Below are 57,671 nucleotides of genomic sequence, written 5' to 3'. Positions count from 1 at the left end.
GTACAAGAGGCGGGCTTTTTTGTGCTGATGCGCGCTGCACTCCTTCTGGATGGACACCTTAAAAATAAATGCATTCAGCCTCAATATGTAGCGCCGCTGAAGGGCCCGGCATGCAACTAAATTGCCTGGTATTCGTTATAACTACAACGATTTTAAACCTTACAGTTATGAAGTTAAAATGCAATATCGCCATGGCAGCCGTATTCGGCTTTTCGTTATTAGCCGATACCTCCTATGCCCAGCAAGCTACACAGCAACCCGTACAAAATGCTTTACCGGTGATAAACGCGCTGCAGCCGGTTACCTACCAGTTCGACGCAAAGAAATACCCTGCGCTTAAACTTACCGCCGGCAGCCAGTATGGCTTTGCGCAAACACCTAACCAGGTACCCGGCCTGCTTACCGAAAAAAACATTTGGCACACCGCAGGCAAAAACCAGCAGGTAGCCACCAGCGTAAGCACTGCCAACTACGAGGTGCTGATACCCTTACTGGTAAGCGCCATACAAGAACAACAGGCCGAGATAAAGCAATTGCGCGAGGAAGTGCGGCGGTTGTCGGCAAAGTAGGCAGGAAACGTATCAACAATGTCCGAACTAGAATTAGTTGAATTGAAAGAATGACCAGAATTCTGCTCTTCTTAAAATTATTTTATTCGGGTTTAGACAACAAAAAAAGCCGGCACTCTTTAAGGTGCCGGCTTTGTATATTAATTAGGTTGAGCCTTTATTACAACTCTCTTACCCAAATGTTGCGGAAGCTAAGCGGTTCGCTTTTGTCGCCGTGTGCCTGTAGCTTTATTGGCGCCGGGCCGTGTGCCTGGCGGTAGCCTGGCGCACCAATGTATTGTGTAGGGCCCAACAGTTCGATGTTGTTCTCAACCAGTACACCGTTAAAGATTACAGTTACGCGTGCAGGTGTGTTAACACTGCCATCTGCTTTAAAGGTTGGCGCGGTCCAGATCACGTCGTAAACGTTCCAGCTGCCCGGAGGACGGGTCGGGTTTGCAAGCGGGATGAACTGTTTGTAAATACTACCAGCCATACCATTTACGTAAGTTTTGTTGTTGTAGGAGTCAAGCACCTGCAGCTCGTAACCTGCATCGCCCTTGCCTATTGAAGCAAGAAAGATACCGCTGTTACCGCGTGCCTGGCCTGTACCGGTGATGTTTGCAGGTACTTTCCACTCGATGTGTAACTGGTAGTTGCCGAATTTCTTTTTAGTTTCGATGTTACCAGTTGACTTGTTAACAGTCAGGATGCCGTCCTTGACATCCCATTTTGCGGGTGAACCGCTTTGTACGTCAACCCACTCGTCCAGGTTCTTACCGTCAAACAGAACAACCGCGTCAGACGGAGCTTCGGAGCCCGTTTTGCCTGCGGTTACCACCTTTGGTACCGGCTCCCATTTCTCTGTGTCTTCAGGTTTTGCGCCTTGCTGTGCATTAGCCATATAAAAGCCTCCTGACAGTAAAGCGGTAAGTATTAATTTGTGTTTCATTTTCACTATAGTTATTGGTAGATAATTAAACTTTCAGCGTGTTTTTGATGTAGCCGCTGCTTTGTGCGATACTCTTGTAAGGATCGATATTGGTATAGTTCTCCTGCTCTACAATGTAGTGCTCAATACCTGCAAGCTTCGCCTGTGCAAATATGCTCTTGAAATCAATGGTACCGGTACCAATCTCTGTATTTAGATTGTTGTTGGTTTTATCCATATCCTTCACGTGAACAAACTTGAAGCGTCCCGGATGTTTTTTGAACAGTTCTATTGGGTCGTGCCCGGCGCGAACTACCCAGTACAGGTCCAGCTCCATGTTAACCAGCTTAGGATCCGTTGCATTCAGGATGGTGTCGTAAAAGGTAGTACCTTCAGTTTCGGTCCACTCAAAATTATGGTTGTGGTAACCTAGCTTCAAGCCGTGTGTTTTTAATACTTCGGCAGCTTTGTTCAGTTTTTCGGCAATGGTCTTAAAATCCGCAGCGGTTTTAATTAAGTTATGGTTTAATGATGGTACAATAACGTAGGTTTGGCCTGTTGCCAAAGCTGCTTCGATGTACGCATCAAACTGTTCCATTTTACCTGTACTAAAAAACTCGTCGAGGCCGTAGTGACCGCTTGGAGTCTTCAGGTTATTTGCTTTAAGCAATTCACTGAATTCCTTGGCGCTAAGGCCCCAAAAACCATTAGTCTTTGAGTAACCAAAAGTTTCTACTTCCTGGTAACCTGCTTTTGCTACTTCGGCAATCACGCCTTTTACGTCTTTCGGTAATTGCTGGCGAAGGCTGTATAATTGCAGGCCAACACCGTTTTTGCTCTTTGCCGACAATAATTGTGGCGCAAGCATAATTCCGGCCGACATTAAGCCAGCCTGGGCTAAAAATTTTCTCCTGGTTGTCATTTATTACTGGTTTATCATCCGACTTGAGACACTGCCAACGTTTAAAGGTTTAAACGTCGCAGATCTGTACTGCCTTGCGTAAGGAAGCTATCTTGTCTTTTTGTTTTGGTATAAATTCCTGTGCTACAAACCCTTTGTGGCCCACTTCAACAATGGCGCGCATAATTGCAGGGTAGTATAGCTCCTGTGTTTCGTCTATTTCGTTACGTCCGGGTACACCGCCTGTATGGTAGTGATTGATGTACTGATGATACTGACGAATGTTACGAATAACGTCGCCCTCATCAATCTGCATGTGATAGATATCGAACAACAGCTTGAAGTTTTCAGATCCTAAGCGTTTGCAAAGTTCTGCACCCCACTCTACCCTGTCCGCCTGGTAGTCTTTATGGTCAATCTTGCTGTTAAGCAATTCCATCACCAATACCACACCATGCTTTTCGGCAAGCGCTACCATGGGCTTAAGGCCTTCCACACAGTTGTTCCAACCGGTTTCGTTGTCCTTACCGCGACGGCTGCCGCTAAAACAGATGAGGTTTTTGTAACCTGCAGCGGCCACTTTAGGAATCATCTCGGTATAGTTCTTATGCAGCTGCGCGTGGAACTCCTTATCACCAAAACCGTCTGTAAGGTTAATTTCCGCGCCATTACACATCGAGGAGTATAAACCGTGCTTCTTCAGCGTTGGCCAGTCAGACGGACCAACCAGGTCTATACCCTTTATACCGATCTCCTTTGCAGCAATGCAAAGGTTCTCTACTGTAATATCGCCATAACACCAGCGGCAAACCGCGTGGTTTATGTTTCCTTTCAGCTTTTCGGCCATAGGTGATTTTGAGTTGTCTGCCGCAAAAGAGGAGATCATGCCTGATGCCCCTATTGCCGCAGTACCTGCAAGCATGCTTTTAATAGCGGTTCGTCTGTTGTGGTTTGATGCCATGGTTTATACTTCTAAACGGCCGTCAGCTGGTTCTTCAATATCAAGGCCCGGCTTGTTTTGTATTTGGTTAGTATCCTTAAAGAAAAAGATGAACACAAGCAATACTACACCGGCAATACCTGCAGGTATTAACCAGATGGTTTGCCAGTTGTGGCCTTCTGCAGTTTTCCAGTGGTCAACTATCGGCCCCGACATGTACGATCCTATAAGCATACCCACACCATAGGTAGCTAGCGTGATAAAGCCCTGCGCAGCGCTTTTAAAACGCTCGCCGGCAAGGTTATCTGTATATATCTGACCGGTAACGAAGAAAAAGTCGTAGCAGATACCATGCAGCACAATGCCCGCAATCAGCATCCAGTAATTAGAACCTATGTCTCCGTAAGCAAAAAACACATAACGCAACACCCAGGCAAGCATACCTACCGCAAGCATCTTTTTAACACCCAGCCTAACAAAGAACAAAGGCATTAATGCCATAAAGGCAAGCTCAGACATTTGCCCGATAGATTGCTTTGCAGCAGCACCTTCCATCTTCAATTCGTTAAGAAAAGGGTTGGTAAAGTTGTAATAAAATGCCAGCGGTATACATATAGCAACAGATGCAATGAAGAAAATTAGATAAGATGTGTTTTTTAACAACCCTATCGAATCCAATCCCATGATGTCGCTCATGGTTGTTTTCTGACCTTTCTTTGCAGGAGGAGTTGACGGCAAAGCGAAGCTAAGCAAGCCTAAGATTAAAGACGCGATAGCCGCCATCTTAAAGGTAAGCACCAGTGAGTTGCTTTGCTCCCATCCTAACCAGCCAATTAGCAGGCCGGCAACTATCCAACCTAACGTACCCAGGATACGTATTGGCGGAAACTCTTTGCTGGGATTGGTCATTTGCTTGAACGATACCGAGTTCACCAGCGCAAGGGTTGGCATATAGGCAATCATATAAGCAAATATCACCGGCAGGAACCCATCAAAATTGGGTATGGTAGTAATGTAATAAAGCAGGGCAGCACCTATCAGGTGTAAAACACCCAATACCTTTTGTGCTGAAAAGAAACGGTCGGCAATTAAGCCGATAATGAAAGGAGCTATAATTGCGCCCCAAGACTGGCTTGAATAAGCTGTGGCATTTTGCGTGCCGCTTGCCGCAAGTGTTTTACCTAAATACGTCCCCATTGTTACAAACCATGATCCCCAGATAAAAAACTGGAGAAACATCATGGTAGACAACTTGACGCGTGTAGTTAAGGTCATAATTTAATTTGGTTATAATTGGTTAGTACGCAGAAGTTCAGAAAGGGCTATTTAACCGACAGTACGTATTTAACCATCTCTTTAGCATCTTCAAGCTTCAGGTCAGGGTGAGCCGTCATTGGTACTGTACCCCAGTTGCCGCTGCCGCCTGCAATAACCTTCTTTGCAAGCATTTCTTCGTCAGCCGACGTATACTTCTTAGCAATGTCTGCAAACGCAGGGCCTATTACTTTCTCATGCTCTTTATGGCAGGTGTTACAATCAAGTGAAGCCATTAACTGCTGGCCTTTATTGTCTGCAGTACCTGCTGCTTTTTCGGTACCGATTTTTGATACGGCAGTGTCTTGTGCGGCATCGCTTTGGTGTGCAACGGCTGATTGCTGCGCAGCATTTGCGCTATCGGCCGTACCTTCTTCAGTTTCGCCCGGTTTCGGGCCTCCACATGCTGCTATCACTAAACTAATACCTAAAACGATGAATACTTTTTTCATGGATTACAATGTTATTATAGAATTATTAAACTCCCGAAAAGTACGATTTTTTACTTTCAGATGAATTATTTATTTAAACTGTTACAACAGGCGCAGGTGCTGTTTTGTTGCGGCTGCGCATATAAATTACCAACCCTGTAAAAGCTACAATAAGTACTAAAGGTATTACCAGTGTTGTTTGCAAAACCTGCTGTCCCGCGTGGCTGCTGTCGCCACCTGCATCGGCCACTATCCTATCATAATACCTGCCCATAAAAACAGTATAGATAGATACCGAGAACATGCCTGCCCCACCCATAAGGTTTAACCCCAATGCGCCGGTTTTTGGCAGATTGGTGTTTACGAAGCCCAGCATCATTGGCCAGAAGAAGCAAACCCCCATACCGAATATCAGCGCTGCAAAAAACACAGCGTTGCCGGTTAACGTACCCAATAAGTACATACCCACAGCCGCTAAAATGGTAGACATCAACAACACCACCTGCGGAGAGAACTGTTTAAGGATGGGTTTGGCAAAAGCCCTGCCTACTACCATTACGCCTGTATCAAGCGTAAGTATCAGGATAGCATTATCGGTAACGTTTTTTAACAGCACATCAATCCACTGGCCCGTAAACAGTTCTGTTATACCGGTGCCAAACATGCAGATAAACATAAATATGAACAGCGGGTTAAGCAATGCTTTATACATACCTGCCGTAGACACGCCAGAGGCTACACGTTCGGTAACAGGGAAGTCAAGTTTGGAGAACAGGTATCCGTAGAGCAGCGTAGGCAGCAACATAAGGCCTACCTGTACCTGCCAGCCAAGGCCTACTTTATTAAGCAATAATACTATTAACGTACCTATTACAATGCCGCCGGGAAACCACAGGTGAAAGTGGCTAAGCTTGGTTGCCTTTTCGTCGGTATACAAACAGGTTACCAGTGGGTTGCAGGCTGCTTCTACCGTACCATTGGCAACGCCGATAAGGAAGGTAGAGAAGAACAGCGTCCAGAAACCGGTAGCAAATACGGTAAGCAGGATGCCTGCCAAATGAAAAAAGAACGCCAGCATCAGCAAGCGTTTCATACCAATCAGGTCAACAATTACTCCACCGATAATTACGGCAAGCGGGAACCCCCAAAATGCGGTAGCTGTAATGGTGGCCAGTTGTGCTTTATCTAACTCGAAATCTGTACCGAGTTTGTTTAAGATACCTGCGCGTATACCGAAAGACAAAGAAGTTACCAGCAGGGCAAGACAGCTCGCCCTAAATAATTGGGTGCGGTTAATAGTACTCATTTTATAATCAGGTTTGTTGGTTTCTACCGCCTAATTACTCAATCCCCATTAATTTACGGTTAAACGCATCATCAGATCCGGATGCCGCAAAATCATCAAACGTACGGTCGGTAACCCTGATGATATGGTCCTTAATAAACTGGGCACCTTCCCTTGCGCCATCTTCCGGGTGCTTTAAAGCACACTCCCACTCCAGCACTGCCCAGCCTTTATAATCGTATTGAGTTAATTTGCTAAAAATCCCCTTAAAGTCAACCTGACCATCCCCTAAAGAGCGGAACCTGCCCGCGCGATTTATCCAATCCTGGTAACCGCCATAAACACCCTGGCGGCCGGTAGGATTAAACTCGGCATCCTTCACATGGAACATTTTTATACGTTCGTGATAGATGTCGATGTACTCCAGGTAGTCAAGCGCCTGTAAAACAAAGTGAGATGGATCGTAAAGTAAACAAGCGCGTTTATGCTGGTTTACCTTGTCAAGAAACATCTCGTAAGTGATACCGTCATGCAGGTCTTCACCCGGGTGTATCTCGTAACACAGGTCTACGCCGTTCTCATCAAACACGTTCAGGATAGGCTCCCAGCGTTTTGCGAGTTCTGTAAAAGCAGCATCAACTAAACCAGCCGGGCGTTGTGGCCATGGATAAACCGTTTGCCAGATAAGGGCGCCACTGAAAGTAACATGCGCGTTGAGCCCTAAATTTTGTGAAGCTTTTGCTGCATACTGCAACTGCTGCACGGCCCATTTTTGGCGCTCCGCAGGGTTGTTCTTGTAAGCGTCGGGTGCAAAAGCATCAAACAACGAATCGTAAGCCGGATTTACCGCTACCAGCTGCCCCTGTAAGTGGGTAGACAGCTCGGTGATCTCCAATCCGGCAGCATTCACAATGCCTTTTATCTCGTCGGCGTAGGTCTTGCTTTCGGCAGCTTTTTGCAGATCAATAAAGCGGGTGTCGTTTGTTGGCAACTGTACACCTTTGTAACCCAAACCTGCCGCCCATTTGCAAATGGATTCCAGGCTGTTAAACGGGGCGTCGTTGCCTATAAACTGTGCTAAAAATATAGCAGGGCCTTTAATAGTGTTCATACGTTAGATAGTGTAGTCGGTCCACTTTTCGTTGCTTTGGTTAGAGGCAACCACATTGTTAATGAATGCCATGCCGCGGATACCATCATCAATACCAGGGAAATCAAGCCATTCCTGTTGTGGTTCTACACCTTCAATCTTAGCGCTTAGCGCCAGTGCAAAGTTGCGGTATAAGTTACCAAATGCCTCCAGGTAGCCCTCAGGGTGGCCTCCCGGTGTACGTGCGTTGTGGGTAGCGTAGGTAGACAGGCGATCAGTATAACCGCTGCCTGCACGTAATACCTGAGCAGGTTTATCCAGCCATTTCAGATTTAATGTATTTGGCTCTTCCTGCCTCCACTCTAAACTGCCGTTTTCGCCGTAAACACGTATTTTAAGCGCATTCTCCTCGCCTGCCGCAACCTGCGAAGCAGTAAGCGTGCCGGTAACGCCATCTTCAAAACGCAGCAGTACCGCGCCATCGTCGTCCAGCATGCGGCCGTCAACAACAATGTTTAATGAAGCGTTAAGCTGCGTTATCTTTTTACCGGAGATATACTCTGCAAGGTGCGCGGCGTGTGTGCCTATATCGCCCATGCAACCGCTCTTGCCCGATTTAGAAGGATCGGTACGCCATGAAGCCTGGGCATTACCCTCGCGTTCTGAAAGGCGGCTCAGCCAGCCTTGTATGTATTCTACGTAGATCTTACGCACTTTGCCAAGCGCGCCACTCTTAACCAGCTGCTTAGCTTCTTTTACCATTGGGTAACCGGCGTAAGTATGGGTTAACAACAGCATAAGCCCGGTTTCTTCAACCTTTGCTTTAAGCTGCTGCGCTTCTTCAAGGGTAAAGGTTACGGGTTTTTCTACAACTACGTTAAAGCCATTCTCCAAAGCCAGCATAGCCGGTGCAAAGTGGGCAAAATTTGGGGTAACAATAGTAACGAAGTCCATGCGTTTATCAGCAGGCAGCTGCGCCTCTGTTTTGATCATGTCCTCATAATTGGTATAAATACGGCTTTCGTCCAGGAACAGCATACGGCCGCTCTCTTCGGCAACTGCCGGGTTAACGCTTAACGCGCCGCAAACCAGCTCTATCTGGCCATCCATATTAGCGGCAATGCGGTGTATAGCGCCAATAAAGGCATCTTTACCACCACCTATCATGCCCATGCGTAATTTTCTTTTACTCATAAAAGCTCCCCCTAAATCTCCTCCGGAGAGGATACTTAGTTAATTGTTGTTTAAAGTTTTAATAAATGTCTAATATACACTATTGAACAGTAATTCGTAAAATTACTGTAATATGCTTATCAACCTTCCGGCTGTGCACAAAACAAAAGCCCTCCCCTTTTACAGGGAGGGTTATAATTGTAGCAATATTGCCGGTTAGGATAAAGCCCAGGCGTGGTCGCCCTTTTTGTAAGGGAAGTCGCCCACGTATTTTCCCGGCACCGGAACATAACGTAATGCTTTGGTAGCGCCAACTTCCGAGGTAAAGTAGCCAAGGATGGTTAACTGCTTCAGCATAGTGAAGTAGTGGTTAGCATCTTCGGGCTTTTTGGTTTTATTATAGTCTTTTGCTTCCTTATCAAGCGCGGTAAGCAATTCGGTGCGCTGTTTTGCATCAGCCTCCATAAACTTCTTGCTGTACTTTTTGCTGCTGGCCTCGTCAAGATCAGATAAACCTTTCTTAAACACTTTTTGGTCATCAGCAGTGTAGCAATCGTTCACCATTGTTGCCATAAACGCACCTATTTTAGCAGCTTTAGCGCCGGGGGTGCCGGTTTCTGGTAAAATAGTTTCGCCTATCTCATCCATATAAGCTATAGTTTCGGGCTTTTTAAGGTCGCTTGTATCAACCGAACTGCCCGATTTACAACCGGAGATGAAGAATTCGGCACCTATTACAGTACCACCCAGGATTAAGCCCACCCGGGTTATTGCGTCTCTTCTATTCATTTTTTTATAGAATTATGAGTTTACTTAAATTGTGCCAAACACTAGGCCTTTAGCTCGAAACCTGCAGGGTACTGGCGTTTAACGTACTGGTTAACATCGTCAAAGTTGGTAACCTTCATAGCGTTATTATCCCACATCAACTTCACGCTGCCACCTTTTAGTTCGTGACCACGCACTGCAAGGTTAGCCATCAGCAATGCTTCTGTAAGCGGACCAGCAATCTCGAACGGAGAGCTTACTTCCTGCTTGCCGTAGCCTGCTATACATGCTTCAACCCACTGCGCGTAGTGGCCGTTTGCACCGCCGGGAACGCGTTTGTATTTCTGCGGAGCGTTGGCGCTTGCTGTACGTTCTTTTGGTAACAGTGTAGCTGCATCTGAATAGGTGCTGGCGTACATTTTACCTTTAGTACCGATGAATAGGGTACCGTTACCTTCTTCACCACCCCATTTTTCGCTTGGGCCAAGCTCAATTGGTCTTTCGGGCTGTATACCGCCGTCCATCCAGTGCAGCGTAACGTCGCCTTTGGTTTTAGCAGTTTTAGGGAAAGTTAAGGTGATGTGGCTTGACGGAGGACAGCTTTCAGGGAAGTGGCCTTGTTTAAATTCATCAACGTAAACGCTGCCTACGCTTGCCTGTACATCTTTAGCATAACGGATACCCAGTACACGGAACGGTGCTTCCACCAGGTGGCAGCCCATGTCGCCTAAGGCGCCGGTACCGTAATCCCACCAGCCGCGCCAGTTAAACGGAACCAGTTTCTCTACGTAATCCTTTTTAGGAGCTGTACCTAACCAAAGATTCCAATCTAATTCTTTCGGAATGTTTTGGCTTGGCTCAGGCCATTTGATGCCCTGAGGCCACACCGGACGGTTAGTCCAGCAGTATACGGTATGTACATCGCCAATCAGGTCGGCATCATACCATTCAGACATCAGGCGGGTACCATCGTTAGATGCACCCTGGTTACCCATTTGTGTAACTACTTTGTATTTCTTAGCCGCATCTGTTAATAAACGCGCCTCCCAAATATCATGAGTGAGTGGTTTTTGCACGTAAACGTGCTTGCCCATTTGCATGGCATGGTATGCTATGATAGCATGGTTATGATCTGGGGTTGATACCGAAACCGCATCAAAATTCTTGTGCTCTTTATCGTACATCTCGCGCCAGTCCTTGTAATACTTGGCTTTTGGGAATGATGCACGTGATTTTGCTGCACGACGGTCGTCTACGTCGCAAAGGAACGCGATGTTAGCTTTTCCACTTTTCGCGAATGCAGCAATGTCGCTTTCGCCTTTACCGCCGGCGCCTACGCCTGCTACGTTCAGCATGTCACTTGGGGCAATAAAACCTTTACCGCCCAGCACAAAACGCGGAACGATCATGAAGCCTGCAGCGGCTAATGAACCAGTTTTGATAAAATCGCGCCTGGATTGATTTTGCTCCTGCACGTTGTCTTTCTTCTCGGTCATGATGTTTTTTTATTCTTAGATGTTAGATGTTTCCTTTTTTCAGCTCTTTAACCGCGAAGTCAGCTGCACGTGCGGTAAGCGCCATGTAAGTTAATGAAGGGTTCTGGCAAGCGGCTGAGGCCATTGCGGCGCCGTCTGTAACAAATACGTTTTTAGCGTCCCAAACCTGGTTCCACTCGTTCAGTACCGACACCTTCGGATCGCGGCCCATGCGAGCTGTACCCATTTCGTGAATACCACGGCCCAATACAGGCTCCATGCTGTAGGTCTGCACGTCTTTAACGCCCGCAGCTTCCAGCATTTCTTTGGCGTCGTTCATCATATCGATGCGCATTTTGCGTTCGTTATCTTTGACTTCCGCATCAACGGCCAGTACCGGTAAGCCCCATTTGTCTTTCTTGTTCTTATCCAGGTAAACGCGGTTTTCGTGATAAGGTAAAGTCTCACCAAAACCACCTATACCCATGCTCCAGTCGCCTGGTTCGCTCAGCGCGTCTTTAAAGGCACCGCCAATATTCATTTCGGCAATGTCACGGCTCCAGCCTCCGCGGCTTGCACCGCCCTGGTAGCCAAATCCGCGAATATAATCGCGTTTTTCACCATTTAAGTTACGGTAACGAGGAATGTAAATACCGTTAGCCCTGCGGCCAAAGAAATACTTATCCTGAAAACCTTCTATACGGCCGCCTGCACCTACGTTAAGGTGGTGGTCCATTACGTTGTGGCCCAACTGACCGCTGCTGCTGCCTAAGCCTTCCGGCCAGATATCAGTAGCAGAGTTCATCAACACCCAAGCGCTGTTTAAAGCAGAAGCATTAACAAACACAATTTTAGCGTAGAACTCGTAAGTTTTGTTGGTTTCAGCATCCAGTACTTCAACGCCTTTAGCTTTCTTGGTATCCTTATCATAAAGGATCTTAGTAACAATTGACCATGGGCGAACGGTAAGATTACCCGTTGCCATTGCTGCCGGTAAAGTGGCAGACTGCGTGCTGAAGTATGCGCCAAACGGACATCCTAACCAGCACTTGTTGCGGTACTGGCAATTTGTACGGTTGTTATGCGGTACAGTAATATTAGCTGTACGGCCAATAATAAAGTGGCGCTGATCTTTATAAAATTCTTTAAAACGTTTTTTTACATCCTTTTCAACCACGTTCATTTCCATAGGTGGCATAAAATCGCCATCCGGAAGAATTGGAACGCCATCCCTGCTGCCAGAAATACCAGCGAAACGCTCGGCATAACCATACCACGACTCCAGATCTTTGTAACGGATAGGCCAATCTGTACCAATCCCGTCTTTTAAGTTAGCTTCAAAGTCGGTATCGTGCCAGCGGTAAGACTGACGGCCCCACATTAATGAACGGCCACCCATGTGGTATCCACGAAACCAGTCGAAACGTTTTATTTCAGTATAAGGACTTTCTTTTTCGTTAACCCAGTAATCAAGGTTAGTTTCGTTAAGTGGGTAATCGCGTTTTAAAACCGGATAGTCCTCTATCATTTGCTGTGTACGGCCACCACGATGCGGGAACTCCCAGGGGGCTTTGTTGGCATTCACATAATCCTTAATGTGCTCTATATTCTTGCCGCGCTCCAACATAATGGTTTTCAAGCCCTTCTCGGTCAGTTCTTTAGCAGCCCAGCCGCCAGATATACCTGAACCAATGACTATAGCGTCATAAGTGTTTGTAGACATAAAAGTATTGAGTTAAAATAAATCTTGTTTAGTATTGGTTACTCCGCCTAATGTATGAACAAAAAATAACCTTACAAATTTTTTTCATTGTGTTTTGCAAACACATTCAGCATAATACAACGCCCAATTATCCTTAAACTAATTAAGGATCGGGCGTTTAGCTGTTCAGCTTCTTTTTCTCTCCTACGTAATGATCTACTGCGCGTGCTGCAAATGCCATATAAGTAAGCGAAGGGTTTTGGTATGATGTTGAGGTCATACTCGCCCCGTCGGTCACGTAAACATTTTGGCAGGCATGCAGGCGGTGCCATTTATCAAGCATTGATGTCTTGGGATCGTTACCCATGCGCACGCCACCCATCTCATGAATATCCAGGCCGGGAGCACGGTGATCGCTCTCACCTTTGATATTTTTAAAACCGGCAGAAGTGAACATTTCTGTCAGCTGCGCCAGGTAATCGGCTTTCATCTTAGCATCGTTATCGTCATAATCCACAGAAATTTTCAGCTGCGGTATACCCCAAGGATCTTTCTTGCTTTTATCAAGCGCTACATAGTTGCTCTCCTTAGGGATGGTTTCGCCCATCATGTGCGATCCTACACGCCAAGGCCCCAGGTCCTTTTTAGCAAGATTTTGTTTCAGTTCGTCGCCAATGCCTTCGCCACTGCTGGTGCGGCCCCGATAAGCGCTTAATCCAGCGCCATAACCACGAAGGAAATTGGTTTCTTGTTTATGTAAGTTGCGGAAACGTGGTATATAACCACCACCCGCGGGGTTACGCCCATCTGTTGCCCATTCTTCAAAACCCTCTACCTCGGCGCTGATGTGTGCCGAATAATTATGAAACGCCACATATTTACCCAGTGTGCCACTATCATTACCTAAACCGTTAGGGAAACGGTTAGAGGTTGAATTAAGGAGCACAAGGTTACTGTTTAAAGCAGCCGCGTTAAGGAATATCACATCGGCATGGTAGTCAATGGCTTCTTTAGTGTTGGTGTCTATAACGCGTACGCCGGTTGCTTTGCCCAATTTCTCATCGTAAATAATAGATTCAACTACCGAGAACGGTCTTAATGTTACGTTGCCGGTTTTTAGTGCCCACGGCATGGTAGACGAGTTGGCACTAAAGTAGCCACCAAACGGACAACCACGCTGGCAAAGGGTACGCTCCTGGCATTGTGCCCTTCCCTGTTGCAGATGGATCGGGTTCGGCTTTGACAAATGCGCGCAACGGGCGCTTATAACATCACGGTTGTATTTAGTTTTTACGTGCTTGCTGAAGTAGCTCTCAACAGCGTTTAACGGGAAAGCCGGTAAAAATTCGCCATCAGGCAGGTGCGGTAAACCATCACGGTTACCGGATATACCTGCAAATTTTTCTACATGGCTGTACCATGGGGCAATGTCTTTATAACGGATGGGCCAGTCTACAGCAAAACCATCGCGTGCGGGGCCTTCAAAATCAAAATCGCTCCAGCGCTGGGTTTGGCGTGCCCACAATAATGATTTACCACCTACCTGGTATCCACGAATCCAATCGAACGGTTTCTCCTGAACATAAGGGTGCTCTGCATCTTTAACAAAAAAATGGGCTGCGTCCTCGCCAAAAGCATAACACCGGTTTACAATAGGATTGGCCTTTTGCACATCCTCGGGGATTACACCGTGATGCGGAAACTCCCAGGGATATAAATTGGTTGTAGGATAATCTTTAATATGTTTAACATCGCGACCGCGCTCTAAAACAAGCGTTTTTAGCCCTTTTTCTCCAAGTTCTTTTGCCGCCCAGCTACCGCTCATACCCGAGCCGATAACTATGGCATCAAACGTGCGTTCTTTTACGCTATCTATATTTAAAAATGCCATCTTATGCTGTTGCCTTCTTTTTAACCGGGAACATTGCGTTGTACCTCCCCGGCACTAATTCATAAACTACCTGTTTGGTCATGAAGTATTGGGATGTAGTGTACCCAAATACTGTATAGCCTTTCACCATACCATAAAACGTATCCAGCTTTGCCGGCTCTTCGGCTTTGTGGTTCTTATCAGCCATAACTGCGGCTTCTTCTTTAGCGCCTCGTTCTTTAGCCTGTTTCTCCAGGTCAACAACAAAGGCGGTACGCTCCTGCTGAGTTAGCTGATTAAAGGGTTTGCCATATTTTTTGTCTGCTGCTTCGTCAAACTCTTTAAGGCCTGCTTTGAAAGCGTCCTGCTGCTCTTTGCCCGTACAATCATCTATCATTTTCAAAATAAACAGATTAATACCGAGCTCTTTAGCACCGGGGGTACTCGTTTTAGGCAAAATGGTTTCTGCAAGATTGGTAACCAGGTTTTCCTGGTCGGCGTCTATCTCCAGGTGTTTAAGTTCTACAATCGGCTTATCTTTTTTATCGTTAAGGCAGGATGGTAGTACCGCGGCACTGCCTAAAATAAGCGCCATATTGCGGATGGCTATTCGCCGGTTCATTTGAAGGTTCAATTTATAGCGATGTTTAGTTTAATGATCGGTTAGGGGAACGCTTGCGCGCTGTCCCGACATACTTAACGCTGAAAAGTACGGTTAAACTACTAATAACCCCACTTTTTCATAGTTTGTAAATCAATTTTTACAGAATCAATCGGGTCCATTCCCTGGTACGACTCCTGCTCAATAATCAAGTAGGTAGTGTTGCCGTCTTTTTTGGCAGCTTTAAGTACATCTTGTACAGGCAATACACCTTTACCCAGCACACAGCTTTCGTATCCGGTGCCTTCATTAGGGTGCTCTGCACTCTTAATTTCATCTTTAACGTGCATTAGCTCAAACCTGCCCGGATACTTTTTGATAAGAGATACTGCTGAATTTTCGCGCCCGTACATGTTGCCCATATCCAGTTGCTGTGCCACCAGGGAAGGATCAGTATGCTGAAGTATATAGTCGAATAGTCTTATATCGCCTACCATTGTGGTGAATTCAAAATCGTGATTGTGATAGCCAAACTTCATCCCGGATTTTTTACAAAGCTCTCCGCTCTTATTAAACTGATCCAGTATTCGGTTAAGTGCATCTTTATCGGTACGCACCCTTTCGTCCATCCACGGGCTTATAACATATTTCTGCTCAAGAACAGCCGCGTCTTCTACTGTATATTTCCAGGCATCGGTAAAATCGTTTTTGGTAGCGTCCCAATGCTGGGCGGTCATAACGGTGTGCCCGCTAGGCATTTTCAATCCCAAATCATCTAATACCTTTTTAAACTCTTTTGCATTCCAGCCATAAAACTTGCGGTCGATATAATTGGCGTGCTCTACGTATACATAACCCATATCTGCAAGCTTTTTCAGCGTTCCGGACGGATCAGTTTTCATATGCTCGCGTACGGAGTACAACTGTAAGCCTACCCGTTGTAGTTTTGGTGCAGCCAATACATTTTTAGGTAAGAAAGCCGCGGCAGTTACCGCCATGGCACCGGTTTTAATAAAGCTTCTGCGAGATGGATTCATATTTTTGAGATTTAGTTTTTTGCTATCGGGAACACAGGAAATAAAAGATCTGAATTACTTACAAAGGCGATGCGCTTGCTATCCGGCGACCAGGATGGTGTATTAATAGTACCCTGCCCACCGTAAAGATAAGCAACTACTTTAGACGGGCCGCCAGTTGCAGGCATCACTCTTATATAAACATGTTTGTAAAAGGGATGATCGCCGGGTGCAACCTCGTTTTTAAGGAATGTGATGTAAACGATCCACTTTCCGTCTGGCGAAACGTGCGGAAACCAGTTGTTATAATCGTCATTAGTGATCTGCACCTGGTTTTTGCCATCTGCATCCATTCGCCACACCTGCATCAGGCCAGACCGCACTGAGTTGAAGTAAATATACTTACCATCAGGCGTATATTCAGGTCCGTCATCAAGCCCCGGCGTTGTGGTAAGGCGCTCTTCGGGACCACCGCCTGAAGGGATGCGGTACACATCGTATTCGCCCTTGCGCTCTCCGCAAAATACCAGGTATTTACCATCAGGAGACCAGCCGTGCATATATGAAGCACCAACGCCTTTGGTGGTTACAGCCTTAGCCTCGCCCCCGTTTACAGGAACCGTGTAGCCTATTGAAGGCCCGCCATCGCCGCTGCTGATGGTAAGCATTTTGCCATCGAAAGATATAACATGATCGTTGTTATTGTTTTTAGCAGGGCTGGTATTTAATGGTACAGGTGTGTTGGTAGCAAGCTTATATTTATATAAGGTACCGTCACTATTGTATATAAGGGATTTGTTGTCCTTTGTCCAGTTTGGTGCCTGTAACGATTTTAGCGACTGGTAGATGATACGGCTGTGTTGAGTTTCCATATCCAGTATCTCTATAGCGCTGCCGAGATATTTTTTATAGGGTACGAGGTCTGCCGGTGCGGGAGACACAATGCGCACATTGCTAAAAATGGCTTTTTCAGTAACTTCAGGGTTGTGTGAGCAAACAAATAAGCCAACGTACACCTCGTCTCCAAGATCAAGGTCGACCTTTTCCTCGGGACCAAATACATCTCCATTTTTTGCTGCGGACATGGTGTAAGTATTTCCCTTGCGCTCCAGTTGTATTACACCTGCAAACGTCACGGTAGATTTCTGTTCTTCAGTTACCGCACCGGCTGTTTTACGGTATTGCAAAGAGGTTAAACCGTCGCCATGTACAACAGCATTAACGTGGGCAGAATTGCCCTCTAATGTTTTACGTACCATAAAGCCCCACTTGCGGTGCAGCTCTACGCCTTTGCCAATGAACTCCGCGTTTGTACGCAGAATAAAGTCGCCTTTTAGTTTTTTCCAAACAAAATGAAACTCATCAGTATTTGCCCAAATATTGGTTCCCGATCCGCTGATGGTATATTGCTGTTTGGCAGCATCGTACTTTACCTCTCCTTTGTGCTTAACAGGGCCTACATCTGTATGGTTATCAAAAATACCAGCGCCGGAATTTGGCGCGTAAGCAGCAACAGTAAATTGCAGGGCAGCAACAACCACTAAAAAGCAAGATAATCTCTTAAGCATAGCAGGAGGATAAATAATTGGTTTACTAAGTTAGCTAATCATTTTAAAAAACATGCTTTTAACCAATCATTTGCAATAAAAAAAGGGATGCTGTCACATCCCTTTTACATTTACCATTTTGAGGCGGTAAAATAATATCATGTTAAGTTAAAACCTACTTAGTTGCAAAAATTTGCTTGCCAGTTTGCGGACAGTAAACAGGTTCGGGCTGTAAGGCCGGCTGTACATATTCTTTAAGGAACTGGGCTTTGCTATCCTTATACTGGCTAACTGCACCAAACGTGTACATCAATTTGATGTAAACCCAGGCCATATCTATCTGATAAGGTTTAAAGCCCGAGCGGGCGCTTTTAGGGAACAGGTGATGGTTGTTGTGCCACTCACCGGCAACAAGGCCAGGCCAAAGCTGATTTACCGACATGTCTTTACGGTTATGATCAATGCCTTCGCGGCGCTTATCTTCACCCTTTCCGTGACCCTCGTAATTAAACGTGCGCACACCTACAGCCCAAAAACCTGCCGCGCCAAATATGGCACAAGCCAGCGCCGGTCCGCCAATTAGATAAAACACCGTGAACCAGAAGGCCCAGTTGGCAATTACCCCTAATATCATATTAAAAGGTTTAGCCAGCGATCCCCATTTTTGGTATTGTGTGTAACTATTGCAGGTAACACCTGTGTGCTTCATTAGGGTAAGGCAACGCTGATAATCCTTCTCGTTCATGTTGCGGTTAATGGGCTGGTGGTTAACGTCTGCCAGGAAGCAGTACAAGAACCCTCCCTGTGCATTGTACGGATCGCCTGGGGTATCCGAAAGCGCGTGGTGCACGTGGTGCGATATAGCGTAAATCTCTTCAGGAATGATTTTCAACGTAAGATTTTGCGTAACAAAGCGCCAGAAATTATTACTGAACTTATAAGCGCCATGGGTACAGTACCTGTGGTACCAGATGGTGCCGTGGGTACCCATTACCACCATGCTGTATACAAAAGCAATAATAAGACCTTGTAAAGAAAAATATTTAAAAACAAACAGCAGCAGGAACACTGCCAGTACAGCTACCATAGCCCAGCTCATAAAAGAAAGCCAGTTCTTTTTACTGCGAAAGATGTTCAGTCGTGAAAAAAATTCTTTAAATATTTGGCCAGGCGAGGGCTTGGCAAGGTTGCCGTTCTCATCCTTCCAGCCATAGGAAGGGCGCTCTAGCACATCATGGATAAATGCCATTAGTATCGGGAGGTTAGTTTAAATTAACGATTTATAATTTAGTTATTAGGGGGCGTTTTAAAGATACTAACTTCATTTTAAAAAACACATACTTATTCTTAAAAATATTAAGATATAATTAAACCACCAGTTAACAAACGTTGCGCTTTGCAACAATAGTATGACATTCAGTAGATTATTAAACTTACCAAGGCAATCATGGTCATGTGATGAGTTAATTGCTTTATCATGATCAAACGTTTAGCCCCATTAATCTTTTTGCTGTTTGTTTGCATAAAAGTGTCAGCCCAGCAGCCAAGATCCGTAAGCGGATCCTTAGTAGATAGCGTAGGTGCTGTGCCGGGGATGACAGTAAAGCTCACATCAGTGAAAGACAGCATGGTGGTGGCGAGTGATACCAAGGGCGCGTTTGTCTTTGGCGCTGTATTTTCTAAAAACTTTAAAATAACGGTAAGCGGACTAGGTTACCAGTCGTTCTCAAGGCGGTACGCTATGGATGATAATACCGGCGCAATACGTTTGGAACCCATAAAGCTGACAGTGGCAACCAACATGCTGAACACGGTAAATGTTACGGCCATAAACCCCATCACCATAAAAGAAGATACTGTTGAATACAAAGCCGCTGCCTACAAAGTGCGGGAAGGCTCGCCGGTTGAGGATCTGTTAAAAAAGCTGCCCGGCGTATCAGTAGACAAGGACGGCAACGTAACTGCACATGGCAAGCAGGTTACCAAGGTGCGGGTAAATGGCAAAAATTACTTTAGCGGGGATGTACAAACCGCTACGCAAAACCTTCCGGCAGATATTGTGGAGAACATACAGGTGATTGATGATTACGGCGACCAGGCTAACCTTACGGGTATTAAAACGGGCGATCCTGAAAAGATCCTAAACATCACCATTCAAAAAGGGAAACGTACGGGCAAGTTTGGCCAGGGAACTGCCGGGCTAGGCAACGACAACCGATATGTTGTGCGTGCATCGGCAAATGCCTTTAAGGAAGATGAGCAATTGTCGCTTATCGGTACTATAAATAATACCAATGCCAACGCTTTTAACCTTGGTTCAGGCGGTGGTGGTGGCGGGCGCGGTGGACGTGGCGGCGGCAACGCCGGCGCTTCCGGCGGGGTAAGTACCGCTAATGGTATCACCACAAACCGCTCGCTGGGATTCAACTACCGCAACGAATGGGGCAAGAAAATAACTGCTTATGGCAGCTACAGCTTTGCCGACCGTGATAAGCTGGCAACTACTACATCGCAGCAACAAAACCTCTTTCAATCGGGTACCATTATCAATAATGATAACAGCGAAAGCAAAACACATAACCTTAACCACCGATTCGACTTCAACATCGAGTACCGTATAGATACACTCAACTACCTGAAGGTAAACCCCAGCTTTTCGTACAATTCATCAAACGATAACACTTCGGATGTCTTTAGCAACACCCGCAACAATTCACTTGTAACCGGCAACGAACTTGCACTTACCAACGCAACATCTCCCAGCGGCGGTGTGAGTGTGCTGTACAATCATAAGTTCCGCAAGAAAGGGCGCAGCTTTAGCATCAATACAAATCTCAACTATTCAAAAAACACACAGGACTTAAACGATCAGTACACCACCCGGCAGGACACCGTTGTAACGCCGCTTTATCAGCAAATAAATACTAACAACAGCTCGTCCCGGGTTGGGGTGTCATTATCCTATACGGAGCCGCTGGGCGCCGGTAATTTTTTGGAAGCGAATTATGCTTATAACCGCAGCAACACTGATAATGAACGTGACAACTTCAACATTGACCCGCTTACCGGCGTGCAAACCTTCACCGATTCATTAAGCACTTTATATAACTATCAGTTCATCACCAACCGTTTTGGATTAAACCTGCGTGGTGTAAAAGCCAAATACAACTACACTCTCGGCCTTGCGGTACAGCCGGCTGAGTTAAACGGACAGTCGAAACATTTCAGCACCAGTACACATACCTTTAACTATATACCTACCGCAAGATTCATCTACAACTTTTCGCGCAATCACTCGCTTGCAGTTAACTACACCGGAAGTAACAACCAGCCAAGCTTTACACAGCTGCAGTTACAACCGGATTTTTCTAACCCGCAAAATCGCGTTTATGGCAACCCGGATCTGAAGCCGGAGTTCAGCAACAATATCAGCCTGCGCTACAACCAGTTTGACATTGCCGGCGGAAACTCCTTGTTCACCAACTTGTCTTTTACTTCTACGCAGGATAAAATAGTGGCCAATACGCGGCCGGTAACGCTCGACAGCAGTGCTATAGGCACCCGCAACAATACAGCACAGGAAACACGCTATTTGAACACCGATGGCTTTTACTCAGCCAACGGGAATTACGCTTTCTCTAAACCGTTTGCTAACCGAAAGTTCACAGTGACACTTAATGGTGGTGCCAGTTTTAGCAACAATGTTTCGTTTATCGAGGACGAGCGTAACGTTGGGAAAAACTGGGTATTTAACCAGGGTGCCCGGCTCCGGATTGATATTGACAGCCTGATGGATACGGAGATAAGCGGTAATTACAGCGTAAACACCACTAAATACAGTTTGCCGTCTTCCATAAACACCAATGCCCGTACCTGGACACTGGGACTGGATGGCCGCAACTACTTCTTTAATGACTGGGTATTGGGCTACAATCTTACCCAAACTATAAACAACGGCTTCAGCAGTACCGTAAAGGCCAACCCTACCCTCCTAAGTACTTATGTAGAGTACCAGTTTTTGAAAAGCCATATAGGTTCCCTGCGTTTCCAGGCGTTTGACTTGTTTAACCAAAACACGGGCGTAAGCCGCAGTGTAGTCGGCAACCAGATTATTGATACACGTACCAACAGGTTGGGCAGGTATTTTATGCTTACGTTTACGTTGAGACTGCAAAAATTTGCCGGCAGCCAGCGTGGGCGTGGTAACGGCGGAGGCGGACGACGAAGCTTTGGCGGCGGCCGGCGCGGTGGCGGCCAGTGATAGCCTGCATTTATTATATTAGCACAATGTTAAACCAGCGCAGGGTATTTCCGTCTAAAAGAGGATTTGTAATTTACATCCCTTTAATAATTATGATTGCTATAGGAGGCATTTACCTGTATAACGGTGAATACATTGCGCTTGCCGTAATGCTGGTAGTCATCGGCGCCGTTTTTCTGCCTGCTTTTTTTGATACATGGTATGCTGTTAGCGATACATCCTTACAGGTTAAGAGCGGGCTGTTTCATAATAAGACCATAGAGATAGCGGCAATCAAAAAAATAGAAGATACCAGGACTATTCTCAGCGCTCCTGCTTTATCACTTGACCGGCTGGAAATATTTTACAACAAATTTGATTCGATAGTTATTTCCCCGGAAAACAAAGGCGAATTTATTCGCTTGTTGAAAGACTATAATCCATCAATAGAATACGTTAATAAACATGCTTAATAAACTATATAAATGTTATTTGCCGCTGATATTGGTTCTGCTGTTAAACGCGGCCAGCGGCCATGCACAGGAGCTTACTCAACGTAAAAACCGCCTTACTGATTCGGTTACAGAAGTGTACCAAACCTATAAAGACAATAAGAACATGCTGCATGGTTTATACCAGGCGCTGTACAAAAAGAGTACACCTGTAGCTTCGGGCATGTATAACAAAAATGTGCGGGTGGGTATCTGGCGTTTTTTTGACAGCAAAGGCCGGCTTATAGAAACTTATGATTACGACAACAAGGAATTAAAATTTGAGGGAAGGGAGGATATCACCTCCGCGCTAAGGTATTTTGTAGACCATGACCTTGACTCAACTGCTAAGGTGACCAAACCAATAAAGATAGGCGGCAGGTATTATGGATACATACCCTATTTAAGACTATTTACCCTACCGAGAGACTTGAGTGACATCAACAAAAACATCTTCTCGGCGGTCGTCGAGTTGTTAGTAAGCCCTTACGGGCGACTGGCAGACTACAAGGTACACCTTGTGGCGCCAAACTTTGAACGCGTGATAAACATGAATACGCATCTGCCCGACCCTGCTGATATGGTATTTACGCCCGCCACTTTGAACGGGGAAGGCATATCCTGTCGCATCATGATCAAGGCGTACATTACCGACGACGGTCACCTGGATTTCGATAATGAGTAGAATAAGAAAGGCCCGCTATACAGCGGGCCTTTATCGTTTTTGTTAGTGGCTGTGGTGACCATCCGGGCCATGTGCATGGCCGTGAGATAGCTCTTCCGGTGTTGCCGGGCGAACGTTAATGATCTCGCCTTTAAAATGCAGGTCCTGTCCTGCCATTGGGTGGTTCAGGTCTACAATTACCGAATCTTCGGTTACAGATACTACCTGGCCCTGGAAACGGTTGCCATTGTTATCCTGTAACGGCAGCACCTCGCCTATCTGGGGCAGGTCACTACCGTTAAACATTTCTTTTGGAAGGTTAGCTACGGCTTCTTCGTCAAATTCGCCGTATGCTTCTGCTGCCTGTATATGAAAATCGTAGCTATCGCCTGTAGACAGGCTACTCAAATTTTCTTCAAACTTTGGTATCATTTGGCCTGCGCCGAATAAAAAGGTAAGCGGCTGCTCCTGGGTTGCGCTTTCTACAAGGCCTTCGCTGCCGTCCTCTTGTTTGGTGTAAAGATCGTAGGTTAATGATACTACGTGCTGTGGTTCTATTTTCATGAGAATTTATTTGCTCGTTTAATAATGTGTAAAAAACATTGCCTTCAAAACTAAGGCCGTTTTATTACCAGCTTAATAATAAACGTTTATTATTCAATTTGTTTTAACGAATCTGCCACATTGTCTGCCGGAAAGCTGCAAACCCTATCCCTGCATACGTATATCTTAGATACATTGCCGGGCTTGTCCGCCAGCAAAGATAAAGTTGCCGCGTCACCTCCTAAGATGATTTTATTTGGGATATAATGGCTCTCGAACTCCGCGCGCAGCTGCCCTGCATTTTGACCCGTAATAGCCACTTCATAAGTTCCCAGTATCTCCTCTACAAGCAGCGTTGTCCAGTTAGGGTAAGCTGTGCCGTATTTGGCCAGGTGCGGTACAATGTTCCGCAGCATTTGGGCGGCTATCTCGTGATAACTTTCTTCATCAAAAAACAGCGCCAGTTTACGCAGGTTGCGCGCCATTACCGAGTTAGATGATGGTATCACCCCATCCATTATCTCATATTTACGGGCAATAAGGTGCTGGTCATCATCCGCCGTGTAATAAAATATGCCGGTTTGTTTATCGTAGTAGTGCAGTATAGCGTAGTCTGCAATTCCTTTGGCCGTATGCAGCCATTGCTCGTTAAAGGTAACCTCATAAAGGGCTATCAAGGCTTCGGTAACGTTAGCGTAATCGTCTAAAAAGGTTGCAATTGGCTCGTGGTCGCCGTTTGGCAGCAATACCGGTTCTTTAAAAACACGCAGCAACTTGTCGCCCGATAATAAATTAGTTGTGATGAACTCCGCATTGCGCAGCGCGAGATCGAGGTAGCCCTCATTGCCGAACGCCCTATAAGCATCACAGAGCCCTTTCAGCATTAGCCCGTTCCAGCTGGCCAGTATTTTGTTGTCCAAACCTGGCCGTATGCGTTTATCGCGCGCGTCAAAAACTTTTTGACGGGCGAGGTTTATCCTTCCGCGAAGCTCATCTACAGCTATGCCCAGCTTTTGAGCAAGTTCCTCGTCGTCGTCGCGCCGGAAAAATACGTTAGAGTGCTCTTCTTCCCAATTACCTTCATCTGTCACATTGTAATAAATGCAAAACAGTTCGGTGTCACCATCCAGTATCTGTTGAAGTTCAGCTTTGGTGAAAATGTAATACTTTCCCTCTTTGCCTTCGCTATCCGCATCCAGCGCCGAATAAAAACCATACTCAGGCGAGGTAAGCTCACGTTCCACAAAAGTGACTATCCCATCGGCAATGGTTTCATACAGCGAATCACGTTTCCAGGTGTAAGCTTCCGAGTAAAGGCTAAGCAGCTGCCCGTTATCATACAGCATCTTCTCGAAATGCGGCACATGCCATACGCCATCTACCGCGTAGCGTGCAAACCCGCCACCGATGTGGTCATATATACCACCATACGCCATCTTTTTAAGTGTAAGCTGTACCGATGCAGCTATATCATCGTCCTTAAGCAAATGCGCATACCGCATCAGGAATATCCAGTTATTAGGCATCGGGAACTTGGGCGCTCCGCCAAAACCACCTTCCTTATTATCTATATACCTGCGCCAGGTCTTCATTATTGGTTCCAGGTCTGCAGGGCTGTATTCTGCCTGTTCATGCACAAAGGCTACAGATTCGTATTGGTTTATGCCCTCGGTAAGTTTTACCGCGTACTCCTCTGCCTCATCGGGCTTGGTGTTGTAAAAATCGGCTAGGTTAAACAGCAGGCTTACCCAATCGTTCTTACGAAAGTATGTACCACCGTAAATTGGGCGCTGGTCTGGCAGGCAAATACAGTTAAGTGGCCAACCACCCCGGCCGGTCATCAGTTGCACCGCGCTCATGTAAATCTGGTCTACATCGGGGCGCTCCTCCCTGTCAACCTTAATACAAACAAAGTGCTCGTTCATAACAGCGGCAACACCTTCGTCCTCAAAGCTTTCGTGTTCCATAACATGGCACCAGTGGCAAGCGGAATACCCAATGCTTACGAGTATTAGCTTATTTTCTTCTTTAGCTTTTTTTAAAGCTTCAGGTCCCCAAGGGTACCAGTCTACCGGGTTATTAGCATGTTGTAATAGATATGGAGAGGTGGAATTGGCGAGACGATTCATGCAGTAGTCTTTGTATTATGACAAATGGTGGCAATTATAGTTGTAAAAAAAACAAAATGCTAGTATTCAGGTGTAATTAATTTCAATTTATTTTGAAAGTTCAATTAAAATAACCTTAATTTTTGAACATTAATTCTATAACGATGAAAGCTTCGGATCGCGTGAAACGGACCCGCATTATCATGTTTCTTGCTGCTATTTACAATATTGTTTGGGGGATTGTTATATCGGCATGGCCGCAGATAATGCTTTTCGGCAACCCGCCTACTGATTTTCTGCTGATCCTGATCCGCTGCATTGGAATGCTGGTGGGTGTATATGGCATCGCTTACTATTTTGCCTCACGTGATCCAGTTACTTATTGGCCGCTTATACTCGTTGGGTGGATAGGAAAATTATTAGGGCCGGTAGGCTCGTTGTACTACATATGGGCAGGTAAGCTTACGCCCGCATTTTTGTGGGTAAATGTTTGGAACGATGTAATATGGCTGGTGCCTTTCGGCTGGATAATATGGCATGCGGTGAGAAAACAGCTTATACTTACTGCAAACTAATTAAGTTATACCTGCGCTGGCTGGTTAACCTCCAGCTTGTATCCTTTGCTGCGTACAACAACAATTTTAATGGTTGCATCAGCTTCCAGCTTTTTTCTGAGTTTTGAGATGAACATATCCAGGCTGCGCCCAACAACAACGCCTTCATCTTCCCAAATTTCCTTTTGCAGCCTGCTTCTTTCTATTATCTCGTTAGGAGCCATAGCGAAAATTTGCAGTAAACGGGTTTCTGTCCCGGTAAGCTCTATTGTGCTTCCGTTAACGAAGAGCTTACGGTTTTTTGCGTCGAACAATCCTTGTCCCAGGGTTAACGAGTCGGTATTCTGCACCTCTGTTAAAACTTTCCGCGGCTTGCCGTATCTAAATAAAACAAATCCCACCAGTGCCAAAAAAGGCAAGCCACCCAGCAGGATTTTATTACTTAATAAGTCTATTCTCCCCGGTTTAAACTTGATATTGATTGTGTAATGCGCTTTAGGTTGCTTCCTGCCTATACAGGCTACAATATCATCTTTCTTATTCTCAGATACGGCATAACCATAAGCTATGCCAGCATCGCCGCCATTTAGTACGTTAACAACATAGTCACCTGCCAGCGGGTCTTTGGCCAACAACCGCACTGTAGTATTTACTAGTGAATCCGGCAGAAAAGCAAATTCTTTCTCAAAACTTATCTGGTACTCGTTATCTGCTATTTTTTTAACGGGAAGCACCCTCGATGTACTATCGCCTGATTGTAACAGCAACTCGTGCCCAATTCTGCGCAGTAAAATCTCTCTCCTTGCCAGATCAAAGTCATTACCCTGCGCCATACCAAAGGCCACGCAAATTGTCGAGATCAGCAAAAGCATTATCGCTCCAAACACGTAATTAAGTTTCCTAGAGAGCAGGTTTCGGCTATCAGCCATGGTGTCAAGATTTTATTTACAAAGTTTACAATTTTATTTACAATCTAAGTTCCTCAGGCCTAAATACATCAAAGTATTTTTGTCGCACCAACTCTGACAGGATCAGAAAACTAATTCTGAACATAAACTCTACTTTAAAACTCATCAAATGAAAAGATTATTGTTATTTATCCCGGCTATCATCCTGGTACTATTTCTCCTAAATTCTTTTGTGCTTACAGATAACGAAGTAAAAAAGGCACCAACAAGAGAGGGCAAATCACCGTCAATCGCAAGCATCATATTTAAATCTGCTGATGGCGGACAAACATGGCAGGACATCAGTAAAGGACTGCCCGAGAAATTGCAGAGAGAAGGTGTATGGAGAGGTGGTTTATTTGCAGATGACCTGGGGCTGTATTTACGTGCAGGCAATGGTGTTTATCGCAGTGAACCAAAATCTGCCACTCCATTCTGGACTAAAGAAATTTTTCCGGGTAACCAACGTAACATCATCCATGGCAAAAATGGGATACTCGCCTATGATTTAAGAGGCCAATTCTTAAAAAAACAAAACGGAACAAATAACTGGTCACCCATCTACACCAATTTTCAAGAGCAAGCCACAAGTATTGATAAAACGGAAGATTGGATGTACAAGAATTATAAAGAGAAAGAGGTAAGAACCGTTTTTGAAACTGCCGGAGGCACAGTTCTCGTTGGTTCCAGCAACAGCCTTTTCAGGTCCACTAACAATGGAAAAACCTGGAAACAAGTGCATGTTGGAGACGGAAGAATGCAAATAGTAGAATCGGATGGTGTACTCCTGACCACCAGCAAAAATGGAATATTAAGATCTACCGATGAAGGAGAAAACTGGGAGCCTGTGCTTAGTGAAGGCGGCCTTGGCATCGCTGTAGAACGCATAGATGGCGGATTTGCTGCTATAGTGTATAACACCATAACTCAGACCAACAGCCTGCACATCTCGTTAGACAGCGGAAAAACATGGAAAGCCATAGGCGAAGAACTGAAACCATCCTGGAGTGGTTTACTAATGAAAAAAACAGGCTTGCTTAAGTCCTCGTCGGATATTCTGTCGGTAAAACAAATGGGTAAGTATCTGATATGTGGTTGCGCAAATGGTTTATTCCGGTCGGCTGACAGGGGCAAAACCTGGCATAAACTAAGCCTTCCTGCTATAGGTGGTAATGGCTTTAATTTATCTGTTGCCGGAAATGCAATTTACGTAATACCCAATAAAGGGTGTTAAAAAATAAAGTTCCATAATGATAAGTAGATGTATGCTGGCGCAAGCAGGTAGCGTCAGCATACAATATACTATCTGCATTCTCACTATATTTGCCCTGTGAGATCATTTGCCATTCTGTTGTCGTTATATGTGCTAATGCTGGCTGTAAGGCCATGCTGCAGCGACAACTGCGTGGAAACAGCACCGCTGCAAAAAGAACTTGCAGGCAAAACCCTGCCAAAGGAAAAAGGCTGCCAGGGCTGCTCGCCCTTTTTCTCTTGCGGAAGCTGTGCAGGTTTTGTGGTAAATAATGCAGTGTTTTATACGGCAACTATCGCCCGCGAAGAACCTTTAGAACACTCCTCTGCCTATCGGCAGCCAATTTTAAAAGAGGTAGCGCAATCCATCTGGCAGCCGCCAAAAATAAGTTAGCCATACGTTAATGCCGCTCTGCGGCAATCCATTACTTACTTATAAATCCTCTTCATGAAAAAAATATTCATGCTGGTGCCGGCGCTATTATTTGCTGTCACCGCATTTTCTCAAAATACTTTTAAGGCAGTTATTAAGGACGCCAAAACAAACCTGCCGCTTATTGGCGCCACCGCAACATTACTAAACAGCACCACAGCAGCCGCAGCAGACACTGCCGGGCTGATTACCTTCACCAATATCCCGAACGGCAAACAGGTGCTGCAGTACCGTTATGTTGGCTATAAAACCCGTACCGACACCCTTGTTTTTCCAGTACAGCAAACACAGACTATACTGGTATTACTAGAGACGGAAGATGAAGGTGAAGAACTGGAAGAAGTGCGGGTAAGCGCTACACGCAGCAGCCGAACCATTGCCAACATCCCTACCCGGGTAGAAATGATTGCAGGGGAAGAAATAGACGAAAAAGGCAATATGAAGCCCGGCGACATCCGCATGATGCTGGCCGAAAGCACCGGGATACAAACTCAGCAAACATCTGTTACAACAGGTAACTCCAGCATACGTATACAAGGTTTAGACGGTAAGTACACGCAGATCATTCGCGATGGTTTTCCACTGTATTCGGGATTTTCCGGAGGCTTGGGCCTGTTACAAATAGCCCCGCTGGATCTTAAACAGGTCGAGGTGATAAAAGGCTCCTCCTCTACCCTTTACGGCGGCGGCGCTATAGCAGGCCTGGTAAACCTGGTGTCTAAAACCCCTTCAGACAAAAGGCAGCTTAACTTTCTGCTGAACGGAACATCTGCCGGCGGACTGGATGTAAGCAGCTTTTACGCCGAAAAGTTCAATAAGACTGGTGTTACAGTTTATGCCGCTTATAATCATGGCTCACCGTATGATCCTGCCGGTATCGATCTTACCGCTATCCCCAAATTCGACCGGTTTACGCTAGATCCGAAGCTGTTCCTTTACCTGAGCAAGCGGACAGATCTGTCTATCGGGGTCAACAGCACAATTGAGAAACGCATTGGCGGCGACCTGCACTTCATCCGGGGCGATGGCGACGCGCAGCACACTTATTTTGAAAACAATAAAACCGGCAGGTACAGCACGCAGGCAACCTTACAACATAGGTTAGACACCAACAGCAGTATAATTGTAAAAAATAGCCTAAGCTATTTTGACCGGACAATAACATTACCCGATTATCGCTTTGCAGGTAAACAGGTTTCCACCTACAGCGAAGCCAATTACTCCTACAAGGGGGCTAAAAGCGAGTGGATCTCAGGACTGAACTATCTGACTGAGAATTTTAGAGAAAACCGCAGCAGCGACTTCCCTTTAAGAAGTTATAATTACGTAACAATAGGTGGTTTTGTGCAAAATACATGGGATATCAGCCAAAAAGTAATAATAGAGACCGGCCTTCGTGCCGACCATCATAACCGTTATGGTTGGTTTGTACTGCCACGGATATCGGCCTTATGGAACGTCAGCAATAAGGTATCTACACGGCTGGGAGGCGGTTTGGGCTACAAGGCACCAACGGTGTTTACAGAAGATGCCGAACGCATACAGTTCCGCAATGTGCTGCCTGTAGATGTTGCAAACACCAAAGCAGAACGTTCTTATGGTGCTAATTACGATATAAATTACCGTACCGGCCTGTTAGATAATCAGGTTGGATTCAGTATTAACCAGCTGTTCTTTTATACCCGAATAGAGCAGCCCATCCTACTAACTGCCCTATCTAACGGCAACCTGCAATACCAGCAGCCACCCGGAGATTTGAACACTAAAGGGATAGAAACAAATGTTAAGCTCTCTTATAAAGATTTTAAGCTGTTTATTGGCTACACTTATGCTAATGTTAGTCAGCACACAGGCAATACCATTAGCACCTATCCCCTTGTTTCCAAACACCGGTTGAACAATGTGCTTATTTATGAAATAGAAGACCTGCTTAAGATCGGCCTGGAAGCCTATTACTTTAGCCCCCAAAAACTTAATAATGGCGCAACCGGCCGTGCCTACTGGACCACCGGTCTGATGGGCGAAAAGATTTGGAAACGGTTCTCGCTGTTTATTAACTTCGAGAACCTCACAGATACCCGGCAAACTAAGTTTGGCAGCATATACACCGGCAGCATTACCAACCCAACCTTTAACGACATCTATGCTCCACTGGATGGCTTTGTTGTTAACGGTGGTATTAAAATTAAACTTTAAACATCAGGGGTGTTACCTTTAACCTTTCGGCGCAATTAGCTAATTTCGCAACTTTAGAAAAGAGGACAGGATTTGGATTATTTAAAAGGGCTAAACCCCGAACAAAAAGCCGCAGTACTGCAAATTGAAGGACCGGTAATGATTATTGCGGGTGCCGGCTCCGGCAAAACGCGTGTTATTACCTACCGTGTGGCGCACCTTATACGTAGCGGGGTAGATTCGTTTAACATACTGGTGCTTACGTTTACCAACAAGGCCGCAAAGGAAATGCGCGAGCGTATCAACCACATTTGCGGGCCCGAAGCCAAGAACATTTGGATGGGTACCTTCCACTCGGTGTTTGCCAAGTTATTGCGCGTTGAAGCCGAGAAGATTGGCTATCCTAATAACTTTACCATATACGATACCGACGACAGCAAGAGCGTTATCCGTGCGATACTTAAAGAAATGAGCCTGGATGACAAGCTGTATAATGCAAACTTTGTATATAACCGCATCTCTGCCGCTAAAAACAATCTGGTAGGCTGGCAGGAATACCAGCAGAACGACCAAATACAGGCAGATGATCATTCCAGCGGTCGTGGTAAGCTTGGCGTTATTTATCAAACCTATGCTCAGCGTTGCTTCCGTGCAGGGGCGATGGATTTTGACGACCTTCTGTTCAAGACAAACGAGTTACTGAAGAACCACCCCGATGTATTGCATAAATACCAGCAAAAGTTTAAATACCTGATGGTGGATGAGTATCAGGATACCAACTTTTCTCAGTACCTGATCGTGAAACGCCTTGCCGCAGTGCGCGAAAACATCTGTGTGGTAGGTGACGACGCACAGAGTATATATGCTTTTCGTGGTGCAAACATCCAGAACATCCTCAACTTTGAGAAGGATTATCCTGATTTAAAGGTATTTAAGCTGGAGCAGAACTACCGCTCTACGCAAAACATTGTTAACGTTGCCAATAGCATTATCGCTAATAATAAGGACCAGCTGAAGAAGAACGTTTTCTCTGAAAAAGAGACAGGCGATAAAATAAAGGTAATGCGCGCCTTCAGCGACAACGAGGAAGGCAAGATGGTAGCAGAAGCCATTATGCAGGACCGCAGCAACTATAGTATGAAGTGGCACGACTTTGCTATTTTGTACCGTACTAACGCGCAGTCCCGCTCTATGGAGGAGGCACTTAGAAAGCTTAACATCCCCTATAAAATATATGGCGGCCTATCCTTCTATCAGCGTAAAGAGATAAAGGATCTTATCGCTTACTTCCGGCTCACCTTTAACCCTAACGACGAAGAAGCGTTAAAACGCGTTATCAACTACCCTAAACGTGGCATTGGCGACACTACGGTAGATAGGGTGATAGTAGCAGCCGACAAACACCAGCTCACTCCTTTCGAGATCATACTGCAGGCTAACCGTTACGTGGAAAAAGCACCCGCGTCGCTGGTGAACTTTGCTACCATGATCCAGAGCTTCCAGGTGATCACCAAAAACCAGAGCGCGTACGAGGCAGCCCTGCATATTGCCCAGCACTCGGGCTTGCTTAAAGATTTGTACGAAGATAAATCTGTAGAAGGGCTTAACCGGTACGAAAACATACAGGAGTTGCTCAACGGTATAAAAGAGTTTTCGGAACGTGAGGATATTGAGGAGAAAGGCCTGGATATTTTCATGCAGGATGTTGCGCTGCTTACCAATGACGATAACGACAAGAATCCCAATGCCGATACCGTTTCGCTCATGACCATCCACTCGTCAAAAGGATTGGAGTTCCCGCAGGTATATGTGGTTGGATTAGAAGAAAATCTGTTCCCATCGCAAATGTCGCTCAATTCAAGGTCAGACCTCGAGGAAGAGCGCCGTTTGTTCTACGTAGCCGTAACCCGTGCAGAGCGTAAGCTAAGCATCAGCTACGCTACGTCGCGTTTTAAGTTCGGCACACTCATTAACTGCGAGCCAAGCCGCTTCCTGGACGAGATTGACGCCAAGTTCCTTGATCTGGAAAAATCAGCTAAACCGGCCTCTAGTTCATTTTTTGATGACGAACGTACCGCCTGGAGCCGTAAAGCCGATAGCAAACCCGATACATTTTCACGGCCAAAGGTTGCCACCGCGCCGCCCGCCGCTAAAACAACATCCATACTGGCTAAGGCACACGTGCCATCTCCCGGCTTTAAACCGTCTGATACATCTAACCTGCAGGTAGGCATGCAGGTAGAGCATGAACGTTTTGGATTTGGAAAGGTAATTAGCCTGGAAGGCAACAAGCCCGATATAAAAGCAACCATCTTTTTTAAAGATATAGGGCAGAAACAATTGCTGCTAAAATTTGCTAAACTGAGCATCTTAAACGGGAATGAGTAACACTTATTCCCGTTTCTTGTAGAAGTAATTCCACATATTTTAGTTACCTCAAATTAACTTTCCCTTAATTTAGCCGTCAAATGCACATATATGAATGTGGCACTGGGTTTGGATACTACTTTATACCCTTTTCCCTACAATTAATTTATTATGTACATGATGAGCGAATCAATTAAAAAGAAAACCAACAAATCGGCTGGTAAGAACATCCGCACGCTCCGCCACGAACGCGGCTGGAGCCAGGAAGATGTAGCTAACCGTTTAGGTATTTCTATCCCTGCGTTCTCAAAAATTGAAACCGGAGTTACCGACATCAATTTATCTCGTTTGGAACAGATCGCCAACATTTTTGAAGTGAGTGTAGTAAACCTGCTATCGCTTGAATATGTTGAGGAACCAACCACACAAGACCACAGCCTTACTCTTGTTCAGAAAAAGTTATTCGACAGAGAGACAGAGATTACCAGCCTGCAGCGCAAGGTAATACTGCTTTATGAAGAGCTTTTAAGCAAGAACGGCAGCTTATAAAAAGTAGGTGTTGTTTAGTAAAAGCAACACTTACTTTTTTTGTGGACATCTCAATTTTTCGCATTACTTAATTTAGTTTAACCTCTCGTAAAAATATTGCGCAAGGTGAAATTAAACGCCTTAAATGTTAAGTTATAGAACTTAATGTGTTAAATATCTTAAACCTATTGGTTTTGGAAATATAATTGTAAGGTAAACGACGTAACCAAAACGGAGAGTTTATGTCGACTTACATGATATCTATTTCAAACGCTGACGTGCAGAAGGATGGTACTATTCATGATCCTGGTAATAAGCTTAAAGTAAAGGCTTTTAACTTGCTAAAAGCAAGATTTAAACCGCGTAAGGGAGAAGTAAGGTTTTTTGTTACCGCCGGTGATGAAAAGCTTGCCTTTGAAACAGAGGGGTACGAACGCCACAGGCAGTTACACATTCTGCAGATGATATCTCATTACTGTGTATACCTGGGATTACTGGAAGCCCAAATTCATACCCATTTACCGGCGGCTTAAGTTACACCAGGGGGTTGCTGGTATCATTAAGCATGTCGCTCATTTCAATTATTTTTTGGTCAATGTCTGATACGCATTTGTCCATCATCCGTATACATTCTTCCTGATCAACCAGTCCCTCTTTTTCAAGATTCATTAGCCCGCGCAATGTTGCTATCGGCCCCCTTATCTGGTGAGATAGGTAGCTGGAGTAGTCGGACAGTTTTTTATTTTTCAGCTGGAGATCTTTTGTGCGCTCATCTATAATCTCTTCCAGGTGGTGGTTTATCCTGTCCAAATTATCTTTTTGCCGGGATACTTCCCCGTTCAGTTCTGTAAGCTTAGCGTTGGTGGCTGCTTTGCGTTTTACGTTGCTAACCAGCAAAGCAATTACTACAAGTAACAGGCCGGCTACTATGGTTACCGCCCAAAACTTTATACGGTCGTTTTGCTGCCGCTGTATAATCAGGTCTTTATCCCGCTGTTCTGCCTGTACTTTAAATTGTTCCTGAATAATGTTTATCTGGGTAGACTCATTGGAGATATGAATAGTACTGTCCTGCTTAAATATCATTTGCAGGTATTTAAGTGCACGCTCGTAGTTCTTCCGCTTTAGTTCCAACTGGTAAATCGTCCAGTTATAATCAGATGCCAGCTTTTCGTCCTCTACCTGTTTAGAATAGGCAAGCCCTTCCTGCATTATCCTTTCGGCATCATTAAATTTTCCTTTGGCAATGTATAATGATGCAAGTGTAAGGTTTGTGCTGGCCACAAGCTTGTTAAGGTCCATCTGTTTGGCTGCCTTGTTGGCCGAGAGTAACAGGTTCTCGGCCGTATCAAGTTGGTTAAGCGCAAAGTAAATTACCCCCCTGTTCTGCTCGGCCTGTACAATGTTTACGGTATCCTTTGTTTTAATAAAAAGTTCGTTACTCTTGTTATAAAAGTTAAGCGCCTGGTTAAAGCTTTTTTTACGATAGTAAACGTTGCCTATGTTAAGGTATGTTGAAGCTATCAGTTGCTCATCTTTTAGCTGCCGTGCTACCCCAAGGGACTTATTGAGATAATCCAGCGCCATGCCGTAATTATTATCCAGGTATAAGTTACCTATGTTGTTATACACCTTGGCCTCGCTGCGGATATCATTGGCCTGCTTAAAAAAATCCAGTGCATTTAGGTAGTCGTCAATAGCTTGCCTTGATTGGTTAAGATAGTAGTTACCAATGCCCCTTATACGGAAAGACTCCCCTATTCCGCGGGTGTACTTAATATCTTTTGCTATCCCCAAAGCCCGGGAAGCGTACGACACGGTTTGCTGTGGGCTGGTTAACCGGTTGGCATAAGCCAGCTTATTTAGCTTAACTACTTCGGTGGTATCGTTGTTGTTTAATTCGGCGCTACCATTAGCACGAGCAGCCAAACCTAAAAACAAGAATATACCCAGTAAATAAACTTTGATCATCGGCCGCTGTATGTTGATTTTAGTGGAAAGTTAGGAATATTATGGCAAGTAAACGGGTTAAAATGGAATTTAGAAAAAATGTGCTTAACTTTTTCGACAATATTTACTGTCAATTAAAAAACATAAGTATATTTGGCATGTTAAATTACTGTATAACAATAACTTATATTTAAATAAGAAGTTTTTGTTTGGCGAATTTACAAAACATCAATCTACCTTTTTGAAAATTGCACCTGCCTATAGGTATGCTTTTATTAACAAAGCAAATTGGTTGTTGATAATTTAAAGTATCTGTTAATGGTAACTCACGTACAAATCCCTATGAAAAAAATCCGCCTTACAACACTTATTCTTTTGACAGGTATACTTGCTTCCTGTATGCAGCGAACAGATCTAAAGGTAGTTAAGGTTATTCTTAAAGCTGGCGTAGGCCTCCGCAAAGATGTAGGCACAGCAGATTGATCATCCATAAATAATAAACGAATTAATACATCAATATGAAGAAAATTATAATAGCAGCCCTTGTGTTAGTGTCGGCAACAGTTGTTTCCTGCAAAAAACAACTTACGGCAAAAACGGCCACAGTTATTGAGCAAAACACCAGCCCCTTTAGAAAAGACGTAGGCACGGCAGATTAATAAAAAGAAAAAAAATAAACTCTATAAAAGCAATTCAATAATAAAACAATGAAAAAGACAATTATCGCGGCAGCACTAGTATTAACCACCGGCGTTATTTCAGCATTCACCATCGTTCCCGCTCACCGTGACACCATCACTAAGAAGACCACCTCTACAAGAAAAGACGTTGGAACAGCAGACACAAGAAAAGATGTAGGTACTGCAGATACAAGAAAAGACGTAGGCACAGCTGATTAATTTGGAATAGGAAATCATAAGTAGAAAAGTAATCATCAATAAATTATAGAAATTAATAATCATGAAAAAGACCATTATAGCAGCAGCATTAGTATTAACAACCGGCATCGTATCGGCATTCACCATCGTTCCCGCTCACCGCGATACCATCACTAAAAAGACCACCTCTACAAGAAAAGACGTTGGAACTGCGGATACCAGGAAAGATGTAGGCACAGCAGACACAAGAAAAGACGTAGGCACGGCTGATTAATTAAGTAGCAGGTAGAAAAGTAATCATCATTAATCATAAAAAATCAAAATCAACAATCATGAAAAAGACCATTATAGCAGCAGCATTAGTATTAACAACCGGTATTGTATCAGCATTCACTATCGTTCCCGCTCACCGCGATACCATCACTAAGAAAACCACCTCTACAAGAAAAGACGTTGGAACTGCCGATACCAGGAAAGATGTTGGTACAGCGGACACAAGAAAAGACGTAGGCACGGCTGATTAATTAAGTAGCAGGTAGAAAAGTAATCATCAATAATCATAGAAAATCAAAATCAACAATCATGAAAAAGACCATCATAGCAGCAGCATTAGTATTAACAACAGGTATTGTATCAGCATTTACCATCGTTCCCGCTCACCGCGACACCATCACTAAAAAGACAACCTCTACCAGAAAAGACGTTGGAACAGCAGACACCAGGAAAGATGTAGGTACCGCTGATACAAGAAAAGACGTAGGCACCGCTGATTAAGTTCAAAGTCTTGAGTCGCAAGTAGAACACTAACTCAATCTTATTAATAACAGGAGCAATCCAAAATCAAGCAATCATGAAAAAGACCATCATAGCAGCAGCATTAGTATTAACAACAGGTATCGTATCGGCATTCACCATCGTTCCCGCTCACCGCGATACCATCACTAAAAAGACCACTTCTACAAGAAAAGACGTTGGAACTGCTGATACCAGGAAAGATGTAGGTACTGCAGATACAAGAAAAGACGTAGGCACTGCCGACTAACCAGAGGGTTGATCTGCATACGTTTGAAATGGTGCCAGGCACACTAGCCTGACACCCGGAGTTATTTATTTGCCTGTGGTACAGTTATCCAGGTTATAGTTCAGCGTATAATCTGCACGGCTGTCCGTTTGCTGTCTGCCCGTTTTGGTGTCTGTAACGTACGGCTTTTGGCCAAGGCTTTGTGATGAAAGCTTAAACTGAACTGCCATTGTATCCTTTTGGCCTTCCTGCATAAAGCTCCATACGGCATTAATTTTATTGCCGTTTAGTGTGCCCAGCAAAGTACCCTTACGCCTGTCTTTTTCTTTTGGCAGCCAGTTTAATTCGCCGCTTACTTTGTTTCCGTTTATTATCAGGTGAACAGCAGTGGTATCCTGGTTCTCCGTCCCTTCAGTGCGTAAAAAACAATACTCCATGTTTTGCGCCGGCGTATTTAGCTTCGCGGCATACGAAGTGTCCCCTTTCCCGCTGTCTGTAGCAAGGCTGTCTGCATTTTTTTCGCTTTTGTTTCCTGCGCATGAGGCCATGGCAGCTGCTAATATTATTACGTATCGTCTCATGTTGTGTAACATTTAAGTTGGATATACTACAAGTATATGCTTAAAAAGTTCTTTTTTCTTTTTGGTTTAAAGCTATATTCGGGCTAATCAATTCGCCATGCTTGTAACCAATTTCACACCCTTCCCAACGCTAAAAACCAACCGCCTGTTGCTTCGTGACATTGAGAGTGCGGATGCTGCACATGTGCTCAGCGTACGGTCTGACCCAGAGATGATGCAGTACATTGGCAGGCCTTTGATGACTGGCCACAATGAGGCAAATGCCTGGGTGGAGATAATAAAAAGCAACCAGGCGGCAAATGAAAGTATTAACTGGATGATAACAGAGCATGCTGATAATAAGGCTATTGGAAATATTTGCCTTTGGCGCATAGAAAAACACAACTACCGTGCAGAAATTGGTTATATGCTGGCTACGAGCCACCAGGGCAAAGGATTTATGCAGGAAGCCATTGCAGCTGTTATAGCCTACGGCTTTAATGATATGGGTTTACACTCCATTGAAGCCAACGTTGACCCGGACAACCAGGCCTCTATAAAACTGCTGGAGCGCAACGGTTTTGTAAGAGAGGCTTACTATAGAGAGAACCATTACTTTGATGGTAAATTCCTCGATTCTGCAGTCTACTCGCTGCTTGTAACAAATTATACAAGCCCGTATTAAATTTGTTAGTTAATTAGAAATACATATCTTGCCGCCTGCAAACCTAATGCTTGTGCTTATCACAACTTAACGCAGGCTTCTAAAAACAATTTATAAACAATACAGTTACACTAAAAAAAACATTACACATCATGGCAGCAAAATCAGGAGGCATTACGGCCTATTCGGTAAAAACAAAGACAAAAAATGTACCTATGATCGATCCGGTTATCGACATCAAGTCTGGCAGATATATTGCAACCGGCAAAGATGCCGAAGGCAACAAGATGGCTGCTATAATGGGTAAAGCCACTGCCGAAGAGCACATCAAAAACGGCAACGCTAAAAAAGGTAGCGGCTGGTAAATAATACTTCCTGTAAAAAGGAAAAAAGGAGCGGTTGCCAAGGCAACCGCTCCTTTTTTTTGGAATTAAAAATTTGTCGCTTTATACCTGTAAAAAAATTCCACATTCCAAAAAAAACTAAAAATGACAATGTGAATTGGTGCGATTTTTAAAGGTTACTGCACACAAAATAATACAAAAACAGGCATTTTGATGCTTTTGAAGGCTATTTATGAAGGTTTTCTGCAGGTGTTCAAATTGCGTCGAAATTGCACCGGCACAAAAAAAGCTGAACACTTTTGAACAGTTGGAGTAAAATCAGATGCTCACCCCACCCCAATTTTTGTAAGGTGTAACCGCCAGGTTGGAGTTATGGTAACGGTTATCAGTGCTTACTTCCTGCAGCACCCAGTCAGGTTTTTCAAACTGCTGGCCTTCGCTGTTAAGTTCTATCTCCGCCACAATCAGTCCCGCGTTGTCGCCGGTAAACACATCTACCTCCCAGGTGTTGCCGCCAACCTCTATTTCGTAACGGGTCTTCTCAATCTTAGATATGGTGAGGTCGTTAAGTATTTCATTACCGTCAGCAATTGGTATCTCGTACTCGTATTCGCTGCGGGTAATACCCGTGGTGCTGCCTTTAAGGGTAAGGTAAGCAACTGTATCCGTCACGCGGATACGCACGACACGGTGGTCATCACTTAATATATAGCCCTGCTTAAACAACCTGCCTTCGGGTTTGCTAATTGCCTGCCATTTTGCATGGTCAACCAAAAACTTTCTTTCTATTTCGATACCCATACTATTTATCTAACAATAATGTTATAAAGTGTTAAAACCCCTGCATATTAAACAGCCCATAAAGCTAAATGTTTATCTTAGCCCGGTACACTTATTTTACGATGAATTTAAAAAGATACGCATTATTTCTTCTGCTGATCGCGTTTTGCCTGCCTGCTTTGGCCCAGCGCGATACAGTAAGTTTGAATACTATAGTTACCAAAACCTCGAAACAAATAGTCACCTACCCTTTCGAGAAAGTATACCTGCACCTTGATAAGCCCTACTATGCCGCAGGAGATACTATTTGGTTTAAGGCATATGTAACCATGGATAACCACCTGCCCACACAAATAAGCAATGTAGTGTACGTAGATATTGCAAATGGGCAGGATTCTATCAGCAGGTTACTTAAGCTCCCGATAGTTAATGGTATTGCCAGCGGCAGCCTGCCACTGCTACCCTCTGATTTCCGACAGGGAAATTATCATTTAAGGGCCTTTACGGCTTACATGCGCAACTATGAACCCGAGTACTTTTTTAATAAGAATGTAGTAATAGGCAATGCCGTGCAAAACGAGGTGGCTACAAACGCTTCATTTAAATCTACAGTAAACGGCGGTGCAACCAAGGTTAACGCAGCTATAACCTATAAAGAGCAGGGTAATACATTACTGGCCAATAAAAAAGTGACCTGGACGGTAGTATCAAACGGCGAAGAGATAATCAAAGGAAAAGGCACCACCGATGCAAACGGAACACTAACGGCTGAATTTACCGGCAGCGCCGCACCCATAAAAAACGGAACGCTGGTTACAGTTATAGATATGGGCAATCGTAAAGCAGTAACCAGCAGCTTTCCGCTTAAGAACTTTGTTGGTGGTAACGATATTCAGTTCTTTCCGGAAGGTGGCGAACTTATTACCGGCGTACGTTCTAAAGTAGCCTTTAAAGCGATTAATAACAATGGCACAGGTACCGATGTGAAAGGCGACGTTACAGACAACACCGGAACTGTGGTAGCTACAATAACCTCGGCGCATTTGGGTATGGGTTTCTTTGCCTTTACACCCGAAGAGGGTAAAACCTATAAGGTCAACGTCACCTACACCGACGGCAATAAAGGCAGCTACGACATGCCCCGCATCCGGGCTTCAGGAATAAACCTATCAGCTTATAACAACGATCCCGAGAACCTTACAATAAAAATTTCGGCAAATAGCACTTATTTTCAAGCCAACCAAGGCAAGGTCTACTATATAATTGCACAAAGTGGGGGCGCTGTTTTCTTTGCAGCACAAACATCGTTAACAAGCGCCATTTACAGCGCAGCAATCCCTAAAAGCAAATTCCCGACCGGATTAGTACAACTTACTTTATTAACTGATCATGGTGTAGCGCTTTCAGAACGTGTTGTTTTTATCCAGCATAATGATGCACTTAACTTATCGCTAACTTCAGCCGCAAAAAGCTATACCACGCGTCAAAAGGTTAGGTTGGCGGTATCCGCAAAAAACAAGACCCTGCCGGTGGCCGGTAACTTCTCGATATCGGTTATAGACGAAACCAAGGTACCGTTTGATGAGAGCTCGGAAACTACAATATTAACAAGCCTGTTACTTACATCAGACCTTAAAGGGTATATAGAAAAACCCAACTATTATTTTGGCAAAGATGCAGCCGCAGCAGATAACCTGGACATATTGATGCTTACTCAAGGTTACAGGCGCATTTCTTACCGAAACATAATTGCAGGAAAGGCACCTAACATCACTATACTTCCAGAACAAAACGGGCTTGAGGTAAGCGGCGTTTTACGTAATAGTACCGGCATGACCATTTCCAAAGGGTATGTTAAACTGCAGGTACCTTCTAAGAACTTTTTTGCAGAGGCAGTGACCGATATGGTTGGCAATTTTCGCTTCTCCAAATTAAACTTTGCCGATTCCTCTAAAGTTATTATTACTGGCCGTGCATCCAACACACCAAGCAGGAACCTGGTTGTAACTGCGAATGATGAAACTTACCAATATCCATCAAAAAACAGCATGACTGGGGATGAGGTTGTAAATATCGACAGTACATTTAAAGACTATCTGCAAAACAGCAAACGCAGGTACGATAACCTGCACATTTTGAAAGAAGTAGTGATTAAATCTACTGTTATAAAGCCTGCTAGCCACTCGAATTTTCCTGCTTTAACTGGCCTACCAGCACTCGCCGACCAAACTGTTGATGGCAGCAGACTTAAAGGATGTAATAACTTAATGACCTGCTTACCATCCATGCTGCTTGGGGTAACGGTCGATAACAACATAATCTATCTTGCTCGTAATTACAACAGCGACAAAAAACCTATGCAAGTCTTTCTAAACGGGATGCCGGTAGATTTTACTTCACTAAGTACGGTTTCAGTCGCGGAAGTTGATAACATTGAGGTGTTTAAAAATACTGGCGTTAGCGGCATTGACGCGCAGTACGGCACTGCCGGCCTTGTAGAAATAACGTTGAAAAAGAAAGAGAAAGGCACTAAAGTATCATTTGCACAATTACAGGAGCTAATACCGCCTCCAAATATACTTACCATAATGCCGCTGGGCTACGCCATTAACCGGGAGTTCTACTCTCCTAAGTATGATGTTATTAAAACAGGCAATCTTGGTGGTGACCTACGTACTACCATTTACTGGAACCCTAAGGTGGTAACGGATAAAACAACCGGCGCTACTTTTGTGGAATTCTACAATGCAGATGGCAGGGGAACTTACAAGGCAACTATAGAAGGCATGGATGCTGATGGCAACCTGGGGCGGTACGTGTATAGATACACTGTGAAATAGCGTTTGCATTACTTGCCCATAATTTATTAGTTTTATTATCACTTAAAACTTAATCATTTATGAATATGTCGTTTGTACACTGGCCAGCTATTATCATAGCTGCTTTATCAGCCTTTTTGATCGGAGGCTTATGGTATTCACCTCTCCTATTTGCTAATGCTTGGCAATCAGACAACAATTTAAATACCGAACAACTCCAAGCCGCCAACAAGATCAGGATCTTTGGGTTTACAGCCTTTTTCTCACTCTTGATGGCAGCTAACCTGGCCATGTTTTTGGCCGATGCAAAAACCGATGCAAGCTGGGGTGCTACCGCAGGCTTCTTAGCGGGAGTATGGACCTTTGCTGCCATAGCGATACACAGCCTTTTCGAACTAAAATCATGGAGGCTGATTTTTATCAACGGCGGATACAGCGTCGTATCATTAACGGCAATGGGATTTATAATTGGCGTTTGGCGATAGTATATGACACATCTATGGCGTTGTATTATGAACAATGTCACCACCGCGACGTTACTTATTTGATAAATTAAATATCGATGAGCAACGAAATAACATCTCAAAAAACATTTAGCATAGGCGGCGATCTTACAATAAACCGGCTTGGTTATGGCGCTATGCGTATAACCGGCAAAGGAATTTGGGGGCCGCCGAAAGATCACGATGAATCTATACGAGTATTAAAGCGAGCCTTAGAATTAGGCGTTACTTTTATAGACACAGCTGATAGCTACGGCCCTAATGTGTCGGAAGAATTGATTGCCGAGGCATTACACCCCTACCCCGCTAATCTGGTAATTGGCACTAAAGGGGGTTTGCTTCGTACTGGGCCAGATCAGTGGCCGGTAGACGCAAGTCCCGCCCATCTTAAAGAAGCTCTGGAAGGAAGCCTTAAAAGATTAAAGCTTGATCAAATCGATCTTTACCAATTACACCGTATTGATCCTAAAGTGCCTGCCGAAGAAACTTTTGCCTTCCTTAAACAGGCGCAACAGGATGGTAAGATCAAGCATATTGGGTTGTCAGAAGTGGATGTCGAAGACATAAAAAAAGCCAGCGAGTTCTTTGAGGTGGTGTCTGTGCAAAATATGTACAGTGTAGATAACCGCAAATGGGAAGGTGTTTTAGAATACTGCGAACAAAACAACATAGCCTTTATACCATGGTACCCGCTTAGTGGAGGAAATATACACAGCGAGGAAGTGCTGCAAAAAGTAGCGGATAAACATGGTGTTACTGTTCACCAGGTAGCACTAAGCTGGCTCCTGAACCACTCGCCTAACATCTTGCTAATTCCGGGTACATCAAGTGTTACACACCTGGAAGAAAACATGGAAACCGCAAACGTTAAGCTTGACCAAGAAGATATCGATGAACTCGATGCTATCTCGCCGCCGGTAGGTGGATAAATTTAAAGGAAAAGGGCACTAATGAGTGCCCTTTTCCTTTAACTACTAATATCTTTGAAAGGATGAAAACTAAAGAAGAAATACTAAACAGCTACGAAGTAAAAAACGCAGACGGTATACCAGAAATATCCGCCGAAGACCTTCTAAAAGCAATGGAAGAATATCGCCTGCAAGCCGAACAAGCCGCTTTCGAAGCAGCCAGGCAGTCAGTTGGCTCCGTAGCAAGTATCACCTACAAGTTCTCAAGTTTTGACGATTATCAGGCGAGTTTACAACCTGCACCTATCGTTAATAATCAGGCTGCAAACATCCAGTTAATAGCCGATAGTATATTAGAACAATTCATCCCGCAGGATAAATCGGTATACAATCTTTCTTTCAACATTCGCACTGATGGTCATAGTTACTTGGTAAACTATGTCAAAAATCCACAGGGATATTGGTACTTTGACAGTTTTTCTGATGCTGAGTAATTAACTGCCGGTACTATCCCACACTGGCAACACGGAATGGCTTTACATCTACCGTTTCCCATATCTTTTGCACAATGTAGGGTTCACTTTGTTTCCAGGCTTCAAGCCCTTCTTCACTTTCAAACTGGAGCACCATCACCGAGCCGATCATCTTGCCATCATCGTTCAGCATTGCTCCTCCCAGCACATAGTTCCCAACAGCTTTTAGTGCAGCAGCTCCGTCCAGATGGTGAGGGCGTACATTCATTCGGCGGTCAATAGCGCCTTCGTCCGTATAGTCGTAGGCTGTAATTAAGTATTGGTTCATTTTTTGATTGTTAGTATAACTGACTAACAAGTATACAGAGCTTGTGTTTAACCAACAAAATAAATCTATAATCTGCCAAACCGCCGCAAATAACTGTAAGTTTTACAATATTTGCGCTATACTACTACAACCATGGAAGATCGCCTGAGAGAAGAGTTCTCTACATACTACGATAAGCAACCTACGCAAACCTATTTCTGCCCGGGAAGGCTAAACCTGATAGGCGAACATATAGACTATAATGGCGGCCTGGTTATGCCGTGTGCCGTAACGTTTGGAACTTACCTGCTGGTTGCACCAAACAATGATAACGTCTTTCGTTTTAAAAGCCTCAATTTTGAAGATACTGCTGAGGTTCCGATTAACGATACTTACGAAAAGACCGGGACATCCTGGTATAACTATCCTCTAGGTGTAATTACGCACTTCTTAAAAGATGGTAAAACTCTGAAAGGGTTAGATATGCTTTACTACGGCAATATCCCTATTGCTTCGGGCCTATCGTCTTCGGCTTCAATAGAGGTAGCTACCGCTTTTGCTCTAAATGACCTTTTTAATGGGGGATATACAAAGCTCGAACTCGTTCTTCTTTCTAAATGGGTAGAAAACGTCTTTATCGGTCTGAACAGCGGCATAATGGATCAGTTCTCGGTAGCTTTTGGTGAAAAGAACAAGGCCTTGATGTTAGATTGCAACACACTCGAATACGAGGCTGTAGACAGCAATCTTGGAGAGTACGTATTGGCTATTATAAATACCAACAAACCACGCAAATTGGCGGAATCCAAATACAACGAACGCGTACAGGAATGCCAGTCGGCGCTTACTGCGCTAAAAAAGGAATTAGACATAAACTTTCTGTGTGATATAGATACAGAAACCTTAAGCAAGTACAAGCATCTGATAACTGACGAGGTCGTTTTAAAACGCGCCACACACGTTATTGAGGAAAATGACCGTGTTAAGTTGGCGGCCAAAGCTTTAAATGCTAATGATCTTAACAAATTTGGCCGGTTAATGTATGCCTCTCATGACTCCTTGCGCGATTTGTACGAGGTAAGCGGTAAAGAGTTGGATGCAGTTGTGGACTACAGCAAAACCAACCCCGATGTTGGCGGTGCCAGGATGACCGGTGCTGGTTTCGGAGGCTGTGCCATCGCGCTGGTAAAATCAAGCGCATTTGAAAAATTTAGCGCCGAAATAACGGAGTATTACACAAACACCATAGGCTACGCTCCTACCGTTTACAGCTCTCTTATTGGCGATGGAGTAGGTTTATTGCAAAATACCGTACATGCGTAAACTTAAGCTCGACGAACTAAACCGCGCCTCTGTAGAGGAATTTAAGGCACAAGACAAATTGCCCGTTGTAGTAGTGCTGGATAATGTTAGGAGCATGCACAACATTGGCTCCATTTTCCGCACAGCCGACGGCTTTGCCTCAACTGCTGTATACTTGTGCGGCATTACAGCGCAACCGCCACACCGCGAAATAGAGAAAACGGCTCTCGGTGCTACCCAATCAGTACACTGGGAGTATTTTGAGGATGTAACTGCGGCTCTGATTAAGCTACGTGCTGATGGGTACAAGATAGTTGCTGTTGAACAAGCAGAAAATAGCACAATGCTAAATGAGTTTAGTCCAGCTGCGGGAGAAAAGTACGCCCTTATTTTCGGCAATGAAGTAAATGGTGTAAGCGATGAAGCCATGCAGATGATAGACACCTGCCTGGAGATACCGCAATTCGGCACCAAGCATTCGTTTAATATTGTGGTATCGGCAGGTATTGTGCTTTGGGATTTCTTTTCTAAACTCAATTAAGATCACCCTATCATGATCAGCCACCTTGCCAAAAAACTGTTAATGAAGCCCGGACAAACCTGGCTAATCCTTGATGCTCCTGAAGGTTATACCGCTAAGCTGGAGCCCCTGCCTGAAAGTATAACGCTGACTTACAGTTTGGGTGATGCTGTGAATGGAATACAGTTTTTCGTTAAGAACAGCACTGAATTTAAAAGCTCGCTTAAACTATTAGCGAATATCCTTAAACCGGATACTATACTTTGGTGCATATACCCGAAGAAGAAGAAGGGCATAGATACAGATCTGGAGATGATGAGCGGCTGGGAAGCGTCCAAGCCATATGGATTACGCCCTGTAGCATCTGCGGCTATTGATGATGTGTGGACCACCCTCCGTTTTCGGCCGGAAAGCCTCGTAAAGCATTCTGAATCACGCAACGAGGCTATCAAAGCCAACGACTACTCGGCATATATCAACCCGAATGATAAGACCGTACGATTGCCTGATGATGCCGCGGTACTCCTTTCGCAAAGGCCCGAGCTTCTCAATTACTTTAATACCCTCGCCTACTCTCATAGAAAGGAATACGTTGTTTGGATACTAAGCGCCAAACAGGAAAAAACCCGCGAGGCACGCCTGACTAAGATGGTGGAAATGCTTGCCGCCGGGAAGAAAAATCCTTCAGAAAAATAGCAGCCGAATTGCGCCAGGTGTTCAAAAGTGTTCAGCTTTTTTTGTGCCGGTGCATTTTGAACACTCTTTTGGCGAACCGCTTCCTCATGGTAAAAACCTTCGAAAAAAGCATCGGCAAGGCGGTTTTTTACCTGAAAACCTTGCAGTAACCTTCAAAAACCGCAGCAAAAAAACAGGTAAAAACAAGATAAATTTGCAAGTAATAGTATTTATTACAGGTATAAAAAGCCATTTGCCCGGCAACAAAAAAGGCCGCCATAAGGCAGCCTTCCTACTATGCTAATTTTGTAAAACGTCTTAATAGAATACCTGCTCAAACTGGTTAACGGCGTCCTTGCTTTCCAGGTTGGAGTGGCCCATCAGGAACTCGTCTACCTTGCGTGCAGCCTCACGGCCTTCGGATATTGCCCAAACCACCAGCGACTGCCCGCGGCGCATATCGCCTGCTGCAAACACTTTGCTTACGTTCGTGCGGAAGTTACCTTCTTTAGCCTTCACGTTTTTGCGGTCGTCCAGCGCTACGTTAAGTTGCTGTAAAGCACCTTCGAACTGTGGGTTAACAAAGCCCATTGCCAGGAAAACGCGCTGACAAGGTATCTCCCGCTCGCTGCCCGGCACTTCGCTAAACTTAATTGGCCGGCCCATTACATCTATTTCCCAGCTAACTTCAGACACCTTAAGTGCACGCAGTTCGCCGTTCTCGTCGCCTAAAAATTCTTTGGTGTTGATGCCCCAGAAACGTTCAACCCCTTCTTCGTGGCTGCTGGTTGTCTTAAGCACCATCGGGTACGTTGGCCATGGCATGTGCGCGGTACGCTGTTCAGGCGGCTGCACCATCACCTCAAACTGCTTTACCGACCGTGCACCCTGGCGGTTTGATGTACCTACGCAATCGCTGCCGGTATCACCACCACCTATAACTACCACATCTTTATCTGTAGCAATAATTTCCTCGCCTTCAACAGCAATGTCGCTCACACGCTTGTTTTGCTGTTTCAGAAAATCCATGGCGTAGTGAACACCCTTCAGCTCCCTGCCGGGTATAGGCAGGTTACGCGGGATGGTTGAACCTCCAGCCAGTACAACAGCATCATGCGTCCGCACCAGTTCGTCTGCAGGAATGGTCTTACCTACTTCAACGTTGGTTTTAAACACCACACCATCTTCTTCCATGATCTGGATACGGCGGTCTATCACCCACTTCTCCAATTTAAAATCCGGAATACCGTAGCGCAGCAAACCACCCGGGCGGTCGTCGCGTTCGTAAACGGTTACTGCATGCCCTGCTTTGCTCAACTGTGCCGCAGCGGCCAATCCTGCCGGTCCCGACCCTACAACGGCTACCTTTTTGCCCGTTTTAATAAGCGGCGCAACAGGCTTAACCATGTTTTTAGAGTAGGCTATCTCTATAATGTGCTTCTCTATCTCCTCGATAGCAACCGGTGGTTTATTAATGCCTAACACACATGCCGATTCGCACGGAGCCGGGCATATCCTGCCGGTAAACTCCGGGAAGTTATTTGTTGATGATAATATCTGGTAAGCTTCGCTCCAGTTCTTGCGGTAAACCGCGTCGTTAAACTCAGGTATAACATTACCCAGCGGGCAGCCGTTGTGGCAAAAAGGTATACCGCAGTTCATACAGCGTGCAGACTGCTGGTTAAGCTTTTCCTCGGGGTACAGGCCTACAAACTCGTTATAGTTCTTTACCCTTTCTGCAACCGGTGTTTTTTGGGGAAGTTCCCTGTTAAATTCCTGAAATCCTGTAACTTTTCCCATAAAATTAACTAGCTGTTTGGTATTGTTGTTTTTCTATCACCTTCTTGTACTCTTTTGGATAAACCTTTACAAAGTTGCCCGACGCTTCATTCCAGTTCTTCAGGATGGTTTGCGCAATCTTGCTGCCGGTAAGGTGAATGTGTTTCTTAAGTAAGTCTAATATTTGCTCTTCGTCTTTTAACGACAGCGGGTCAAGGTCTACCATTTCGGTGTTGCAATTAGCTGCAAAGCTTTTCTCCGGATCGTATATCCAGGCTAAACCGCCGCTCATGCCTGCAGCGAAGTTACGGCCTGTTTTACCAAGGATAAGTGCACGGCCGCCGGTCATGTACTCGCAACCGTGATCGCCGGTGCCTTCTACTACGGCTGTGGCGCCGGAGTTACGCACCGCAAAACGCTCGCCTGCCATACCGCGAACAAACAGCTCACCAGAGGTGGCGCCGTACAGCGCAACGTTACCAATGATGATGTTATTTTCGGGTGTGAAAGTCGCGCTAGCAGCAGGATAAATAGCCAGCTGTGCTCCGGATAATCCCTTGCCTACATAGTCGTTAGCTTCGCCTTCCAGTTCAAAAGAAATGCCTTTTGTGGTGAACGCGCCAAAGCTTTGCCCTGCAGAGCCTTTAAATTTGTAGTTGATGGTATTGTCAGGCAAACCTGCAGATCCGTAGATCTTTGATATTTCGTTAGAAAGAAGCGTACCAATAGTACGGTCTACGTTCTTTACATCAAACGTGGCGAATACCGGGGTCTTGTCTTCCAGCGCAACCTTAGCGCTTTCCAGCAATCTCCAGTCAAGGATGGCATCCATCCCGTGATCCTGTTTTTCGCTGTTGTAAAGCGTTAAGCCTTTAGCATTGGTCACCGGGTGCAGTATGCCGCTCAGGTCAACCTTTTTAGCTTTCCAGCTTTGGATGTTGTCCCTAACCTTCAGGAACTGTACGCGGCCTACCATCTCGTTAATGGTACGGAAGCCCAGCTCAGCCATTATCTCGCGCAGCTCTTCAGCCATAAAGCGGAACAGATTCACAATATGGTCAGCCTTACCGCTAAACAGTTTCCTTAATTCAGGATCCTGCGTAGCTACTCCAACAGGGCAAGTGTTCAGGTGGCATTTGCGCATCATGATACAACCGCCTGCAACCAATGCCGCAGTTGCAACTCCCCACTCTTCGGCACCCATAAGGGCAGCAATGGCAAGGTCACGACCGGTCTTTAACTGGCCATCTGTTTGCAGCACTACACGGCTGCGTAGTTTATTGCGTACCAGGGTCTGGTGCGCTTCGGCAAGGCCAAGTTCCCAAGGCAAGCCTGCGTGTTTTATAGAGCTTATTGGCGATGCACCTGTACCACCATCATAACCGGCTATCAATATCACATCGGCATGCGCCTTTGCAACACCCGCGGCAATGGTGCCTACACCCGCTTTTGATACCAGCTTAACGTTGATACGCGCTGCACGGTTAGCGTTCTTTAGGTCGAAGATAAGCTGTGCCAAATCCTCAATAGAATAAATATCGTGGTGCGGCGGTGGCGATATTAAACCAACACCAGGGGTAGAGTGGCGGGTTTTGGCAATCCAATCGTCTACCTTATGACCCGGCAGCTGCCCGCCTTCGCCTGGTTTTGCACCCTGCGCCATCTTTATCTGTAGTTCATCGGCATTGGTGAGGTAATTAGCTGTTACACCAAAACGTGCAGAAGCTACCTGCTTGATAGCAGAACGCATCGAATCGCCGTTTGGCAGCTTATCGTAGCGTATCTCGTCCTCGCCGCCTTCGCCGGTATTGCTTTTGCCGCCAATGCGGTTCATGGCAATAGCCATTGTGCTGTGCGCCTCATGTGAGATAGAGCCGAACGACATGGCACCTGTAGCAAAGCGCTTCATGATGTTTTCTGCCGGTTCAACCTCATCTATACTGATGGATTCGCGGTGATGCGCAAAGTCAAGCAAGCCGCGTATGGTGTAATGCTTTTCTGTTTGTTCGTTAACCTTGGCAGCGTAGTTTTTGTAAACGGCGTAGCTGTTGCTGCGGGTAGCATGCTGTAGCAGGTGAACAGTATCCGGGTTAAACAAGTGCGCTTCGCCCCTGCGTTTCCATTGGTAAATGCCACCTTCGGCAAGCAGCTTGGTATCCGTTTTATTGCTGCTGAAGCCAATTTTGTGCTTGCAAAGCGCCTCGCGGGCAATCTCATCAAGGCCTAATCCGCCAATACGGGTAACTGCTCCATGGAAGTACTTATCTACAACGGCTTTGTTAATGCCCAGTATCTCGAACACCTGTGAACCGTGGTACGACTGCAGGGTAGATATTCCCATTTTAGAGAAGATCTTGAGCAAGCCATCATTAACTGACTTAACGTAGTTTTTGTAAAGCGACTTAAGGTCCAGATCAGTCTCCAGGTTGCCATTGTTCCTTAATGTCTCAATGGTAGACAGCGCCAGGTACGGGTTGATAGCAGTAGCGCCAAATGCCAGTAAAGTAGCAAAGTGGTGTACTTCCCATGCGTCGCCCACTTCGGCAACAATACCTACCGAACCACGGCATCCTTTTTTAATAAGGTGGTGGTGCACTGCCGAAACAGCAAGCAGCATTGGTATAGGCGCGTGCTCCGAATCTACAGCACGGTCAGACAGGATCAACACCTCGAAACCATCATCAACAGCATCCTCTGCATAACGGCAAAGGCGCGCTATACCTTTTTCAAGCGAGCCCGGCAAGCCGTCAGCCTTGAAATAAGTTTGTAAGGTTTTAGCATGGAAAAGGCCGGTATCTATAGACCGAAGCTTTTCAAGCTGGTGGTTTTTTAATATGGGGTGGTTAAGCACTACGCAGTGGCAGTGCATCTTGTCTTCATCCAGCAGGTTACCGTTATTACCTATAAAGGTAGCAAGGCTCATTACCAAACGCTCGCGGATAGGGTCTATCGGCGGGTTGGTAACCTGGGCAAAAAACTGCTTAAAGTAGCTGGAGAGGTGCTGAGGCTTGTCTGACAGGATGGCCAGCGGCACATCGGTACCCATAGAGCCGATAGGCTCCTTACCGTCCAAAGCCATAGGCTTGATGATGGTATCAATATCCTCGCGGGTGTAACCAAACACCTGCTGGTAGCGGAAAACCGAATCGGGCGACAAACTTGCGAATGCCAAACGAGGCTCGGAAAGTTCGCCTAGTTGTATTTTATAATTCTCCAGCCAGCGGCCATAAGGCTGCTGCGAAGCAACTTGTTTCTTTATCTCATCATCGGTGATGATGCGCCCTTTTTCGGTATCTATCAGGAGCATTTTACCGGGCTGCAGGCGGCCTTTACGTACAACGGTACTCTCGTCAATGGTAAGCGTACCTGCTTCAGAAGCGGCGATAACACGGCCATCATTGGTAATAACGTAACGCAGCGGGCGAAGGCCGTTACGGTCAAGCAAGGCGCCTACCAGTTTACCATCAGTAAAGGTAATAGCGGCAGGGCCATCCCAAGGCTCCATCAGGGTAGCGTGGTATTCGTAGAACGCCTTTTTGATAGGATCCATCTGCTCGTTGCCATCCCATGCTTCGGGTACCAGCATCATCATTACGTGCGGTAACGAACGGCCGGAGTGCAGCAATACTTCGATGATGTTATCCAGGCAAGCTGAGTCGGACTGGTTGTTGTCAATAACCGGCAGTAGCATATCCATTTCTTCGGCAGTGAAGTAAGAAGATGCATAGGACTTTAAGCCCGAATAGAACCAGTTAAGGTTACCGGTAAGCGTGTTGATCTCGCCATTGTGCGCAATTAAGCGGAATGGTTGAGCCAGTTTCCAGGAAGGGAAAGTGTTAGTTGAAAAGCGCGAGTGGATCATGGCAAAGCCAGATGCCATACGCGGATCAGCAAGATCTGAAAAATATTTACGCAGCTGGTAAGTAGTTACCTGGCCTTTGTACACAATGGTTTTGCAGGATAGCGAAGTGAAGTAGAAATACTCCCCTGCGCCGGGCACGGTATCAACAACTGTTTTGTTGATGTAGCGCCTTAATATATACAGCTTGCGCTCAAAATCGTCGGCGTTGGTAATATGGTGCGGGCGGGAGATGAACAATTGCTCCACATCCGGTTCGGCCTGGCGGGCGGTTTCACCAATTACTGATGAATCAACCGCCATTTTGCGGTAACCCAGTTTGTGCAGCCCAAGTTTTTCTATTGCATTGGTAATAATGGTGCGGCAGGCCTTTTTTAATGATGGCTCTTTAGGGAAAAAGATCATCCCTACGCCGTACTCGCCGGGTTCAGGCAAACTAATCTCCAGGTTAGAGCACTCTTCCATTAAAAATTCGTGCGGAAGCTGTATCAATATACCTGCACCGTCGCCGCTTTCCGGGTCACAGCCACAGGCACCACGATGCTCCATGTTTTCCAGCATCGTTAGAGCATCATCAATAATGTTGTGCGATTTATGTCCGTTGATGTTGGTTATAAAACCTGTTCCGCAAGAGTCGTGTTCAAATTCGGGCCTGTAGAGACCCTGGTTGCCTTCAGTTTGATCCATCGTTTTTAACCGAGTATTTGTAATTCGGGTAATAACGAAGTTACTTAATAATAATAATTTTATAATATCAGAGGTACATTTTTTAGATTATTGTAAAACAATCAGCATAACAAATATGCTTTTTGCAATGTCTATAAAAATAGTATACAAAAAATAGTAAGTTGATAATTTTGGACTTACTATTAATATGCACACATAATAAATGAAGCCTTTGCAGTAATTTTGCCGCCTATAATATCTGATAGCTATAAGATGTCCGAAAAGAATAAAGCAGTATTTCTGGATCGCGATGGCGTACTTAACCAGGAAATGGGCGATTACGTTTGTAAAGTAGAAGACTTTCATATCCTTGATAATTTTGACGCGCTGAAAGAACTGCAGGACCGCGGCTATTTACTTCTTGTCGCCACCAACCAGGGCGGCATTGCTAAAGGTTGGTATTCCGAAGATGAGCTGGGCAAAATGCACGCGCTACTTAAAACAAAGTACGCTGAACATGGCGTAGACATAAAAGATTTTTTCTATTGCCCGCATCATCCGCTATTTACGGGCGACTGCGATTGCCGCAAACCAAAGCCAGGTCTGCTGCTACAGGGGATTGAAAAGTACAATATAGATCCATCAAAGTCGTACTTTATAGGTGACCGCGAGCGTGATGTAACTGCCGGAACAGCGGCTGGTGTAAAGGGAATTTTAATTGACAGCGACCAGCCGATAAGCACAGTGCTAGACCTGATAGACTAGTTTTCGCAAGTTCCTTTGAGCGGCCGGTTTACAGTGACCAAACACGCAAGTGAAACAATCGGGTATTAAACACGTTAAAACCGCATGGCCTTTTCGCGTTCAATTAAAGATCTTGACACGTTAATAGCTTGCGCCGCGGGCTTTTTCCTTATCTGCCTTTTTACGAGTTACAGCGGCATTGGCATCTCGCCGGACTCTATCATGTACACCAGCGCTGCCCGCAGTTTCGCTGCCGATGGCTCGCTCAAAACGTTCAATCACATTCCCATTGTTGATTTCCCGGTCTTCTATCCGCTGTTCCTGGGTTGCATAACGGTGATCTCCCGTATAGATCCTGTAGCCTTCGGTACTGTATTAAATGCTACGCTGTTTGCCTCACTACTATATACCAGCGGCTGGATCATGAACCGGTTTGTGCCATCATCCCAACTTTACAAGTGGTTACTGCTGCTTGCTATTGCCCTAAGCCCCGGCCTGCTGCAGATCTACTCCTATCTCTGGTCGGAAACGTTGTTCATACTTGAGGTGCTGTTCTTTATTATCGCATTCAGGCAATATTTAAATAAGCATACGCTTAAGTGGCTGGTTGTGGCAGCTGGTATAGCTGCTATCAGCTGTATAACGAGGTATGCTGCCGTTACCATTGTGGGTACAGGCGGCCTGCTCCTGCTGCTTGACCGTACACTCCCGATAAAAAAGAAGATAAGCCATATAGTGATATACGGGCTGATATGTATCTCTTTACTGGTTGCCAACCTTGTGCACAACGCACTGGTCACCGGCACTATAACCGGCCCGCGGGAACCTTCCATTACACCGTTTATAGATAACCTGTACTACTTTGGCACCGTAATGTGCGACTGGGCGGGCTTTACCCCCAATCAGTATTTCCTGGCTATACCAATAGCATCTATTATGTTGCTGGGCTTTATAGCGGCGCTGGTATACAACTTCTATCGCCGGCACCTTAACAGCTATGAGAACCTGGCTATTACTTTTTCGCTGGTTTACGGGCTGTTCATTATACTGTCGTCTACCTTCTCACGGTATGAGCGTATAAATAGCCGGTTGTTGTCACCCTTGTACCTTACCACACTATGGGGTTACACCAGCTGGGCTTTGCTGTGGCTGAAGAGTATTGAAGTGAAACGAACTCGGATGATCGTTGGCGCAGTACTTACTCTACTAATGCTGGGTTTCTGCACAAAAGAGTTCATTATAGATTACAAACGATACCAGGACCAGGTAGTAGATGAATACGGCGCTCCCGGCTACACCGATAACAGCTGGATGGAGTCGCCTATGGCCAACTACCTGCGCACCATGGATAAAAAGTTATTTGACCCGAAAGTTATTGTTTATACCGATGCACATGAGGCGGTATACTTTTTCTCAGGCATGTCCAGTTACCTGGTGCCACATGTGTTCTTTAAAGAAAACATCAAACGCTTTATGGATACCAGGAGGTTCTATCTTATCTGGTTCAAAGCGCTGGAAAACAAGGAACTAATCACCTTGCCAAACATACAGAAACAAAAGAAGCTACGCCTGATCAAGGACTTCGGCGAAGAAGGTGCGATATACGAGTACAACGGGTTGGATTCTTTGAAAGGAAGCAAGTAGCTCTCGAAAAACGCACAAAAATCTTCATACCATTTTGATTTAATAAACAACTGTCTATATTTGCAGCGCTTACCCATAGTTTTACTATACAAATAATGGAACAGTACAAACAACATCATCTGCATCTGCACCATCACCGCCCGGTGATGAATAGATAATGTATGTTTCTACGTGAAATAACAACCCCATTTTTTTATAGTACCTTAATTCCAGCTTGTGAAAACACTAAAAATAGCGATCCAAAAATCGGGTCGGCTCAACGAAAAATCCGTTGAATTATTAAAGAATTGCGGCTTAAACTTCGAAAATTACAAAAGTTCGCTTATCTCACCTGTCTCCAACTTCCCGTTAGAAATACTTTTCCTGCGCGACGATGATATCCCAGAATATGTTCAGGATGGCATAGCCGACCTGGGTATTGTTGGCGAGAACGTTATACAGGAAACAGAGGTTAAAGTAAGTTACCTGCAGCGGCTTGGCTTTGGCAAGTGCTCGCTTAAAATAGCGGTGCCCAACAACACCGGCATCGAGAGCATTGGCCAGCTAAACGGACGCTCAATAGCTACCACCTACCCGGTTATTCTTGGGAAATTTCTGAAAGAACAAAACATCGTTGCTGATATCCGCACCATTTCCGGCTCCGTAGAAATATCCCCGGGCCTGGGCCTGAGCGATGCTATTTGCGACCTGGTATCCACTGGTGGTACCCTGAAAAGCAACGGATTAAAGCCCTTTGCCGATGTAATGTCCTCTGAAGCGGTGCTGATTGGCCGCGCCGGTAGCGAGAACGAAGATTTAATTCAGGAACTTATCCAGCGTATACAGTCTGTCTTGCGTGCCAAAGAAACCAAATACGTGGTACTAAACGTTGAGCGCGATAATCTTCAGGCGGTAATAGCATTATTACCAGGCGTAAAAAGCCCGTCGGTGGTGCCACTGGCAGAAGAAGGTTGGGTAGCTGTACACACCGTTATTCCCGAGCGTGACTTCTGGGATCGCATAAGCCAGCTTAAACAAGCCGGCGCACAAGGTATAGTGGTGATGCCGATAGAGAAGATAATATTGTAAGCCCCCCACCCCCTAAAGGGGGAGTAAAATATTAAACGATGAATAATCAAAAAAAATCAGAAGCAAGCTTTTCAAAAGCTCCCCCTTTAGGGGGCGGGGGGGGCTTGCGATTATATAAGTACTCTGATCTTTCTATTTCTGATATCACCAATCTGGTTCAACGCAATGTTGACCCTGTTAATGAGATACGCACGCTTGTCGAGGATATTATAGACAATGTTAAACAGCATGGCGACAGCGCTTTGATCGATTACGCAGAGAAGTTCGACAAAGTGCAGCTGGATAAGCTATACTTAGATAACGCCGAACTGACC

56 protein-coding genes (1 of these 56 running past the window's edge) are annotated in these 57,671 nt (G+C 45.2%); 31 read left to right on the top strand and 25 right to left on the bottom strand.

Features of this window, described 5'->3' with window-relative positions; genetic code table 11:
* Window positions 1-167: 167 nt before the first annotated feature.
* The gene (locus AC59GT_RS16740; RefSeq protein WP_497238681.1) at window positions 168-569 is read left to right on the top strand and encodes a hypothetical protein; all 402 of its coding nucleotides are present in this window, start codon (window positions 168-170) and stop codon (window positions 567-569) included.
* A 160-nt stretch (window positions 570-729) separates the two neighbouring features.
* On the opposite strand, the gene AC59GT_RS16735 is transcribed toward AC59GT_RS16740, so the two are convergent.
* The 16 genes from AC59GT_RS16735 to AC59GT_RS16660 form a co-directional block, all read right to left on the bottom strand.
* Window positions 730-1,500: a 3-keto-disaccharide hydrolase gene (locus AC59GT_RS16735; RefSeq protein ID WP_497238680.1), complete on the bottom strand. Its 771-nt coding sequence runs from the start codon at window positions 1,498-1,500 to the stop codon at window positions 730-732.
* Window positions 1,501-1,525: 25 nt separating this feature from the next.
* A complete protein-coding gene (locus tag AC59GT_RS16730; protein ID WP_497238679.1) occupies window positions 1,526-2,401 on the bottom strand; it encodes a sugar phosphate isomerase/epimerase family protein in 876 nt (291 codons plus the stop codon).
* Between the two features lie 49 nt (window positions 2,402-2,450).
* Window positions 2,451-3,341 (bottom strand): hydroxypyruvate isomerase family protein, encoded by an 891-nt coding sequence (locus AC59GT_RS16725; protein ID WP_497238678.1) that lies wholly within the window; start codon window positions 3,339-3,341, stop codon window positions 2,451-2,453.
* A gap of 3 nt (window positions 3,342-3,344) precedes the next feature.
* Window positions 3,345-4,595 (bottom strand): nucleoside permease, encoded by a 1,251-nt coding sequence (locus AC59GT_RS16720; protein WP_497238677.1) that lies wholly within the window; start codon window positions 4,593-4,595, stop codon window positions 3,345-3,347.
* A 47-nt stretch (window positions 4,596-4,642) separates the two neighbouring features.
* Entirely contained in the window at window positions 4,643-5,086 is a 444-nt protein-coding gene (locus tag AC59GT_RS16715) for a c-type cytochrome (RefSeq protein WP_235853969.1), read from the bottom strand.
* Between the two features lie 73 nt (window positions 5,087-5,159).
* Window positions 5,160-6,371: an MFS transporter gene (locus tag AC59GT_RS16710; protein ID WP_497238676.1), complete on the bottom strand. Its 1,212-nt coding sequence runs from the start codon at window positions 6,369-6,371 to the stop codon at window positions 5,160-5,162.
* Window positions 6,372-6,405: 34 nt separating this feature from the next.
* The gene (locus AC59GT_RS16705) at window positions 6,406-7,461 is read right to left on the bottom strand and encodes a sugar phosphate isomerase/epimerase family protein (protein ID WP_497238675.1); all 1,056 of its coding nucleotides are present in this window, start codon (window positions 7,459-7,461) and stop codon (window positions 6,406-6,408) included.
* A 3-nt stretch (window positions 7,462-7,464) separates the two neighbouring features.
* Window positions 7,465-8,634 (bottom strand): Gfo/Idh/MocA family protein, encoded by a 1,170-nt coding sequence (locus tag AC59GT_RS16700; protein ID WP_205771815.1) that lies wholly within the window; start codon window positions 8,632-8,634, stop codon window positions 7,465-7,467.
* Between the two features lie 195 nt (window positions 8,635-8,829).
* Complete coding sequence (locus AC59GT_RS16695; RefSeq protein ID WP_497238674.1) at window positions 8,830-9,402, bottom strand: gluconate 2-dehydrogenase subunit 3 family protein; 573 nt, start codon at window positions 9,400-9,402, stop codon at window positions 8,830-8,832.
* A 41-nt stretch (window positions 9,403-9,443) separates the two neighbouring features.
* A complete protein-coding gene (locus tag AC59GT_RS16690) occupies window positions 9,444-10,877 on the bottom strand; it encodes a Gfo/Idh/MocA family protein (protein ID WP_497238673.1) in 1,434 nt (477 codons plus the stop codon).
* Window positions 10,878-10,899: 22 nt separating this feature from the next.
* Window positions 10,900-12,579, bottom strand: coding sequence for a GMC oxidoreductase (locus tag AC59GT_RS16685; protein ID WP_117382314.1), 1,680 nt, complete (start codon window positions 12,577-12,579; stop codon window positions 10,900-10,902).
* A 157-nt stretch (window positions 12,580-12,736) separates the two neighbouring features.
* Window positions 12,737-14,449 carry a GMC oxidoreductase gene (locus AC59GT_RS16680; RefSeq protein WP_497238672.1) on the bottom strand — a complete coding sequence of 571 codons (1,713 nt, stop codon included), beginning with the start codon at window positions 14,447-14,449 and terminating at the stop codon, window positions 12,737-12,739.
* Between the two features lies 1 nt (window position 14,450).
* Window positions 14,451-15,050, bottom strand: coding sequence for a gluconate 2-dehydrogenase subunit 3 family protein (locus AC59GT_RS16675; protein ID WP_497238671.1), 600 nt, complete (start codon window positions 15,048-15,050; stop codon window positions 14,451-14,453).
* A gap of 101 nt (window positions 15,051-15,151) precedes the next feature.
* Entirely contained in the window at window positions 15,152-16,066 is a 915-nt protein-coding gene (locus tag AC59GT_RS16670) for a TIM barrel protein (RefSeq protein ID WP_497238670.1), read from the bottom strand.
* An 11-nt stretch (window positions 16,067-16,077) separates the two neighbouring features.
* Entirely contained in the window at window positions 16,078-17,613 is a 1,536-nt protein-coding gene (locus AC59GT_RS16665; RefSeq protein ID WP_497238669.1) for a TolB family protein, read from the bottom strand.
* A gap of 154 nt (window positions 17,614-17,767) precedes the next feature.
* Window positions 17,768-18,841, bottom strand: a complete 1,074-nt coding sequence (locus AC59GT_RS16660; protein WP_497238668.1) for a fatty acid desaturase — start codon at window positions 18,839-18,841, stop codon at window positions 17,768-17,770.
* A 228-nt stretch (window positions 18,842-19,069) separates the two neighbouring features.
* Between AC59GT_RS16660 and AC59GT_RS16655 the strand changes: the two genes are divergently transcribed.
* From AC59GT_RS16655 to AC59GT_RS16645, 3 genes are all read left to right on the top strand, one after another.
* The gene (locus AC59GT_RS16655; protein WP_497238667.1) at window positions 19,070-21,853 is read left to right on the top strand and encodes a TonB-dependent receptor domain-containing protein; all 2,784 of its coding nucleotides are present in this window, start codon (window positions 19,070-19,072) and stop codon (window positions 21,851-21,853) included.
* Between the two features lie 92 nt (window positions 21,854-21,945).
* On the top strand, window positions 21,946-22,305 hold the full coding sequence (locus AC59GT_RS16650) for a PH domain-containing protein (protein WP_497238666.1): 360 nt from the start codon (window positions 21,946-21,948) through the stop codon (window positions 22,303-22,305).
* The gene (locus AC59GT_RS16645) at window positions 22,298-23,008 is read left to right on the top strand and encodes a hypothetical protein (RefSeq protein ID WP_497238665.1); all 711 of its coding nucleotides are present in this window, start codon (window positions 22,298-22,300) and stop codon (window positions 23,006-23,008) included. Before AC59GT_RS16650 ends, AC59GT_RS16645 begins: the two co-directional genes overlap by 8 nt.
* 42 nt (window positions 23,009-23,050) lie before the next feature.
* On the opposite strand, the gene AC59GT_RS16640 is transcribed toward AC59GT_RS16645, so the two are convergent.
* Window positions 23,051-23,551: an FKBP-type peptidyl-prolyl cis-trans isomerase gene (locus tag AC59GT_RS16640; protein WP_497238664.1), complete on the bottom strand. Its 501-nt coding sequence runs from the start codon at window positions 23,549-23,551 to the stop codon at window positions 23,051-23,053.
* Between the two features lie 89 nt (window positions 23,552-23,640).
* On the bottom strand, window positions 23,641-25,659 hold the full coding sequence (locus AC59GT_RS16635; protein WP_497238663.1) for a thioredoxin domain-containing protein: 2,019 nt from the start codon (window positions 25,657-25,659) through the stop codon (window positions 23,641-23,643).
* A gap of 143 nt (window positions 25,660-25,802) precedes the next feature.
* Here AC59GT_RS16635 and AC59GT_RS16630 point away from each other — a divergent pair, with 143 nt between their 5' ends.
* Window positions 25,803-26,213 (top strand): hypothetical protein, encoded by a 411-nt coding sequence (locus tag AC59GT_RS16630; RefSeq protein WP_497238662.1) that lies wholly within the window; start codon window positions 25,803-25,805, stop codon window positions 26,211-26,213.
* Between the two features lie 5 nt (window positions 26,214-26,218).
* On the opposite strand, the gene AC59GT_RS16625 is transcribed toward AC59GT_RS16630, so the two are convergent.
* Window positions 26,219-27,121, bottom strand: a complete 903-nt coding sequence (locus AC59GT_RS16625; RefSeq protein WP_497238661.1) for a winged helix-turn-helix domain-containing protein — start codon at window positions 27,119-27,121, stop codon at window positions 26,219-26,221.
* A gap of 148 nt (window positions 27,122-27,269) precedes the next feature.
* Here AC59GT_RS16625 and AC59GT_RS16620 point away from each other — a divergent pair, with 148 nt between their 5' ends.
* The 6 genes from AC59GT_RS16620 (at window position 27,270) to AC59GT_RS16595 (ending at window position 34,426) form a co-directional block, all read left to right on the top strand.
* Window positions 27,270-28,373 (top strand): WD40/YVTN/BNR-like repeat-containing protein, encoded by a 1,104-nt coding sequence (locus AC59GT_RS16620; RefSeq protein ID WP_497238660.1) that lies wholly within the window; start codon window positions 27,270-27,272, stop codon window positions 28,371-28,373.
* Between the two features lie 96 nt (window positions 28,374-28,469).
* Window positions 28,470-28,784: a DUF6660 family protein gene (locus AC59GT_RS16615; protein WP_497238659.1), complete on the top strand. Its 315-nt coding sequence runs from the start codon at window positions 28,470-28,472 to the stop codon at window positions 28,782-28,784.
* A 54-nt stretch (window positions 28,785-28,838) separates the two neighbouring features.
* Entirely contained in the window at window positions 28,839-31,019 is a 2,181-nt protein-coding gene (locus AC59GT_RS16610) for a TonB-dependent receptor (RefSeq protein ID WP_497238658.1), read from the top strand.
* Between the two features lie 72 nt (window positions 31,020-31,091).
* Window positions 31,092-33,386 (top strand): ATP-dependent helicase, encoded by a 2,295-nt coding sequence (locus tag AC59GT_RS16605; protein ID WP_497238657.1) that lies wholly within the window; start codon window positions 31,092-31,094, stop codon window positions 33,384-33,386.
* 156 nt (window positions 33,387-33,542) lie between these two features.
* Window positions 33,543-33,914 carry a helix-turn-helix domain-containing protein gene (locus AC59GT_RS16600; RefSeq protein WP_235853970.1) on the top strand — a complete coding sequence of 124 codons (372 nt, stop codon included), beginning with the start codon at window positions 33,543-33,545 and terminating at the stop codon, window positions 33,912-33,914.
* A gap of 221 nt (window positions 33,915-34,135) precedes the next feature.
* Window positions 34,136-34,426, top strand: a complete 291-nt coding sequence (locus AC59GT_RS16595) for a hypothetical protein (RefSeq protein ID WP_497238656.1) — start codon at window positions 34,136-34,138, stop codon at window positions 34,424-34,426.
* A gap of 1 nt (window position 34,427) precedes the next feature.
* On the opposite strand, the gene AC59GT_RS16590 is transcribed toward AC59GT_RS16595, so the two are convergent.
* A complete protein-coding gene (locus AC59GT_RS16590) occupies window positions 34,428-35,864 on the bottom strand; it encodes a tetratricopeptide repeat protein (RefSeq protein ID WP_497238655.1) in 1,437 nt (478 codons plus the stop codon).
* A 321-nt stretch (window positions 35,865-36,185) separates the two neighbouring features.
* Here AC59GT_RS16590 and AC59GT_RS16585 point away from each other — a divergent pair, with 321 nt between their 5' ends.
* From AC59GT_RS16585 to AC59GT_RS16555, 7 genes are all read left to right on the top strand, one after another.
* A complete protein-coding gene (locus AC59GT_RS16585; RefSeq protein WP_497238654.1) occupies window positions 36,186-36,326 on the top strand; it encodes a hypothetical protein in 141 nt (46 codons plus the stop codon).
* A 35-nt stretch (window positions 36,327-36,361) separates the two neighbouring features.
* Complete coding sequence (locus tag AC59GT_RS16580) at window positions 36,362-36,502, top strand: hypothetical protein (RefSeq protein WP_497238653.1); 141 nt, start codon at window positions 36,362-36,364, stop codon at window positions 36,500-36,502.
* 48 nt (window positions 36,503-36,550) lie between these two features.
* Window positions 36,551-36,742, top strand: a complete 192-nt coding sequence (locus tag AC59GT_RS16575) for a hypothetical protein (RefSeq protein ID WP_497238652.1) — start codon at window positions 36,551-36,553, stop codon at window positions 36,740-36,742.
* A gap of 61 nt (window positions 36,743-36,803) precedes the next feature.
* Window positions 36,804-36,995 carry a hypothetical protein gene (locus AC59GT_RS16570; protein ID WP_117382335.1) on the top strand — a complete coding sequence of 64 codons (192 nt, stop codon included), beginning with the start codon at window positions 36,804-36,806 and terminating at the stop codon, window positions 36,993-36,995.
* A gap of 58 nt (window positions 36,996-37,053) precedes the next feature.
* A complete protein-coding gene (locus tag AC59GT_RS16565) occupies window positions 37,054-37,245 on the top strand; it encodes a hypothetical protein (protein ID WP_117382335.1) in 192 nt (63 codons plus the stop codon).
* A gap of 58 nt (window positions 37,246-37,303) precedes the next feature.
* Entirely contained in the window at window positions 37,304-37,495 is a 192-nt protein-coding gene (locus AC59GT_RS16560) for a hypothetical protein (protein ID WP_117382335.1), read from the top strand.
* 76 nt (window positions 37,496-37,571) lie between these two features.
* Window positions 37,572-37,763: a hypothetical protein gene (locus tag AC59GT_RS16555; RefSeq protein WP_117382335.1), complete on the top strand. Its 192-nt coding sequence runs from the start codon at window positions 37,572-37,574 to the stop codon at window positions 37,761-37,763.
* Window positions 37,764-37,828: 65 nt separating this feature from the next.
* Here the strand turns inward: AC59GT_RS16555 and AC59GT_RS16550 are convergent, their stop codons facing one another.
* On the bottom strand, window positions 37,829-38,323 hold the full coding sequence (locus AC59GT_RS16550) for a hypothetical protein (RefSeq protein ID WP_497238651.1): 495 nt from the start codon (window positions 38,321-38,323) through the stop codon (window positions 37,829-37,831).
* A gap of 97 nt (window positions 38,324-38,420) precedes the next feature.
* On the opposite strand from AC59GT_RS16550, the gene AC59GT_RS16545 reads away from it, so the two are divergent.
* Complete coding sequence (locus tag AC59GT_RS16545; protein ID WP_497238650.1) at window positions 38,421-38,987, top strand: GNAT family N-acetyltransferase; 567 nt, start codon at window positions 38,421-38,423, stop codon at window positions 38,985-38,987.
* Between the two features lie 131 nt (window positions 38,988-39,118).
* Window positions 39,119-39,331, top strand: a complete 213-nt coding sequence (locus AC59GT_RS16540; RefSeq protein ID WP_117382338.1) for a hypothetical protein — start codon at window positions 39,119-39,121, stop codon at window positions 39,329-39,331.
* Between the two features lie 297 nt (window positions 39,332-39,628).
* On the opposite strand, the gene AC59GT_RS16535 is transcribed toward AC59GT_RS16540, so the two are convergent.
* Window positions 39,629-40,111, bottom strand: a complete 483-nt coding sequence (locus AC59GT_RS16535) for a CYTH domain-containing protein (protein WP_497238649.1) — start codon at window positions 40,109-40,111, stop codon at window positions 39,629-39,631.
* Between the two features lie 101 nt (window positions 40,112-40,212).
* Between AC59GT_RS16535 and AC59GT_RS16530 the strand changes: the two genes are divergently transcribed.
* From AC59GT_RS16530 to AC59GT_RS16515, 4 genes are all read left to right on the top strand, one after another.
* The gene (locus AC59GT_RS16530) at window positions 40,213-42,930 is read left to right on the top strand and encodes a carboxypeptidase regulatory-like domain-containing protein (protein ID WP_497238648.1); all 2,718 of its coding nucleotides are present in this window, start codon (window positions 40,213-40,215) and stop codon (window positions 42,928-42,930) included.
* 65 nt (window positions 42,931-42,995) lie between these two features.
* Complete coding sequence (locus tag AC59GT_RS16525) at window positions 42,996-43,394, top strand: DUF1761 domain-containing protein (protein WP_497238647.1); 399 nt, start codon at window positions 42,996-42,998, stop codon at window positions 43,392-43,394.
* Between the two features lie 77 nt (window positions 43,395-43,471).
* Window positions 43,472-44,341: an aldo/keto reductase gene (locus tag AC59GT_RS16520; protein ID WP_497238646.1), complete on the top strand. Its 870-nt coding sequence runs from the start codon at window positions 43,472-43,474 to the stop codon at window positions 44,339-44,341.
* A gap of 62 nt (window positions 44,342-44,403) precedes the next feature.
* Complete coding sequence (locus tag AC59GT_RS16515; RefSeq protein ID WP_497238645.1) at window positions 44,404-44,814, top strand: hypothetical protein; 411 nt, start codon at window positions 44,404-44,406, stop codon at window positions 44,812-44,814.
* 13 nt (window positions 44,815-44,827) lie between these two features.
* Here the strand turns inward: AC59GT_RS16515 and AC59GT_RS16510 are convergent, their stop codons facing one another.
* Window positions 44,828-45,121, bottom strand: coding sequence for a YciI family protein (locus AC59GT_RS16510; protein WP_497238644.1), 294 nt, complete (start codon window positions 45,119-45,121; stop codon window positions 44,828-44,830).
* Window positions 45,122-45,253: 132 nt separating this feature from the next.
* Between AC59GT_RS16510 and AC59GT_RS16505 the strand changes: the two genes are divergently transcribed.
* The 3 genes from AC59GT_RS16505 to AC59GT_RS16495 are packed head-to-tail and all read left to right on the top strand — an operon-like array spanning window position 45,254 to window position 47,618.
* Window positions 45,254-46,423, top strand: coding sequence for a galactokinase (locus tag AC59GT_RS16505; RefSeq protein WP_497238643.1), 1,170 nt, complete (start codon window positions 45,254-45,256; stop codon window positions 46,421-46,423).
* A complete protein-coding gene (locus AC59GT_RS16500) occupies window positions 46,416-46,943 on the top strand; it encodes an RNA methyltransferase (RefSeq protein ID WP_497238642.1) in 528 nt (175 codons plus the stop codon). Before AC59GT_RS16505 ends, AC59GT_RS16500 begins: the two co-directional genes overlap by 8 nt.
* Window positions 46,944-46,955: 12 nt before the next feature.
* Window positions 46,956-47,618, top strand: coding sequence for a YdeI/OmpD-associated family protein (locus tag AC59GT_RS16495; protein ID WP_497238641.1), 663 nt, complete (start codon window positions 46,956-46,958; stop codon window positions 47,616-47,618).
* 297 nt (window positions 47,619-47,915) lie between these two features.
* Here the strand turns inward: AC59GT_RS16495 and AC59GT_RS16490 are convergent, their stop codons facing one another.
* Both AC59GT_RS16490 and gltB read right to left on the bottom strand, forming a co-directional pair.
* Window positions 47,916-49,397 (bottom strand): glutamate synthase subunit beta, encoded by a 1,482-nt coding sequence (locus tag AC59GT_RS16490; RefSeq protein WP_497238640.1) that lies wholly within the window; start codon window positions 49,395-49,397, stop codon window positions 47,916-47,918.
* Window positions 49,398-49,401: 4 nt separating this feature from the next.
* Window positions 49,402-53,922, bottom strand: a complete 4,521-nt coding sequence (gene gltB, locus AC59GT_RS16485) for a glutamate synthase large subunit (protein WP_497238639.1) — start codon at window positions 53,920-53,922, stop codon at window positions 49,402-49,404.
* A 252-nt stretch (window positions 53,923-54,174) separates the two neighbouring features.
* Here gltB and AC59GT_RS16480 point away from each other — a divergent pair, with 252 nt between their 5' ends.
* From AC59GT_RS16480 to hisD, 4 genes are all read left to right on the top strand, one after another.
* Window positions 54,175-54,666, top strand: coding sequence for a D-glycero-alpha-D-manno-heptose-1,7-bisphosphate 7-phosphatase (locus tag AC59GT_RS16480; protein WP_497238638.1), 492 nt, complete (start codon window positions 54,175-54,177; stop codon window positions 54,664-54,666).
* 84 nt (window positions 54,667-54,750) lie between these two features.
* Window positions 54,751-56,289 (top strand): hypothetical protein, encoded by a 1,539-nt coding sequence (locus tag AC59GT_RS16475; RefSeq protein WP_497238637.1) that lies wholly within the window; start codon window positions 54,751-54,753, stop codon window positions 56,287-56,289.
* 216 nt (window positions 56,290-56,505) lie between these two features.
* Window positions 56,506-57,357: an ATP phosphoribosyltransferase gene (gene hisG / locus AC59GT_RS16470; protein ID WP_117382353.1), complete on the top strand. Its 852-nt coding sequence runs from the start codon at window positions 56,506-56,508 to the stop codon at window positions 57,355-57,357.
* A 38-nt stretch (window positions 57,358-57,395) separates the two neighbouring features.
* Window positions 57,396-57,671: the 5' portion of a histidinol dehydrogenase gene (gene hisD / locus AC59GT_RS16465; RefSeq protein ID WP_497238636.1), read on the top strand. 1,086 nt of this gene lie beyond the right edge of the window; 276 of the gene's 1,362 nt are visible here — the first part of the coding sequence; the start codon lies at window positions 57,396-57,398; its stop codon lies off the right edge, out of view.

It is taken from the genome of Mucilaginibacter sp. 320_HR (assembly GCF_059691875.1).
Note: the sequence above shows the minus strand (reverse complement) of the source record. Positions and strands in the feature narration are given on the sequence as shown.

What these genes read in the sequence shown, in the direction of transcription:
- AC59GT_RS16740 (WP_497238681.1), top strand. Translation starts at nt 168, where the DNA reads ATGAAGTTAAAATGCAATATCGCCATGGCAGCCGTATTCGGCTTTTCG.
- AC59GT_RS16735 (WP_497238680.1), bottom strand. Translation starts at nt 1,500, where the DNA reads ATGAAACACAAATTAATACTTACCGCTTTACTGTCAGGAGGCTTTTAT.
- AC59GT_RS16730 (WP_497238679.1), bottom strand. Translation starts at nt 2,401, where the DNA reads ATGACAACCAGGAGAAAATTTTTAGCCCAGGCTGGCTTAATGTCGGCC.
- AC59GT_RS16725 (WP_497238678.1), bottom strand. Translation starts at nt 3,341, where the DNA reads ATGGCATCAAACCACAACAGACGAACCGCTATTAAAAGCATGCTTGCA.
- AC59GT_RS16720 (WP_497238677.1), bottom strand. Translation starts at nt 4,595, where the DNA reads ATGACCTTAACTACACGCGTCAAGTTGTCTACCATGATGTTTCTCCAG.
- AC59GT_RS16715 (WP_235853969.1), bottom strand. Translation starts at nt 5,086, where the DNA reads ATGAAAAAAGTATTCATCGTTTTAGGTATTAGTTTAGTGATAGCAGCA.
- AC59GT_RS16710 (WP_497238676.1), bottom strand. Translation starts at nt 6,371, where the DNA reads ATGAGTACTATTAACCGCACCCAATTATTTAGGGCGAGCTGTCTTGCC.
- AC59GT_RS16705 (WP_497238675.1), bottom strand. Translation starts at nt 7,461, where the DNA reads ATGAACACTATTAAAGGCCCTGCTATATTTTTAGCACAGTTTATAGGC.
- AC59GT_RS16700 (WP_205771815.1), bottom strand. Translation starts at nt 8,634, where the DNA reads ATGAGTAAAAGAAAATTACGCATGGGCATGATAGGTGGTGGTAAAGAT.
- AC59GT_RS16695 (WP_497238674.1), bottom strand. Translation starts at nt 9,402, where the DNA reads ATGAATAGAAGAGACGCAATAACCCGGGTGGGCTTAATCCTGGGTGGT.
- AC59GT_RS16690 (WP_497238673.1), bottom strand. Translation starts at nt 10,877, where the DNA reads ATGACCGAGAAGAAAGACAACGTGCAGGAGCAAAATCAATCCAGGCGC.
- AC59GT_RS16685 (WP_117382314.1), bottom strand. Translation starts at nt 12,579, where the DNA reads ATGTCTACAAACACTTATGACGCTATAGTCATTGGTTCAGGTATATCT.
- AC59GT_RS16680 (WP_497238672.1), bottom strand. Translation starts at nt 14,449, where the DNA reads ATGGCATTTTTAAATATAGATAGCGTAAAAGAACGCACGTTTGATGCC.
- AC59GT_RS16675 (WP_497238671.1), bottom strand. Translation starts at nt 15,050, where the DNA reads ATGAACCGGCGAATAGCCATCCGCAATATGGCGCTTATTTTAGGCAGT.
- AC59GT_RS16670 (WP_497238670.1), bottom strand. Translation starts at nt 16,066, where the DNA reads ATGAATCCATCTCGCAGAAGCTTTATTAAAACCGGTGCCATGGCGGTA.
- AC59GT_RS16665 (WP_497238669.1), bottom strand. Translation starts at nt 17,613, where the DNA reads ATGCTTAAGAGATTATCTTGCTTTTTAGTGGTTGTTGCTGCCCTGCAA.
- AC59GT_RS16660 (WP_497238668.1), bottom strand. Translation starts at nt 18,841, where the DNA reads ATGGCATTTATCCATGATGTGCTAGAGCGCCCTTCCTATGGCTGGAAG.
- AC59GT_RS16655 (WP_497238667.1), top strand. Translation starts at nt 19,070, where the DNA reads ATGATCAAACGTTTAGCCCCATTAATCTTTTTGCTGTTTGTTTGCATA.
- AC59GT_RS16650 (WP_497238666.1), top strand. Translation starts at nt 21,946, where the DNA reads ATGATTGCTATAGGAGGCATTTACCTGTATAACGGTGAATACATTGCG.
- AC59GT_RS16645 (WP_497238665.1), top strand. Translation starts at nt 22,298, where the DNA reads ATGCTTAATAAACTATATAAATGTTATTTGCCGCTGATATTGGTTCTG.
- AC59GT_RS16640 (WP_497238664.1), bottom strand. Translation starts at nt 23,551, where the DNA reads ATGAAAATAGAACCACAGCACGTAGTATCATTAACCTACGATCTTTAC.
- AC59GT_RS16635 (WP_497238663.1), bottom strand. Translation starts at nt 25,659, where the DNA reads ATGAATCGTCTCGCCAATTCCACCTCTCCATATCTATTACAACATGCT.
- AC59GT_RS16630 (WP_497238662.1), top strand. Translation starts at nt 25,803, where the DNA reads ATGAAAGCTTCGGATCGCGTGAAACGGACCCGCATTATCATGTTTCTT.
- AC59GT_RS16625 (WP_497238661.1), bottom strand. Translation starts at nt 27,121, where the DNA reads ATGGCTGATAGCCGAAACCTGCTCTCTAGGAAACTTAATTACGTGTTT.
- AC59GT_RS16620 (WP_497238660.1), top strand. Translation starts at nt 27,270, where the DNA reads ATGAAAAGATTATTGTTATTTATCCCGGCTATCATCCTGGTACTATTT.
- AC59GT_RS16610 (WP_497238658.1), top strand. Translation starts at nt 28,839, where the DNA reads ATGAAAAAAATATTCATGCTGGTGCCGGCGCTATTATTTGCTGTCACC.
- AC59GT_RS16600 (WP_235853970.1), top strand. Translation starts at nt 33,543, where the DNA reads ATGATGAGCGAATCAATTAAAAAGAAAACCAACAAATCGGCTGGTAAG.
- AC59GT_RS16595 (WP_497238656.1), top strand. Translation starts at nt 34,136, where the DNA reads ATGTCGACTTACATGATATCTATTTCAAACGCTGACGTGCAGAAGGAT.
- AC59GT_RS16590 (WP_497238655.1), bottom strand. Translation starts at nt 35,864, where the DNA reads ATGATCAAAGTTTATTTACTGGGTATATTCTTGTTTTTAGGTTTGGCT.
- AC59GT_RS16585 (WP_497238654.1), top strand. Translation starts at nt 36,186, where the DNA reads ATGAAAAAAATCCGCCTTACAACACTTATTCTTTTGACAGGTATACTT.
- AC59GT_RS16580 (WP_497238653.1), top strand. Translation starts at nt 36,362, where the DNA reads ATGAAGAAAATTATAATAGCAGCCCTTGTGTTAGTGTCGGCAACAGTT.
- AC59GT_RS16575 (WP_497238652.1), top strand. Translation starts at nt 36,551, where the DNA reads ATGAAAAAGACAATTATCGCGGCAGCACTAGTATTAACCACCGGCGTT.
- AC59GT_RS16570 (WP_117382335.1), top strand. Translation starts at nt 36,804, where the DNA reads ATGAAAAAGACCATTATAGCAGCAGCATTAGTATTAACAACCGGCATC.
- AC59GT_RS16565 (WP_117382335.1), top strand. Translation starts at nt 37,054, where the DNA reads ATGAAAAAGACCATTATAGCAGCAGCATTAGTATTAACAACCGGTATT.
- AC59GT_RS16560 (WP_117382335.1), top strand. Translation starts at nt 37,304, where the DNA reads ATGAAAAAGACCATCATAGCAGCAGCATTAGTATTAACAACAGGTATT.
- AC59GT_RS16555 (WP_117382335.1), top strand. Translation starts at nt 37,572, where the DNA reads ATGAAAAAGACCATCATAGCAGCAGCATTAGTATTAACAACAGGTATC.
- AC59GT_RS16550 (WP_497238651.1), bottom strand. Translation starts at nt 38,323, where the DNA reads ATGAGACGATACGTAATAATATTAGCAGCTGCCATGGCCTCATGCGCA.
- AC59GT_RS16545 (WP_497238650.1), top strand. Translation starts at nt 38,421, where the DNA reads ATGCTTGTAACCAATTTCACACCCTTCCCAACGCTAAAAACCAACCGC.
- AC59GT_RS16540 (WP_117382338.1), top strand. Translation starts at nt 39,119, where the DNA reads ATGGCAGCAAAATCAGGAGGCATTACGGCCTATTCGGTAAAAACAAAG.
- AC59GT_RS16535 (WP_497238649.1), bottom strand. Translation starts at nt 40,111, where the DNA reads ATGGGTATCGAAATAGAAAGAAAGTTTTTGGTTGACCATGCAAAATGG.
- AC59GT_RS16530 (WP_497238648.1), top strand. Translation starts at nt 40,213, where the DNA reads ATGAATTTAAAAAGATACGCATTATTTCTTCTGCTGATCGCGTTTTGC.
- AC59GT_RS16525 (WP_497238647.1), top strand. Translation starts at nt 42,996, where the DNA reads ATGTCGTTTGTACACTGGCCAGCTATTATCATAGCTGCTTTATCAGCC.
- AC59GT_RS16520 (WP_497238646.1), top strand. Translation starts at nt 43,472, where the DNA reads ATGAGCAACGAAATAACATCTCAAAAAACATTTAGCATAGGCGGCGAT.
- AC59GT_RS16515 (WP_497238645.1), top strand. Translation starts at nt 44,404, where the DNA reads ATGAAAACTAAAGAAGAAATACTAAACAGCTACGAAGTAAAAAACGCA.
- AC59GT_RS16510 (WP_497238644.1), bottom strand. Translation starts at nt 45,121, where the DNA reads ATGAACCAATACTTAATTACAGCCTACGACTATACGGACGAAGGCGCT.
- AC59GT_RS16505 (WP_497238643.1), top strand. Translation starts at nt 45,254, where the DNA reads ATGGAAGATCGCCTGAGAGAAGAGTTCTCTACATACTACGATAAGCAA.
- AC59GT_RS16500 (WP_497238642.1), top strand. Translation starts at nt 46,416, where the DNA reads ATGCGTAAACTTAAGCTCGACGAACTAAACCGCGCCTCTGTAGAGGAA.
- AC59GT_RS16495 (WP_497238641.1), top strand. Translation starts at nt 46,956, where the DNA reads ATGATCAGCCACCTTGCCAAAAAACTGTTAATGAAGCCCGGACAAACC.
- AC59GT_RS16490 (WP_497238640.1), bottom strand. Translation starts at nt 49,397, where the DNA reads ATGGGAAAAGTTACAGGATTTCAGGAATTTAACAGGGAACTTCCCCAA.
- gltB (WP_497238639.1), bottom strand. Translation starts at nt 53,922, where the DNA reads ATGGATCAAACTGAAGGCAACCAGGGTCTCTACAGGCCCGAATTTGAA.
- AC59GT_RS16480 (WP_497238638.1), top strand. Translation starts at nt 54,175, where the DNA reads ATGTCCGAAAAGAATAAAGCAGTATTTCTGGATCGCGATGGCGTACTT.
- AC59GT_RS16475 (WP_497238637.1), top strand. Translation starts at nt 54,751, where the DNA reads ATGGCCTTTTCGCGTTCAATTAAAGATCTTGACACGTTAATAGCTTGC.